Raw genomic sequence first — 57,290 nt, forward strand, 5'->3', positions numbered from 1 at the left:
CACGGCGGGGACCTCCGAGCGCTGCTCCCGCTGGCTGCGCGCCTCGGCGGCGGCGTCGGCGCCCACCGTGGTCGCCACGGCCAGTCCCACCGGCACCGCGAGCACGGCCAGCAGGGTGCACAGCACCAGGCACAGCAGCTCCAGCCGGTCGTCGGGGCGGGCGGCCGGACCCGCGCCGCGCCGCAGCCGGTCCCGCACCGCGCCGCGGCGGCCGGTCACCGCCACGTCGTCCCCCCGTGCCCGTCGTCGGCGACGACCTCCGCGGGCCGTCCGCCGGGCGGAGGGCAGGGTGCCGGGGGGCGGCCGACGCGCAGCACCGACTGGGGGTGGGCGTCCCAGGTGAGCGCCGAGCGCAGCTGGGTGCGGGTGACCGGCACCTCGACGGCGTGCGGGAGGGGACCGGCGACCCGGCTGCGGGCGGCGAGCTCCAGCAGCACCCGTTCGACGGCCTCCCCGCAGCGCAGCCAGGCGAGCGGGTCGTCGCGGTGGGTGGCCAGCAGCAGCAGCGTCCGGGCGGTGACCGGACCGGTCCCGGCCGGCAGCTGCCCGGAGGCGGTGCCCTGGACGCGGGCGGCCTGGTCGGTCAGGCGCGCGAGCAGCTGCACGTGGTCCTCGCGGGTGACCGGCACCAGGACGGTGTCCTCGGCCGCGGCCGCCGCGACCAGGACCCGCAACACGGCCTCCGGGAGGACGTCGGGACCGGAGCGCCGGCCGTCGGTGCGCCGCCGGCGGACGGCGGGGGCGAGGCCGGCCAGCGCGGCGTCCGGCGGCCCGTCGACCGGGCGCACCACGGCCAGCAGCGCCGGCTCGGCGGGGTCGGGCAGCCGGTCGACGCGCACGGCGGTGCCGGCGGCGGCCAGGGCGACGCGGGCGTCGAGCAGGGCCGCGCCGATGCCCTGTGTCAGGGCGCGGGGGGTGGGGCCAGGGGCGGTCGGCGGCCCGGTGCGGTCGGCGAGGAACTCCAGCCGGTCGGCGTGCAGCCGGGTCCGCCAGGGCCGGGGATCGGGCACCGACCGCGCCTGCACGGCGTCGGCGGCCGCCTCGAGCACCGGCAGGGACCGGACCCGGACGGGCCGCCCCGGCGCGGGGGCGGGGACGGCGGTGCGGCGGGCCATGGCGCGACTCCTCGGGACGGTGCCTGTCCCGAGCCTCGTGCGCGCGAGGGGCTCCGCACCGGGGCCCGCGGTCACCGGGGGCAGCGACCAACGTCCCGGGTGGCGGCCCCTTTGGTCGGTGTCCGGGGGACCCCGGGGTCGCGAGGCTCGGGTCGGCCGCCTGCACCGGGGAGACGCTCCGGGCCGTCGCGGCGGCCGAGGAGGTGTGCCGTGAGCGAGCACGTGTCTCCGACGGCCCCGCCGGGGAGCCGTCCGCCGTACCCGGTCCGCGTCGACGGGCTGCTGGACGCGCGGCTGTCGCGCGGGCTCTGGCTGGTCAAGTGGCTGCTGCTGGTGCCGCACTACGTGGTGCTGGCGTTCCTGTGGGTGGCGGTCTGCGTCGTCACCGTCGTCGCGTTCTTCGCGATCCTGCTCACCGGGCGCTACCCGCGCCCGCTGTTCGACTTCACCGTCGGTGTGCTGCGCTGGAGCTGGCGGGTGCAGCACTACGGCTACATGGCGCTGGGCACCGACCGGTACCCGCCGTTCACCCTCGCCGACGTCCCCGGCTCCCCGGCGCACCTCGACGTCCCCTACCCGCAGCGGCTCTCCCGCGGGCTGGTGCTCGTCAAGTGGTGGCTGCTGGCGCTGCCGCACTACCTCGTGCTGGCGGTGTTCGTCGGGGGCGGCGTGTGGCTGGGCACCGGCTCCTGGGACGGGGACGGCGTCTGGGACGACGGCTGGGGCTTCGGCGGCCTGGTGGCCCTGCTGGTGTTCGTCGCCGGCGTCGTCCTGCTGTTCCGCGGGCGCTACCCCGTGCCGATCTACGACTTCGTGCTCGGCATGGACCGCTGGGCGTGGCGGGTGATGGCCTACAGCCTGCTGCTGACCGACGCCTACCCGCCGTTCCGGCTGGACCTGGGCGGCACGGACCCCGGGTCGGTGCCCGTGGCGCCCCCGCCCGTCGGTCCGTCCCCGGCCGGCGCCCCGGTGACGCCGCTTGCCTCCCCGCCCGGGTCCGCCGCGCCGGTCACCGCCGCGCCGCCGAGCCGGTGGACGGCGGGACGGGTCACCTCGGTGGTCGTCGGGTCCGTGCTGGTGTTCGCCGCGGCCGGCCCCCTGGTCGCCGGCGGCACCCTGCTGTGGGCCGACCGGGTCGAGCGCGACGCCGACGGCGTGCTGCTCGCGCCCGCGGCGTCGGTGGACACCGACCGCAACGCGGTGACGACCGACGGCATGGTGTTCGACGGCGACGGCCTGGAGTGGGTGGTCGACGAGCTGCTCGGGACGGCGCGCGTGGAGGTCACGCCCGCCGACCCGGGCGACGAGCTGTTCGTCGGGGTGGCCCCGACCGCCGACGTCGAGCGGTACCTGCGCGGCGTGGGTCACGCGACCGTGCAGGACCTGGACACCGGGTGGGGGATCTGGGACGACGACCGGACCTGGGTGACCGACGACGTGGCCGGCGGCGCGCCCGCCGTCCCGCCGACCGAGGCCGGCATCTGGACCGTCGAGGCCAGCGGCACCGGCACCCAGGTGATCGACTGGCGTCCCGACCGGGGCGACTGGACGGTCGTGGTCATGCGCGCCGACGGCGGCGCCGGGGTGGCGGCCGACGTCCGGGCCGGGGCGACGCTGCCCGGGCTCACCTGGTTCTCCGTCGGGCTGCTCGGGGCCGGCGCGGTGCTGCTGCTGGTCGGCGGGCTGCTGATCGGGCTGGCCGTGCACGGGGCGCGGCCGCTGCCGCCGTCCGGGCCGGTCCCCGCGACCGGCCGGCCGGTGGTGCCGAGCCCACGGGGCACCGAGACCGACCTGCCGGTGACCGGGCGGTCGGGGACCTGACCGCGCACGACGACGCCCCCGCCGCGACCGCGGCGGGGGCGTCGTCGCGGAGCTACCGGCCGGGGGCGGCGGAGGCGAGCCGCTGCGCCAGGCCGCGACCCCACGCGCGGGCGCGGTCCTCCTCGCCGTCGGCCAGCGGCCCGGTCGTGTCGGCGACCGCGAAGTGCTCGGCGGGTGCCACCAGCTCGGCGCCCAGCCGGCCGAGCAGCTTCTCCTCCGTGCGCGAGGCGTGGTCCATCCGCGTCAGCAACGCGTGCCCGCCGGCGCGGGTGTCGAAGGCGGCCGCGCGCAGGCCGCGCCCGGGTGCCCGGACCGCCTCCAGCCACTCGCGCAGCCCGGTGCCGGTGTCGGAGACGACCGCGCCGTGGTCGGTGACCGCACTGTCGCGGGTCCTCGGGCTCGGCATGCCGAAGGCGTGGTTGGGGCCGCCCACGACGAGCAGTGCCACCTCGGGGCCGAGCTCCGCCGGAGCGTCGGCCGCGGCCACCACGTCGGCCGGCAGCGACTCCGCCAGGCCCGCCGCGACCGCCTGCGCGATCGTCCGGGCGTCGCCGAACAGGGACTCGTAGACCACCAGTGCACGTGCCACGGGAGCTCCTCCCTCGGACCTCGGGTTCCTCGACGGCGCCGACGCTAGGCAGGGCGGAGGCCTCCCGGCACGGGCAGAGGGCCCGCGCGGCCAGGACCGAGGTCGCGCACCGCGGGCGTGGCAGGGTGCCGGTGTGCTGCCGGCGACGATCGCGACGACGGACTACCACACGGGCGGCGAGCCCTTCCGGATCGTGGTCGACCCGCCGGTGCCGATCCCGGGGACGACGGTGGCCGACCGGCGGGCGCGGGCGATCACGGACCCCGACGTCCAGGCGCTGCGGGCGGTGCTGTGCTCCGAGCCGCGCGGGCACGCCGACATGTACGGCGGCTTCCTCGTGCCGCCCGACGACGACGGCGCCGACCTCGGCGTGCTGTTCTGGCACAAGGACGGGTTCTCCACCGCCTGCGGCCACGGGACGATCGCGCTCGGCGTGTGGGCGGTCGAGTCCGGCCGGGTGGCGGCACCGGACACCGGCAGCGTCGACGTCGTCGTCGACGTGCCCTCGGGCCGGGTGACCGCGCGGGTGCACCGCGAGGACGGGCGGGTGGTCGCCGTCGACTTCGTCAACGTGCCCAGCTGGGTGGTCGCCACCGGCGTGCCGGTCACCACCTCCCGGGGCGAGGTGACCGTGACGGTGGCCTACGGCGGGGCCACCTACGCGACGCTGCCGGCCGCGCAGCTGGGCCTGTCGGTCACCCCGGAGCACCTCGGCGAGCTCATCGCCCTCGGCCGGGAGGTCAAGTGGGCACTCGACGGCTCCGCGCACGCCCGCCACCCGGACGACCCGCGGCTCGACGGCGTCTACGGCACCATCTGGTTCGACGAGCTCGGCGACGCCGACGGCGAGGTGCGGCAGCGCAACGTGGCGGTCTTCGCCGACGGGGAGGTCGACCGCTCCCCGTGCGGCTCGGGCACCTCCGCCCGGCTCGCGGTGCTCGACGCCGAGGGCCGGCTGCCCGCGGGCACGGTGCTCCGGCACGGGTCGATCGTGGGCAGCACGTTCACCGGGGCGGTGCTCGAGCGCCTCGACGTCGGCGGGCGCCCCGCCGTCGTCCCCCGGGTCACCGGCACCGCCCACCGCACCGGCGAGCACCTGTTCTCGATCGACCCGCACGACCCGCTGGTCCCCGGGTTCGTGCTGCGGTGAGGGTCCTCGACGCCGACGACGTGGCGGCCCTCGGCCCCGCCGCCGCGGTGCGGGCGGTCACCGACGCGCTGCGCGGCGGCCTGGACCCCGCCGCCGACCCGCCGCGCGTGCCGGTCGGCCTGACCCGCGGCCAGTTCCTGCTCATGCCGTCGGAGGTGGGCGCGGCGGCCGGCGTGAAGGTGGTGACCGTCGCCCCGGGCAACCCCGCCCGCGGGCTGCCGCGCGTCCAGGCCGCCTACCTGCTCGTCGACGCCGAGACGCTCGCCCTGCGTGCGGTGCTCGACGGCACGGCGCTGACCACGCTGCGCACCCCGGCGGTGTCGGTGGGCGCCGTCCTCCCGCGGCTGCCCGACCGCCCACTGCGGGTCGCGGTGGCCGGCGCCGGACCGCAGGCCGTCGGCCACGTCGCCACGCTGGCCGCCGTCCGCCCGCTGGGGGAGACCACCCACCTCGTGCGCGACCCGTCCCGCACGGCGCTCGACGCCGTGGCGCTCGGGTCACCGCGGGCCGCGGAGGCGCTCGGCGCGGCCGACGTCGTCGTCTGCGCGACCTCCGCGCGCGAGCCGCTGTTCGACTCCGCCCTGCTGCGCGACGACGCCGTCGTGGTCGCCGTCGGCTCGCACGAGCCCGACGCCCGCGAGCTCGACGCCGCGCTGCTCGGCCGCGCCACCGTGGTCGTGGAGGACGTCGCGACCGCGCTGCGCGAGGCCGGCGACGTCGTGCTGGCCGTCGCCGAGGGGGCGCTGACCCCGGCCCGGCTCGTGCCGCTGCGCGACGTCGTGACCGGCGCGGCGGCGCTACCCGCCGACCGGCCGCTGGTGGTCAAGACCGTCGGCATGTCCTGGGAGGACCTCGTGGTCGCCACGGCCGTCGCCGAGCGCCACGGCGTCTGAGTTCAGTTGATGCAGCCGGTGTCGGCGGCCGTCCTCGGCTCCTCGGCGGTGCTCTCGTCCGCCGGCTCCGCCGGCTCGGTCGGCTGGCCGATGCCGGTGAAGTCGCTGCCCAGGACCAGCTGCACGGTGCCGCTCTCGGCGTCGTCGCCGACCTCGACGGCGGCCCCGGGGACCTGCGCGGCCAGCGTGGCGGCCGCCGCCTCGTCCCCGGCGGCGTGCCGGATCACGGTCTGCTCGTAGTCGCTGCTGTCGGCGTTGTCGGTCTCGGTGACGACGAACCCGGCGGCCTCGAGGTCGGCGGTGGCCTCGGCGGCCAGGCCGGAGGTGCCCGAGCCGTTGTAGACGGCGACCGACACCTCCGACGGCGCGAGGGTGGCCGGGGCCTCCGGTGCGGGGGCCGGCGCCTCGGGCTCCTCGGACAGCGTGGCGAAGAACCGGTGCAGCGTCTCCTCGTCGGCCAGCCGCACGATCGAGCGACCCTCGTCGTCGCGGTCGTCGGCCTCCACGATCGGCACCGTCTGGAAGTCGATGTCGCCGGGGCTCACCGACTGCAGCTGCTGGGCGAGGTCGAGCAGCCGGAGGTCCTCGTCGACGGTCAGCGACTCCGACGCCGCCTCGACCAGCTGCCGCTGCTTGCCCAGGTCGAGCAGCACGTCCTGGGACAGGATCTTGCGCAGCACCCCGCCGATGAACACCTGCTGGCGCACGATGCGGTCGAGGTCGCCGCGGGGGAGGGCGGTGCTGCCGTCCGGGCGGACGCCGTGCCGCTGCCGGACGAAGGCCAGCGCCTCGGCGCCGGAGATGGTCTGCTCGCCGGCGGGGAACACCGCGCCGGAGTACTCCGAGTCGTCCACCGCGTAGCAGAGGTTGACCGTCACGCCGCCGACGACGCTGGTCAGCTCGAAGAAGCCGAGCAGGTCGACCTCGGCGTAGTGGTCGATCCGCAGGCCGGAGAGCTGGCTGATCGTGCGGATGAGCAGCTGGGCGCCCGCGGCCTGCTTCTCCTCCTCCGGCGCGGACTCGTCCACCTCCGCGTAGCCGTGGGCATAGGCGGAGTTGAGCTTGTCCATCCCGTAGCCGGGGATCTCCACGTAGGAGTCGCGCGGGAAGGAGACGAACGAGGCGCGCGACCCGTCGGCGGGCACGTGCACCAGGATCATCGTGTCGGTGTTGGTGCCGGAGTCCACGCCGGCGTTGAGCTCGGCCAGCTGCTCCGGGGTCAGCGCGGCACGGCTGTCGTTGCCGACCAGCAGCAGGTTCATCGCCTCGGGGGCGCCCCCGGCGTCGTCGTTGCCGTCGGCGGGGATGGCGTCGGTGCGGTTGACGGTGGCCTCGGCGACCCGGCCGAGGTACCAGCCCCAGCCACTGCCGGCCAGCAGCAGCACCGACAGCACGGCGGCGACCGAGCGGGCGACGAGCACGCCCCGGGCGGTCCGGCGTCGTCCCGCGGAAAGCGGCCGGGCGCCGTCGCCGACGGCCGTTGCACCGTGCGGACGGGACGGGCGGCCGCCGCGCGGGTCGAGCCACGCGGGGAGGGGGCGGTCCGGGGACCCGGCGTGCTCGTCGTGGTCTCGGCTCACGTGATCGAGGTTAGGGGCGGCCGGCGACCGTCGGGGGCCGCCGCGACGTGACGGGGTGCTCGCCGTGGACGTCGCACCGATCGGCCGGGTCACCCCCCGCGGCGAGGTGCGCCAGCCGGCCTGGTCGCACGAGCTCATGGCCGGCTACCGGCCCGCCCCCGACGCCCGCTCCTGATCCTGGGTGGCCGGGGACGCGAGAACGGCGGGTGCCTGGGGCACCCGCCGTTCCGGTGTTCACACGCGAGCTATCGAGCGGACTGCTCCTGCCGGCGCGGCAGCACCCAGCCCGGCCGCACGAAGTGGCACGTGTAGCCGTACGGGTACTTCTGCAGGTAGTCCTGGTGCTCCTCCTCGGCCTCCCAGAACGGGCCGGCCGCGGTCACCTCGGTGACGACCTTGCCGGGCCACAGGCCCGAGGCGTCGACGTCGGCGATCGTGTCCTCGGCGACGCGCTTCTGCTCGTCGCTGGTGTAGAAGATCGCCGAGCGGTAGCTCCGGCCCACGTCGTTGCCCTGACGGTTCGCCGTCGACGGGTCGTGGATCTGGAAGAAGAACTCCAGCAGCTCGCGGAAGGAGATCACGTCGGGGTCGAAGACGACCTCGACCGCTTCCGCGTGGTCGCCGTGGTTGCGGTAGGTGGCGTTCGGCGTGTCGCCGCCCGAGTACCCGACTCGGGTCGACAGCACCCCCGGGCGCTTGCGCAGCAGCTCCTGCGCACCCCAGAAGCAGCCGCCGGCCAGGATCGCCGTCTCAGTGGTCATCGTCTGACCTTCCTCTCTAGGACGCTGGCAGAACACCACCGGAGGCGCAGGGATTCCGCCCGACGTCGTGACGGGGCTGCCGCTGGAGGCCCTCACCGGAGATCGCGGGAGAGACGGGCTTCCGGAGCGCGGTGGTCCCTGAGACCCTCGTGGCGATCGTGTCATCCGGACCTCGAGCCAGGACGACGGCCATGACCGGAACGCGCAGCCTCGACGTGTACGAGACGGCCTACCTCACCGGCGGACCACGACGCGCCGTCGCGGCCGCGGTGGTCTCCCTGGTCGAGACGGGGGTCCTGCGGGCAGCGCGGTCCACGGGTGAGTCGATGCTGGTCCACCGCCGCCCGTGCGCCGACCTGGAGGCCGCCGTCCTCGACGCCGTCGGCATCCGGGGGAACGCCTCGTTCGGCACGGTGTGCTGGCGGTTGCGCGACGACGTGCGCCTCACCTCGATCGGCCAGCGCCTCAGGGACGACGGACTGCTCGCCCGAGACCGCGGTCCGGAGCCGATGCGCCTGAGGTTCTGGTCGGCCTTGTCGCTCACCGGTGCCGGACGACGGACGCTGCGGCAGCTCCGTCGTGAGCCGGCGTCGATCGCCACGGACAGCGTGCGCGTGAGCCTGTGGGGTCCTGAGGCGATGCGGGACTCAGCCCTGCGTGTCGCCCTCTTCGAGGCCTCGCGCGTGCCGTCAGCGCCGGTCCCGCGGCAGACCGCGTCAGCCTCCGCCGGCCACCGCTACTCCGCGACGGGTCACGAGGGCGGTGGGGGCGGGGGATACGCAGGCGGGTTCGGCGACGGTGGCGGCGACTGCGGCGGGGGCGGTGGCGACGGCGGCGGGTGCTGACGTCGGCTCCCGCCCTCACCGGGTCGACCACCTCCGGCGTCCGTCTCGGCCGGCGCCGAGGCATCGGCCCGACGGGAGGCACAGGACCGGTGGGGCGGGTGGGGCTCGAACCCACGTCCCAGGGATCACGAGTCAGGCGGCCCGTGCGTCGGTGCTGACCAGCCCTGGCCGATCGCGTCCGTTCCCTGCGCCTCGGACGCCCGTCACAGGCCGCTGTCCCGTCAGCGGCCGCCGCGGCGGCACACCCGTCCACGGACGTGTGGGTCGCGAACTCGGCCGGCAGGACGTGGACGGGATGTGTCCCCGGGCCGCACCCGTGATGTGTGATGGCGGCCGACGGGCGCGCCTTCCCCTGGTGGTCAGGTGCGACCGACACAATGCGCGACACCTGACCGAGGTCGCTGGGCTGAGAGGAACGCCCATGGGTGGCGTTGGCGGCGGCCGGTTCTGGACCGGCCCGGCATCGACGGCGGTACCCGCTGCCCTCGCGGCGTTGGCGGCCGAGTACACGGTCGCGATGGACCGCCCGGTGGGTAGGCGCCGGACGTGGCTGGACAGCGTCGACCTGCGGCTGTTCCGCAGTGGGATGGCGCTGACCGCCGTCGAAGGCCCCGATGGCGGCGGGTGCGTGCTGGAGCTCAGCCTCCCCGACGGTGCGACCGTCACGGCCGGGCCCGACACCCTCGGCTGGCCGCGCCTGGTGGCGGGTCTGCCCCACGGCCTCCGAACGCACCTCGAACCGGTCCTCGGGGTGCGCGCCCTGCTGCCGATGGTGGAGGCATCGGGGGCGTCCGTCACCGGCAGGTTGCTGGATGCCGAGGGCAAGACCGTGGTGCGGTTGGTCCACGACCGTCCGGCCAGCATCTCCGGTCGCCGCGATCCGCTGCCGGGGGGCCTGTGGTTGATCCCCGTGCGGGGGTACGACGCGGCCGGCGAGTGCGCCGCCCGGATCGCGCGCCGCGCGGGGCTGGTCCCCGGTACGCCGTCGCGCTACCCGGCAGCGTTGCGCGCCGCCGGAGTCGATCCCGACGCGCGCTCGAGGACCGTCATGGAGCCCGGACTCCCCGCCCGCGTGGCGGTGGCCAGGGTGCTGTTGTCCTTCCTCGGCGAGCTGGAGGCCGCGGTGGACGGCACGGTCGACGACGTCGACGTCGAGTTCCTGCACGACTTCCGGGTCGCGGTGCGGCGCAGTCGCTCGGCGATCAAGCTGCTCGGCGACGTGCTGCCGCCCGCCCTGGTCGCGTGGGCGACTCCTCAGCTGAAGCTGCTCGGCGACCTCACCACGCCGTCGCGCGACCTCGACGTCCTCCTGCAGGAGCTGCCGTCGCTGACCGCTGGTCTGACGGGCGCCCGGCGCGAGGACTTGGAACCGCTGGTCCTCCGCCTCACCGAGCTCCGTGCGGACGAGCGGCGCAGGCTCGTGGCCGGCCTGCGGTCGCCGCGGTTCGAGCGGTTCCGCGCACGATGGCGCGCCTCGCTGCTGGAGCTGGCGACCTGGGACGGGCAGCCCCGTGCGGGACCGATCGCGGCCGAGGTGGTCGGGGAACGGCTCGATCGCGCCCAGCGTCGTGTGCTCCGCCGCGGATCGCGGATCACGGACGCATCGCCTCCCGAGGCCCTGCACGACCTGCGCAAGCGGGTCAAGGAGCTGCGCTACCTGCTGGAGACCTCTGCCCCGCCGACGGATCCGGCCGACGCCCGCGTCGCCGTCAAGGAGTTGAAGGCGTTGCAAGACGTGCTCGGGACGTTCCAGGACAGCGAGGCCCAGTGCGAGGCGCTCCAGGCACTCGCCACCGACCTGGTGTCCGTCGACGGTGTCTCCGTCCGGACGATCTTCGCGATGGGGGAGTTGGCTGCCCGGCTGCAGGAGGACCAGGACACGTCCCGCGCGCGGTTCGCCGCCGTGTTCGGGAGGTTCTCCCGGCGGTCGGCGCGGCGTCGCACGGCCGACCCGGGTCGGCGCCGTACGGCGCCGGCGGAGCCGGTCACCGCAGTGGCAGGAGCGGGTCGGTGAAGGTCGTGGCCACGTACAACATCAAGGGAGGCGTCGGTAAGACGTCGGCCGCGGTCAACATCGCCTACTTCGCGGCCCGCGACGGTCTGCGCACCCTCCTGTGGGACCTCGATCCGCAGGGTGCGGCCACGTACCTGTTCAGGGTCAAGCCCAAGGTGAAGGGGGGCGGTCATGCCCTGCTCAAGGGCAAGCGCACGGTGGACGACGGGATCAAGGGGACCGATTTCGACCACCTGGACCTGATGCCGGCCGACTTCAGCTACCGCAACCTCGACCTGGACCTGGACTCCACCAAGCGCCCCACGGATCGGATACGCCGCCTGCTCGTGCCCCTGAGGAAGGACTACGACCTGGTCGTCCTCGACTGCCCGCCGAGCGTGTCCCTGATGTCGGAGAACGTCGTCCACGCCTGCGACGTGCTGCTGGTCCCCCTGATCCCCGCCAGGCTCTCGGTGCGCACCTACGACCAGCTCATCGACTTCGTCCAGACGATGCCGGGACGCAAGCCGGAGGTGATGGGCTTCCTGTCGATGGTCGACAGCCGCAAGAAGGCCCATCGCGAGTTCACCGAACGGCTGCCCAACGACCTCGCGTCCGTCGTACCCGAGGCGATCCCGAGCCGAGTGGTGATCGAGCAGATGGCCGAGGAGCGCGCACCGGTCCCGGCGTTCGCGCCGGCGAGCTCCGCGACGACCGCCTACGAGGCGCTCTGGGCCCGGGTGCAGTCGCGCTTGGCCGACACCGGCTGACGCACGGGCACGGATCTGTCCGTGCGCGCCATGTGCAGGTGTCTCGAGGACGGTGGTGGGGCGGGTGGGGCTCGAACCCACGACCCAGGGATTATGAGTCCCGTGCTCTGACCGGCTGAGCTACCGCCCCGGACGGTGCCGTCCAGCCTGCCAGACGTCCCCGGCGGGCCGGCCGGGACGTCGAGCCGTCTCACAGCCGGCGTGCGGCTGCCCGCCAGCAACGGCCGCCACGGTGGTGCTCCCCGGACCACGAGGAGCACCCGTGAACGACCACCCGTCCCCGACCCCCAGCGGCAACCGCTGGGAGCCGTCGACGATCCCCGCCCGGGACCCCGAGCACGTCCCGGCCGACGCCGCGTCCGCCCCGTACCGCACCGCGACGGCGGACGCGCCCCCGGTGAGCAGCACCCCGACCGGCCCGGGTGCGCCCCAGCGAACGCCCTCCCGGCTGAGGAAGCGGGCCGCCGCCGGTGCGGCCGCGGCGGCCCCGCTCGCGATCGGCGGGGCCGGGGGCTTCGCCGTCGGCTCGGCGGCCGCCGACGACACCGGGTCGCCGGTCGTCCAACAGGGCGGCACCACCGATGACGGCACCACCGGCGGGACCAGCGGCGACCCAGCGTGAGCACCGCCGTCGCGCCGCCCTCCACAGGGACGGTGCCGCCGGTCCCTCGACCTCAGCCCGGGCCGCCGCGGAACCCCTCCGCCGGACCGCCGCGGAACCCGTCGGGGCCATCGAACGGGTCGGCCAGCCCGTGCAGCACCAGCGCGGCCACCAGCAGCAGCGCGATCAGGGTGAGCACCGTGACCAGGGCGATCCGCACCGCCGCCGGACGACCGGTGCGCGCGTCGGTCATCGTGGTGCGCAGCTGCTCCCAGGCCATCAGCCCCAGCGGCCGCCAGCCCGGCGCGCCGGGCCGTGCCGGCGCCGGCGGCAGGTCCGCGGTCAGCGGGACCAGGTCGCGCAGGTGCACCGCCGCGAACGCCGCCGCCATCCGCTCGCCGCCCTCCTCCAGTGTCAGCAGCCCCCGCGCGACGGCGTCCTGCAGCACCTGCACCGTCGCCACCCGGTCGCTGTCGGCCGCCCGCAGCGGCGGCGCCGGTGACGGCGTGCCCGATCCGCTCATGTGTTTCTCCCCTTGCTCTGCGGGTAACGGCGGGCCAGCGTCCCCCGGCATCCTGTGACCGGCCTGTGAGCGGCGTCACGGGCGCGACGGGCCGTGGGAGTCACTCCTCCGGAGCGTGTGCTGCCCCACACGTCCCGTCAGACCCGCAGGTCACAGCGCCGTAGGTGCAAGCAGACGCGCCGGGTAGTTGACCGTTTCGTTACCTGCACCCGGGATCCCGTAGTACGTTCGCCCGCGGTCCTGCCGGGCCCACCGCCCCTCGATCCGCGAGGACGCCGGCCGGATCCCGCCTGACCGCCGGCCACCGTGCCGGGGACCGGGACCTCCGTCGAGGCCCCGGTCCGGTCACGCCCCCGTCCGCCGGACGCGGGTGAGCCGTGCGTCCACTCCGGACGCCCGGTGGCCCGGGAAGCGGTCACGAGGAAACGGAGATCCGCCGTCTTGGCGACCCTGCACCACCGGACCCGCCCGCGCTCCGCCCGCCGTCTCCGCAGTGCCGTGGTCGCCACCGGCGCCGCCCTGGGCCTCCTGCTCACGGCGTCGGCCCCGGCGTTCGCCGACCCGGCCGACGACGTCGCCGCCGCGGAGGCCGCCGAGCAGGACCTCGTCGCCGAGGTCGAGCGGGTCAAGGCGCAGGTCGCCGCCGCCGAGGAGCAGCTGCAGCGGATGACCGTCGAGGCCGAGGCCGCGGCGGACGCCGCCCTGGTCGCGCAGGCCGAGCTCGCCGCCGCCCAGCAGCAGGCCGAGCTCGCCGCCGCCGCGCTGCAGGCCGCCCGGGACGCCGTCGCGCAGGCGCAGGACGAGGTCGTCGAGCTCGGCCGCGAGGCCTACATGGGCAGCCAGGGCGAGCTCGCCGGCACCGCCTCGGTGCTGCTCGACAGCCACGGGCCGCGCGAGGTCCTCGAGCGCGCCGCCACGCTGGACCTGCTCGGCGACCAGCGCGCGGAGACGCTGGAGGAGTTCGAGCTGCTCGAGGCGCAGGAGGCCGCGGCCGACGCCGCCGCCCGCGCCGCCGTCGAGGAGCGCGACGCCGCCGCCCGCGCCGCCGCCGAGACCCAGGCCGCCGCCGAGGCCCGCCTGGCGCAGGCCCAGGCCGAGTACGACGGCGTGGCCGCCGAGAAGGCCCGCCTCGACGAGCAGCTGCGCGCCGCCGAGGTCGAGCTGCTGCGGCTGCGCGGGGTCGCCGACGCCGAAGCGGCCTACGCCGCCCAGCAGAGCGCCCAGCAGCAGGCCGCCGTCAACGTCCAGTCCGCCGCCGGCGGGGGCATCGCGCCGACCACCGGCCGGGTGACGTCCTGCTTCGGCCCGCGCTGGGGGACCATGCACCAGGGCGTGGACATCGCCGCCCCGATCGGCACCCCCGTCTACGCCCCCGAGGGCGGCGTCGTGCTGCAGGCCGGCCCGGCCAGCGGCTTCGGCCAGGCCGTCTACGTCCAGCACGACGACGGTCGCATCACCCTCTACGGCCACGTCGACACCTTCACCGTGTCCGCCGGCCAGGTGGTCAGCGCCGGTCAGCAGATCGCGACGGTGGGCAACAAGGGGCAGTCGACCGGCCCGCACCTGCACTTCGAGGTGCACGAGGGCGGCCTGTACGCCAGCCGGGTGAACCCGGTGCCGTGGCTCGAGGCGCACGGCGTCTCGCTGGGCGGCGCCTGCTAGCTCGTCATCCCCGGCGGCCGCGCAGCCGGCCGAGCAGGTCGCCCGCGCCCCCGACGGTGCGGGCGGCCAGCGCGAGGATCGGCCCGCCCGGGATCCCCGGCGCGGCCTCGACGATGGGCGCCAGGCGCATCAGCTCCGGCAGGTCGCGCACCCGCAGTCGCCGGCGGACCAGCGCCGCGGCGGGGTTGACCCGTCCCGACGCGGCCTCCAGGAGCACGTCGGCGGCGGCCTCGACGACGGCGCCGGGCGGGCGGTCGCCGTCGACCCGTCGCACCGTCCAGCCCAGCGGGTCCGCGGCGAACACCCAGCCGCCCTCGGGGGTGAGCAGCGCCGCGCCGCCGGCGATGCCCGACGCCGCCGCCAGCGCCCCGGTGACCTCCGCCAGGGCGGCCAGCCCCGCCTGCAGCACCGACGGCGGCGGCGGGGGAGCGCCCAGCGGCACCAGGTCCAGCCCGTGGACGGCGAGCTCGTAGGCCTGGCCGAGCACCACCGACAGCATCGGCAGCCGGCCCACCGTGGACACGGCCGGCGCGGTGTCGAGCCCGGCCGGCGCGTCGGCGAGGTAGCGCACCGTCGCCTCGCGGTTGCGGCGCAGCGCCGCCAGCACCTCCTCGCGCGGGGCGTCGCGGTGCGCGGCGGTCACCCGCGCGTTCGTGGCGTCGACGTCCGGCGGGGTGCCCGTGCCGCCGGCCCGCGCCGAGGCCTGCAGGTCCTCCAGCGCGGCGTGGTCGGGCCAGGCGCCGAGGTGCACGCAGATCTCGTGCGCCCGCCACCCGGGCAGCCGGGTGGGCCGGTCGAGGTCCACCGCGGCCGCCTGCCCGAGGAAGGTGTCCCAGGCCTCCAGCACCAGCGGCCCGACCACCTCCCGCCCGGCACCGGCCAGTCCCCGTTCGCGCTCGTGCTCCGCCGTGTCGTCGTCCACGCAGGCGTCCCTACCCAGCCGCCGGCGGTTCCCGGTGCGAGCCGTGCCACCCCGGAGGGGGAGGTGTCGGTCCGTCGCCTGCAGATGCGGACGGCGCCGTCCGATGACCCCGTCGTGGACGACGCAGCAGCCGGGAGAGGCCCCGGCGCCGGGCCCCTCCGCGCGGCGCTGCGCCGGCTGCCGGGCTGGGTCGGCACCGGGCTGTACCGCCCGCTCGCCGAGGACGAGGAGCGGGCCCGCTACTGGATCCGCCACGTGCGCTCCGGCGTGCTGCTCAGCGAGGTCGCCGGCCTCGCCTCGCTGGCCTACACCCTGGTGACGCCCACCCCGGGCCACCGGCACCCGGTGCTGCTCGTGCTGGCCGCCTCGGTGGTCCTCGGGGCGCCCGTGCTGCTCCTGCTCCCTCTGCGCCGCATGTTCCGCGACCTGCGGGGCGGGGTGTTCTTCTACGCCTGGAGCGCCGCGGTGACCACCGTCATCACCGTGGCCGCCCGCCTCGACGGCGGCGCCGACAGCCCGCTGTCGGTGCTGTTCTTCCTCAACCTGGCGTTCATGGCGGTGGCCTACCCGCCGGCCGGCGTCGTGCTCACCGGCACGGCGACGGCGACCTGCTACACGCTGCTGGTCGCCGGCCCGCTGGACTCGCGCTCGCTGTTCGTGGCCACGGTCCTGGTGACCGTCACCCTCGTGTGCACCTTCACCTCCGCCAACCACTGGGCCGCCCACGACCGGCAGGTCGTGCTCGTGCGCACGCTGGAGGCGCTGGCCGCCAGCGACCCCCTGACCGGTGTGCCCAACCGCCGGGTCTTCCTCGAGCGCGTCGCGCAGGCCGTCGTCCGCGCCGGCCGCGGCGAGCGGGCGGTGGTCTGCGTCGTCGACCTCGACGGGTTCAAGGGCGTCAACGACCGCGACGGCCACGCCGCGGGGGACGCCGTGCTGCGCCGGGTGGCCGCGGCGCTCGGCGCGGCGGTCCGCGAGACCGACACCGTGGCCCGCATGGGCGGGGACGAGTTCGCCGTCCTCGCCGACTGCCCGGCGCCCGGCGACGACGCCGCGCTGGCCGGGCGGCTGCGGGCCGCCGTCGCCGAGGTGGGTGCCGGGTGCGGCGTGACCGGCAGTGTCGGCTGCGCCCTGGTGCACGCCGACGACGCCGTCGCGGACGTGCTGCACCGCGCCGACGCGGCCATGTACCGGGCCAAGGCGGCCGGCGGGGACCGGGTGCACGATCTCGCACGGTGACCGTCCCGCCCGCGTGGCGGTGACCCACCGTGACAGGCGAAGCCGAGGCGGGGTTACGGGACTCGACCGGCCGCCACCGCCCGTGACCGGGTCCCCGGGGTACCGTCAGGGCGACCCGGGGGTGGCCGGGCAGGCGCGCGACCTCCGTGGTATGGCGCTGACCAGCGCTTCCGTGCCGTCAGGGGCGGCGGAGGTCACACCTGCACCAGCCGCCGCATCCGCACTGGCGCTACCGGTGGTCCATCGTGCACACTGTCGGTGGATCCCTGGTCCACCGGAGCTGACCACAGCCTGTCACCGAACCGATCGTCCGTTGGGGAAGACGAGACCGATCGAGTCGATGGAGGTGCCTCGTGCAGCGACGGTCTACCCAGGGTGTCGTCTTCGTGCACTCCTGCCCGAAGGCGCTCTGCCAGCACGTCGAGTGGGCGCTCGAGCGCGTCGTCGGCGCGCCGGTCTCCCTGTCGTGGGCCGAGCAGCCCGCGGCGCACGGTGCCTACCGTGCCGAGGTGGCCTGGACCGGTGCTCCCGGGACGGGCGCCAAGCTGGTCGCCGCGCTGCGCGCGTGGCCGATGCTGCGCTTCGAGGTGACCGAGGAGGCCAGCCACGGCAACGACGGCGAGCGGATGTCCTACGTGCCCGGGCACGGGGTCTACCGGGCGCCGACGAGTGCCAACGGCGACCTCGTCGTCACCGAGCAGCAGCTGCGCACCCTCGCGGCGACCGCCACGTCGGTCGAGGCGTTCCGCCACGGGGTCGACCAGCTCCTCGGCGCGGCGTGGGACGCCGACCTGGAGGTCTACCGGTACGCCGGCGACGGCAGCCAGACGACCTGGCTGCACCAGGTCGTCTGAGGTGTCCTCCGAGGTCCCCCGGTCACGATTGAGGCACACGACGTGAGGCTCCCCGGCCCGCCGTCGTAGGCTCCTGGCCAGGTCGTCCGGACGCCGTCGGGGAAGCGGCGTCCGGACGACCTCTCGAGAGGCCCGTCACCGCTGCAGCGGTGGCGGGCCTCTCCGCGTCCGGACGACCCGTCCTCCGGTCAGAGCGGGATGTTGCCGTGCGCCCCGCGGCCGGCCGGGGCGGCGGTCAGCGCCTCCACCAGCCGCCGGCGGGTGCGCGAGGGCTCGACCACCTCGTCGACGACGCCGATCGACAGCGCGCGGTCCACCCCGCCGGCGATCCGCTCGTGCTCCTCGGCCAGCCGGGCGTGCAGCGCCTCCCGCTCGCCCGGCGGCACCGCGGCGAGCTTCTTGCGGTGCAGGATCCCGACGGCGGCCTTGGCGCCCATGACGGCCACCTCCGCGCCCGGCCAGGCGAACACCGCGGTGGCGCCCAGGGAGCGGGCGTTCATGGCGATGTAGGCCCCGCCGTAGGCCTTGCGGGTCACCAGCGTCACCCGCGGCACCACGGCCTCGGCGAAGGCGTGCAGCAGCTTGGCGCCGCGGCGCACCACGCCGTCCCACTCCTGGCCCACGCCGGGCAGGTAGCCGGGGACGTCGACGAGCACCACGAGCGGGACGCCGAACGCGTCGCACATCCGCACGAACCGGGCCGCCTTCTCCGCCGACGCGGAGTCCAGGCAGCCGCCCAGCCGCAGCGGGTTGTTGGCGACCACGCCCACCGTGCGCCCGGCCAGCCGGCCCAGCGTGGTGACCACGTTGGGTGCCCAGCGCGGGTGCAGTTCCAGCCCCGGCCCGTCGAGCACCGCGGCGACCAGCGGCCGGACGTCGTAGGCGCGGTTGGCCCGCTCGGGCAGCAGCGCGCGCAGGTCGGTGCCGGGCCCGAGCGCGCCCGGGCCGAACGAGCCCTGCGCGGCCAGCAGGCCGACGGCCTGGCGGGCGGTGTCCAGCGCCGCCGCCTCGGAGTCGGTGACCACGTGGACGACGCCGCTGCGGCGGCCGTGGGTGTCGGGGCCGCCGAGGCTCTCCATGTCGACGTCCTCGCCGGTGACGGAGCGGACGACGTCGGGGCCGGTGACGAACACCCGCCCGGCCGGGCCCATGACCACCAGGTCGGTGAGCGCCGGGCCGTAGGCGGCGCCGCCCGCGGCGGGCCCGAGGACGACCGAGACCTGCGGGATCCGCCCGGAGGCGCGGACCATGGCGGCGAACACCTCGCCGACGGCGTGCAGCGCGGTGACGCCCTCGGCCAGCCGGGCGCCGCCGGAGTGCCACACGCCCACGACCGGCACCCGCTCCCGCAGCGCGGTGTCGATCGCGTCCACGACGTGCCGGCACCCGTCGGCGCCCATCGCCCCGCCCATGACCGTCGCGTCGGTGCAGAACGCGATGACCGGGGACCCCTCCACGGTGCCGCGGGCGGCCAGGACGCCGGAGGTGTCGCGCGGGGCGAGCAGGTCCAGGGACCCGTCGTCGAGGAGGCGTTGCAGGCGGTCCTCGGGGTCGCGCGGGTCGGGGCTGGGCAGCGTCGGGACGGCGTGCAGCGTGGTCACCAGGGGTCTCCAGAGGCCGGCGCGGGGCCGGCGGTCGAGGTCCGGCCCCGCTAGGCCGGGTGAGGTGCTGGAACGGCCCCGCTGCAGGGGCCCGCCGCGAGCGGAGCGAGTGGCGGGGGGCAGCGGGGTCCTTGCTCAGACGGTGGTGAAGACCAGCGCCAGGTTGTGCCCGCCGAAACCGAAGGAGTCGTTCACCGCGGCGGTGAGGGTGGCCTTGCGCGGCTCGCGGCGCACGATGTCGAGCGCCTGGACGGCGGCGTCGTCGTCGGGGTCGTCGAGGTTGGCCGTCGCGGGCACCACCTGGTCGCGCAGCGCCAGGACGGTGAACACCGACTCCAGGGCGCCCGCGGCACCGAGCAGGTGGCCGGTCTGGCTCTTGGTCGCCGACACCAGCGTGTGCTCGCCGACCGCGCTGCGGATCGCGGAGGCCTCGGCGGTGTCGCCGACCGGCGTCGAGGTGGCGTGCGCGTTGACGTGGCCGATGTCGGCGGGGGAGAGGCCGGCGTCGCGCAGGGCGGCGCCGATGGCGCGGGCCGCGCCCTCACCCTCGGGGTGCGGCGCGACGAGGTCGTAGCCGTCGGCGGTGGCCCCGGCCCCGGCGAGCCGGGCGTGCAGCGTGGCGCCGCGGGCACGGGCGGAGTCGGCGCGCTCGAGCACGAGCGCGGCGGCGCCCTCACCGAGGACGAACCCGTCGCGGCCCTTGTCGAACGGCCGCGAGGCGCGCTCGGGCTCGTCGTTGCGCGTGCTCATGGCGCGCATCGCGGCGAACCCGGCCATGGGCAGCGGGTGCACGACCGCCTCCGCGCCGCCGACCAGGACGACGTCGGCGCGGTCGAGGCGCAGCAGGTCCAGCCCCCAGCGGATCGCCTCGGCGCCGGAGGCGCAGGCGCTGACCGGGGCGTGCACGCCGCCGCGGGCGCCGACGGCCAGGCCCACGGCCGCGGCCGGGCCGTTGGGCATGAGCATGGGGATGGTGAAGGGCGAGACCCGCTTGGGGCCCTTGGCCTCCAGCACGTCGTCCTGGCCGAGCAGGGTCATCGCCCCGCCGATGCCGGTGCCGAAGACGACGGCGATGCGCTCGGGGGCGACGCCGGCGTCGGCGGCGCCCGAGGCGGCCCAGGCCTCCTCGGCGGCGATGACCGCGACCTGCTGGCTGCGGTCGAGCCGGCGCGCGCGGACGCGGTCGATCTGCTCGGCGGGGTCGGTGGCCAGGGTCGCGGCGAGCTGGGCGGGGAACTGCTGCACCCAGTCGTCGGTGAGCCGGCGGACCCCCGACCGTCCGGCCAGCAGCGCGTCCCAGGTGCTGGCGACGTCGCCACCCAGCGGCGTGGTGGCTCCGAGGCCGGTGACGACGACGTCGTCGTGCGAACTCATGACGGGTCCTCTCCTGGGGCGTGCGGGCGCGGGCGGCCGGGGGACCGGCGTCAGCCCTGGTTCTTCTGGATGTAGCTGATCGCGTCGCCGACGGTCTTGATGTTGCCGAGCTCGTCGTCGGGGATGGCCACGCCGAACTTGTCCTCGACGGCGGTGGCGATCTCGACCATCGACAGCGAGTCGACGTCGAGGTCCTCGGTGAACGACTTCTCCGGGGTGGCGTCGGCGGGGGTGACCCCGGCGACCTCCTCCAGGATCTCGGCCAGACCTGCCTGGATGTCCTCGCTCACGCGGGGGTCCTCTCTCTCGGTGGGGGCGGGGGGATCCCGCCGTCGGTCCCGGGGGGTCCGGGGATCTGTGGGGCGGCTCAGGGCAGGGTGAGCACCTGGCCGGCGAAGGTCAGGCCCGCTCCGTACCCCAGGACGAGCGCCAGATCACCGCTCTTCGCCTCGCCGGACTCCAGCAGCGCGGTCAGCGCCAGCGGGATCGACGCCGCCGACGTGTTGCCCGACCGCACGATGTCGCGGGCGACGACCACGTCGGGGCCCAGGCCCAGCCGCTTGGTCATCGACTCCACGATGCGCAGGTTGGCCTGGTGCGGGGCGAACACGGCGATGTCCTTGGGGCCCACGCCGGCGGCCTCCATCGCCTGCTCCAGCGTCTCGGTGAGCCGCGTGGTGGCCCAGCGGTAGACCGCCTGCCCGGCCATCGTCATCGTGCCGGTGCCGGCCGCGATCTCGATCGCGGAGTACTGGTCGCCGTCGCTGCCCCAGGCGACCGGGCCGATGCCGGGCTCCTCGGCGGCGCCCAGCACGGCCGCCCCGGCGCCGTCGGCGAAGATCACCGCGGTGGAGCGGTCGGTCTTGTCGACGACGTCGGTGAGCCGCTCCACGCCGACGACGAGCGCGTTGCGGGCCGAGCCGATGCGGATGGCCGACGAGGCGACCTCCAGCGCGTAGCAGAACCCGGCGCAGCCGGCGTTGAGGTCGAAGGCGCCGGGGCGCGGGATGCCCAGCCGGTGGGCCACCTGCGGGCCGATGCCGGGGATGGGGTGGGTGAGGCTGGCGCTGGCCAGCACCACCAGGTCGACCTCGTCGGGGTCCAGGCCGCTGGCGGCCAGCGCCTTGCCGCCGGCGGCGACGGACATCTCGACCAGCGTCTCGTCCTCGTCGGCCCAGCGGCGCTCCTCGATGCCGACCCGGGTCCGGATCCACTCGTCGTTGGTGTCCATCACCTGGGCGAGCTCGTCGTTGGTGACCCGCCGCCGCGGGCGGTAGGCCCCGAGTCCCAGGACGCGGGCGCCGGGGGCGCCGGCTGCCAGGCGGATGCTCACGCGGGGACCTCCGGGAAGAGTCGGGCGAGGGGGGTGCCGGCGTCGACGAGGTCGCCGTCCTGCACCAGCCACTCGGCGAGGACGCCGTCGTAGCCGGCGGAGACGTTGACCTCCTCGCGGCGGCTGCGGATGCAGCCGAGCGGGGTGCCGGCGGCCAGCCGGGTGCCCTCGGCGACGTCGGCGGGGCTGACGGTGCCGCGGACGGGGGCGACGACGACCCGCCAGTCGGGCCGGTGCTCGGCCTCGGGCCGGCCGCGGGCGGCGTCGATGAGGGCGCGGGCGCGGTCGAGGTCGCCGGGGCCGGCCAGCGCCAGCACCTCGACGCCGGCGTCCTTCCACTCGCGCTTGGCCAGGCCGGCCAGGGCGCCGGCGGGGGGCAGCTCGATCGCGGCGGTGACGCCGAGGTCGCGCATGGTGGCCAGGCACGCGTCGAAGCGCACCGGGCTGGTCACCTGGCTGACCAGGCGGGACAGCGCCTCGGCGCCGGAGTCGACGGCCGCGCCGTCGGCGTTGGACAGCAGCAGCCGGCTGGGGTCGGCCGGCCGCAGCCCGCCGACCAGCACCTCGAGCTCCTCGCGGGCGGGGGCCATGTAGGCGGTGTGGAAGGCGCCGGCCACCGACAGCGGCACCACCCGCGCCTTCGCCGGCGGCTCGGCCTTGAGCGCGGCCAGCCCCTCCAGCGGCCCGGCGACGACGACCTGCCCGCCCCCGTTGAGGTTGGCGGCCACCAGCCCGCGCTCCGCCAGGGCGGCCTCGAGCTCGCCGGGCTCGCCGCCGAGCACGGCGGACATGCCGGTCGGGGTGAGCGCGCAGGCCCGGGCCATCGCCCGGCCGCGGACGGCGGTCAGCGCGATCGCCGCCTCGACCGACAGGACGCCGGCCAGCGCGGCGGCGGTGAGCTCGCCGACGCTGTGCCCGGTGATGACGACGTCGCGGCCGGTGTGCGGCGAGTGCGCGACCGGGCCGGGCAGGCCGCCGAGCTCGCGGGCGACGAACAGGCTCATCGCCACCACGAGCGGCTGGGTGACCGCGGTGTCGCGGATCGCCTCGGCGTCGCCGGTGGTGCCGAGGGTCAGCAGGTCGGCGTCGGCGATCGCGCCGGCCCAGCGGAAGAAGGGCTCGGCTCCTGGGAGCTCCAGCCAGGGGGTGAGCATCCCGGGTTTCTGGGCACCCTGTCCGGGGGCGAGGACGGCCAGCACCTCCTCACCGTGTCAGACGTCCGGGCCCCTCGCGCGCGCAGCCGCCACGAAAGCGGACCGGAACCCTTTGGAGGGTTCCTACAAGAGCGACGGCCCAGATGCCCTCCGGAGGCCGTTTCCGTGGTGGGGACCACACTGCCCGCCCGGGCACTTCCGCGGAAGTGCCCGGGTGTCAGCGCCAGAGGCCGCGGCCGCCGTCGAGGTCGGCGAGCGCGAGGGCGACCTGCAGCGTCCAGGCGCCGCGGGGGTCGGTGACCACCTGCCCGGTCAGCTCCGCGGCCCGCTTGAGCCGGTACCGGACGGTGTTCGGGTGCACGAACAGCGCCCGCGCGCTGGCCTCCAGGTTGCCGCCGCCGGCGAGCACCGCGCGCACCGTCTCCAGCACCTCGCCGCCGGCCTCGCGCAACGGCAGCACCAGCCGCTCGGCCAGCGCGGCGCGGGCCAGCGGGTCGCCGTCGAGCGCGCGCTCGGGCAGCAGGGCGTCGGCGGCGACCGGCCGCGGCGCACCGGGCCAGGCGCGGGCGGCCCGCAGCCCGGCGAGCGCGGCGGCGGCCGACCCGCCGGCGGCGCTGAGCCGGTCGACGACGGGGCCGAGCACGACCGGGCCCGGCGCGAACTCCTCGCCCACCCGGCGGGCGGCCGCGGCCACGTCGTCGGCGCCGCCGAGGACGACGACCAGCTGCTCGGCGTGCACCCCGACGAGCACCTCGCAGCCCTGGGAGCGGGCGGCCCGGCGGACGGCGGCGTGCGTGTCGCCGTCGGCCGGGGCGGCGCCGACCAGCACGGTGACCGGCGCGGTCCCGGCCCAGCCCAGCGCCGCGGCGCGGCCGGGCAGCTCCTCGCTGCGCTCGCCGCGGACCAGGGCGTCGACGACGAGCGCCTCCAGCCGGGCGTCCCAGGCGCCGCGGTTCTCGGCGAAGCTCGCGTAGACGTGCGCGGTGGCGAAGGCGACCTCGCGGCTGAACTGCAGCACCGCCACGCGCAGCGCCACGACGTCGCCGGGCTCGGCCACCGACTCGACGTGGTCGTCCATCACCTCGACGGTGAGCTTGACCAGGTCGACGGTCTGCTTGAGCGGCACCGCGCGGACCAGGTCGCGCGGGGCGGCGCCGAACACCTCGCCGGTCAGCCGCGGCGGACGGCCGGGGTTGCGGCACCACTCCACCAGCGAGGCGATGCCGGCCTGGGCGACGAGCATGACCCACGAGCGCTGGTCGGCGGGCATGGTGCGGAACCAGGGCAGGTCGTCGTCCATCCGGGCGACGGCGCGGGTGGCGATGGCCCCGGAGGCGCGCTCCAGCCGCCGCAGCGTCTCGGCGGACGGTGGGCGGTCGTGTCCCCGGTCGACCACGGCGGCCAGCGTGTCACGGCCGGCGGCGTCGGGGAGAGTGGGGGAGTGCTGCCCTCCGCCACCCGCCGGGTCCTGACCGCGATCGGGGGCGGGCTGGCCGTGCTGGGCGTGCTCGGCGCCGGTGTGGTCACCGACCTCCCCCCGCAGGTGCGCCTCGACGACGCGGTCAGCCGCGCGCTGTACGCCGGCGACGACCGCTCCCCGCTCGTCGGCGGGCTGCTGGAGGTCCTCACCACCCCGGGCGTGACCTGGTTCCGCGTGCTGGTGTTCCTGCCGGTGCTGGTCTGGCTGGTCGGGCGGCGGGCGTGGCGCACCGTGCTGTGGGTGGTCGTGGCGATCACCGGCGTCGGCCCGCTCACGACCGCGCTCAAGGACCTCGCCGGCCGCGCCCGCCCGGCGTACGAGAACGGCGGCCTGCACTACGAGGGGCTGAGCTACCCCAGCGGGCACTCCTCCGGCATCGCCACGCTGGTCACCGTCGCGCTCGTCCTCGCCTGGCCGAGGCTGACCGCGGGCGGGCGCCGGACGGCGGTGGCGGCCGGGGTGGCGCTGGCCGTGCTGGTCGGCCTCACCCGCGTGTGGCTGGGCGTGCACTACCCCTCCGACGTCGTCGGCGGGCTGGCGCTGGGGGTGGCGTGGTCGCTGGCCGTGGCGTGGGTGCTCGGCGGGCTGCCGGGCGGGGCCGGCGCGCTGCCGGAGCGCACGGCGGAGGGGGTCCGCGCGTGACCGGGCCCGTGGGGCAGACCCTCCTCGAGCCGGGCGACGGCTCGCTGGGCCCGCTGCTGCGGGTCACCCTCGACCGGCTCCGGCCCGGTGCCGGCTACGGGGTGCACGCGCACCGCGCCGTCGACGTCGTGGTGGTCGTGCTGGCCGGGTCGCTCACCCACCGCTGGGGGGACGGCGCGGAGCTGGGCGCCGGGGACGTCGGCGTGCTGCGCGCCGGGCGCGGCCTCGACCACGACGAGGTCGCCGGACCCGCGGGCGCGCGGGTGCTGCAGAGCCACCTCCGGGCGGCCGACCCGGGCGCGGCGCCGGCCCACGAGGTGCGGCCGGCGCCGCGCGGCTGGGTCGACCTCGGCCGCCCCGACGCCCGGCTGTGGCTGGGCCCGGACGACGACGGCGCGGCGGTGCCCGACGGCGTCGTGCTGCGTCCCGGCGGGGGGACGGTCGTCGTCTGGCAGGTCGACGCCGCCCGCCCCGCCTGGGCCACCTGACCGGGGCCCTCCGGCGAGAGGGCCCCGGCCCCGGTGGGTCAGGGAGCGCAGAGCTCCGGCGGGACGCTGGCGTTGCAGGTGTTGTCCTCGAACTCGACGTCGCCCACGTCCCCCAGCGGGCCGAAGCCCGTGGCGCTCAGCAGGACGTCGACGGGGACGTTGCCGGTGATCGTGTTCTGGACGACCTGGATGTCGTCGGCGGGACCGGGGTCGATGCCGAGCGGGTTGTTGAACGGCGGCAGCGTCACGAGGACGACCCCGCCGGCGGGGAACTGCAGCGACGCGGGGTCCACCGACGGGACGTTGTCGTGGATCTGGTTCCGCTTCACCGACACCGAGTCCGCGTTCACCACGCCCACGCCGGTCCCGGAGACGCGCAGCGACGCCTCGACGTCGCCGACGCCGGCGAGGCAGAACCGGTCGTTGCCGGTCACCTCGTTGTGCTCGATCTGCCAGTCGCCGCCCTCGACCTGCCGCGTGGCGTCGGGGATCTCGGTGAGGGCGTCGTCGAAGACGAGGACGCCGACGCAGTTGCCGGCCACGTAGTTGTTCCGGATGGCGCCGCTGCGGGACTCCCGGGCGAAGATGCCCAGGTTGTAGCCCTGGACGTCGTTGGCCACGACGTCGGCGTAGGACAGGTCGGAGTCGGTGATCCCGATGCCGGCCGTGCCGCTGTTGGGCGACTCGGGCGTGCCGCGGTCGAGCCCCTGCAGGATGTTCCGGGAGATCCGCGTGTGGGTGGAGTCGGCGGCGAGGATGCCGAAGCGCTCGTGGGCGTGCCCTGCGGTCTTGCGCACCCGGAAGCCGTCGGCGCCCCAGGCGGCGATGCCGTTGGCCGGGTGGTTCCAGGTGGACAGGTCGCGCACCCGGACCGGCCCGTCCGGGTTCAGGAAGAACAGGCCGGAGACGTCGTCGGCGAGCGTGTCGGGGTCGGACTCCGGGTCGGCCTCGTTCTGGGCCTCCCAGCAGGAGGTCGACGCCACGTCCGGCAGCTGGTCGGGGGTCGTCCACTCGTCCCAGACGATGCGGGTGCCGTCGTCTCCGCGCCCGGCGCCGACGATGGTCAGGCCCTTGCCGGCGACGCAGACGGCCTCGTGGTACTCGCCCGCCTCGATCCTGATCGTGTCGCCGGACTGCGCCGCGTCGACGGCCGCCTGGATGGACTCGCCCTCGTGGACGACCCAGGTGTCGCCTCCGCCCGAGCCCCCGCCCCCGTCGGCGGCGGCGAGGCCGGCCGGCAGGGCGGTGAAGGCGAGGACGGCCGACGCGGTGATCGTCAGCCCGCGGGTGAGGCCCGGTGTCCGCAGGGGTCCGGCTGTGCACGGGTGCTGCATGTGTCCTCCCGGTGGGGACGCGCCCGAGGGCCCGGGTGCGCACCGCAACGATGGGGAGAAGTGACGAATGGGGCCAGCGACACGACAGAGGCGGGTGTGACCTCATACCCGGGTCGTGTGCTATTCCGACCCGGGTCGTGCCTCGCGGACGGACGCACCCTCCCCTCGCCGCGGCGCCCGGAGAGGCGTCGGGCACACTGCCCGCGCCGCCCCCTTCCCCCGTCCTCGCGAGGAGCACCGCTTCCATGACCACCAGTGACGGCCGCGAGGACCTCCTCGCCGGCCTGACCTTCCCGCCCGGCTTCGTCTTCGGTGCCGCCACCGCGGCCTACCAGATCGAGGGCGCGGTGCACGAGGACGGCCGGGGGCCGTCGATCTGGGACACCTTCAGCCACACCCCGGGCCGCGTCGAGCGCGGCGACACCGGCGACGTCGCCTGCGACCACTACCACCGGTACCGCGACGACGTGGCGCTGATGGGCGACCTGGGGCTGTCGGCGTACCGGTTCTCGGTGGCGTGGCCGCGGGTGCTCCCCGAGGGCGCCGGGCGGGTGGAGCAGCGCGGGCTGGACTTCTACCGGCGGCTGGTCGACGAGCTGCTCGGCGCGGGCATCGACCCGTGGCTGACGCTGTACCACTGGGACCTGCCGCAGGCGCTGCAGGACCGCGGCGGCTGGACCGACCGGGACACCGCCGCCCGCTTCGCCGACTACGCCGCCGTCGTCGTCGACGCGCTCGGGGACCGGGTGCGGCACTGGTCGACGCTCAACGAGCCGATGGTCAGCTCCCTGCTCGGCCACATGGCCGGGGTGCACGCCCCCGGCGTGCAGGACCCGGTCGCGGCCTCCCGCGCCGTGCACCACCTGCTGCTCGGGCACGGCCTGGCCGCGGGCCGGCTGCGCGAGGCCGGCGTCGGCTCGCTGGGCATCACGCTCAACTTCACCCCGATGCACCCGGCCACCGACTCGCCCGCCGACCGCGACGCCGCCCGCCGCCTCGACGGCCAGCAGAACCGCATGTTCCTCGAGCCGGTCGTCTCCGGCGCCTACCCCGCCGACGTGGTCGAGGACCTCGCCGCCGCCGGTGCGCCGCTGCCGGTGCAGGACGGCGACCTGCAGGCCATCGCCGCGCCGTTGGACTGGCTGGGCGTGAACTACTACTTCGAGGAGACCGTGCGGGCCGGGGAGCGGCCGGCCGACAAGCCGCCCACGTCCTTCATCGGCGGCGAGCGGGTCGTCGAGCTCGATCCCGAGGGGCCGACGACCACCATGGGCTGGGGCATCAGCCCCGGGGCGTTCACCGACCTGCTGCTGTGGCTCGGGGAGAAGGCGCCGGGCCTGCCGCTGGTGGTCACGGAGAACGGCTCGGCCTGGGACGACGAGGTCGACGCCGAGGGCGCGGTGCGCGACCCGCAGCGGGTCGACTTCCTGCTGCGCCACCTGGCCGCCGTGGGCTCGGCGATCGAGCGGGGCGCGCCGGTCCGCGGCTACTTCGCCTGGTCGCTGCTGGACAACTTCGAGTGGGCCCGCGGCTACGGGCAGCGCTTCGGCCTGGTGCACGTGGACTACGACACCCAGCGGCGGACGGTGAAGGACAGCGGCCGCGTCTACGCCGACGTGCTGCGCCGCCACCGCGACCGCGGCTGACGGGCGCTCAGACCAGCGCGACGACGTCGGCCGCGCAGCCCCAGGAGAGGGTGATCCCCGCGCCGCCGTGGCCGTAGCAGGCCACGACCGGCCGGCCCGCCCGCTCGATCCGCTCGAGCCGCACGGTGGGCCGGCCGGGCCGCAGCCCGACCGCCCGGGACAGCACCGGCGCGTCGCGCAGCTCCGGCACCAGCGCCCGGGCCCGCGCGAGGACGGCGGCCTCGACGTCGGGGTCGGGGTCGGTGCCCGTGGCGCCCTCGACGGCGGTGCCGCCGCAGACGACGTCGCGCCCGCGGGGCACCACGTAGGTCAGCCCTGCGGGCCCGTCCTCGTCGAGCACCCAGCCGGTGAGGCCCGGGTCGGCGAGGCGCACCACCTGCCCCTGCACCGGGACGCCGGTGTCGTCGCCGAGGAGCGGGCCCGAGGCCAGCCCCGCGGCCACGACGACCGCGTCGCCGGGCACGTCCTCGAGCCGAGCGACCCGCTCGCGGACGACCTCCACCCCGGCGGAGCGGGCGACGTCGGCCAGCCAGGGCAGGTAGCGGCCGGTGTCGACCACCGGCAGCGTGCAGCGGGTGCCGGCGGTGACCCCGGGCGGGAGCTCCGCCGGGGTCGCCGGGCGGACGCCGGGCACGCCCGGTGCCCACCACGGGTCCGGCTCGGGCGTGCGGTGCACCACGGTGCCCGGCCGCAGGGTCACCCCCGTGACCGGGTTGCCGGCGAGCGCGGTGAAGGCGGTGCGGGAGACCGCACCCCAGCGCAGCACCGCGTCGGCCGGCGCCGCCCGGTAGGGGAACCACAGCGCCGCGGCCACCGCCGAGGTAGTCGCCTCCGGTGGGTCGGCGGCGTGCAGCCGCACCCGGTGGCCGGCCTGGGCCAGCTCCAGGGCGCAGGTCAGGCCGACCACCCCGCCGCCGACGACGGCCACCTCGCGGCGGCCGCCGTCAGCGGCCCCCGTGCAGGGCCCCGCCGCGAGCTCGCGAGTGGTGGGGGGCACGGGGGTCCTTCGTCAGGTGGCGGGGCTGGGGTCCGAGCGCTCGTCGGCGGGCGCGGCCTGCACGTCGCGGACGCGGTACCGCTCCACCGCCTCGCGCACCTTCGCGCGGTCGATCTCGCCGCGGTCGGCCAGCGCGCCGAGGGTGCGGACGACGATCGACTCGGCGTCGACGTGGAAGTGCCGCCGCAGCGCCGGGCGGGTGTCGGACAGGCCGAACCCGTCGGTGCCCAGCGTCGCCATCCCGCCGGGGACGTAGGGCGCGATGAGGTCGGGCACCGACCGCATCCAGTCCGAGACCGCGACGACGGGGCCGTCGGCGCCCTGCAGCCGCTGGGTCACGTAGGGGACCTGCGGCTCCTCCTCCGGGTGCAGGAAGTTGCGCTCGCTGACCTCGTCGGCCTGGCGGCGCAGCTCGGTCCAGGAGGTCACCGACCACACGTCGGCCGACACGCCCCAGTCCTCGCGCAGCAGCTCCTGCGCGCGCAGCGCCCACGGCACCGCCACCCCGCTGGCCAGCACCTGCGCCCGGGGGCCCTCGCCGTGGCCGGGCGCGTACAGGTACATGCCGGCCAGCAGGCCCTGCACGTCGAGGCCCTCGGGCTCGGCCGGCTGGTTGTAGGGCTCGTTGTAGACGGTCAGGTAGTACATGACGTCGGGGCTGCGGTGCCCGCCCAGCGGCGCACCCGGGTCCTCGCCGTACATGCGGACCAGCGCGTCGCGGGTGATGTGCCCGACCTCGTAGGAGAACGCCGGGTCGTAGGACACCACCGCCGGGTTGGTGTGCGCCAGCAGCAGCGAGTGGCCGTCCTCGTGCTGCAGGCCCTCGCCGTTGAGCGTCGTCCGCCCGGCGGTCGCGCCCAGGACGAAGCCGCGGGTCATCTGGTCCGAGGCCGCCCAGAACGAGTCGCCGGTCCGCTGGAACCCGAACATCGAGTAGAAGATGTAGATCGGGATCATCGGCTCGCCGTGCGTGGCGTACGAGGTGCCGGCGGCGGTGAACGACGCCGTGGACCCGGCCTCGTTGATGCCCTCGTGCAGGATCTGGCCCTGCTCGGACTCCTTGTAGGCCAGCATCAGCTCGCGGTCGACCGAGGTGTAGCGCTGCCCGCCCGGGTTGTAGATCTTCTGCGACGGGAAGAGGGAGTCCATCCCGAAGGTGCGGGCCTCGTCGGGGATGATCGGCACGAAGCGCGGGCCGAGCTCCTTGTCCTTGAGCAGCTCCTTGAGCAGGCGGACGAACGCCATCGTCGTCGCCACCTCCTGCTTGCCCGAGCCGCGCCGCAGGACGTCGAGGGCCTTGTCGTCGGGCGCCTTGAGGGTCTTGAACTCCGCCCGCCGCCGCGGCACCGCACCACCCAGGGCCCGCCGCCGCTCGAGCATGTACTGCATCTCGTCGGAGTCCGGCTCGGGCTTGTAGTAGGGCGGCAGGGTCTTGTCCAGCGCCTCGTCGGGGATGGGCAGGTAGAGCCGGTCGCGGAAGGCGGCGAGGTCCTCGGCGGTCAGCTTCTTCATCTGGTGGGTGGAGTTGCGGCCCTCGAAGTGGCTGCCCAGCGTCCAGCCCTTGATGGTCTTGGCGAGGATGACCGTCGGCTGGCCCTTGTGCTCCACCGCCGCCTTGAACGCCGCGTAGACCTTGCGGTAGTCGTGCCCGCCGCGGGAGAGGTCCCAGACCTCCTTGTCGCTCATGTTCTCCACGAGCCTGCGGGTGCGCGGGTCGCGGCCGAAGAAGTGCTCGCGCACGTAGGCGCCGTCCTCGGCCTTGTAGGTCTGGTAGTCGCCGTCGGGCGTGGAGTTCATCAGGTTGACCAGCGCGCCGTCGCGGTCGGCGGCCAGCAGCCGGTCCCACTCCCGGCCCCAGATCACCTTGATGACGTTCCAGCCGGCGCCGCGGAAGAAGGACTCCAGCTCCTGGATGACCTTGCCGTTGCCGCGCACCGGGCCGTCGAGGCGCTGCAGGTTGCAGTTGACGACGAAGGTGAGGTTGTCCAGCTCCTCGCGGGCGGCCAGGCCGATCAGGCCCAGCGACTCCGGCTCGTCCATCTCGCCGTCGCCGAGGAAGGCCCAGACGTGCTGGTCGGAGGTGTCCTTGATGCCGCGGCTGTGCAGGTAGCGGTTGAAGCGCGCCTGGTAGATCGCGTTCATCGGGCCCAGGCCCATGGAGACGCTGGGGAACTCCCAGAAGTCCGGCATCAGCCGCGGGTGGGGGTAGGACGACAACCCGCCCCCGGGGTGGCTGACCTCCTGCCGGAAGCCGTCGAGCTGGTGCTCGCTGAGCCGACCCTCGAGGTAGGCGCGGGCGTAGATGCCGGGGGAGGCGTGCCCCTGGAACCAGATCTGGTCGCCGCCGCCGGGGTGGTCCTTGCCGCGGAAGAAGTGGTTGAAGCCGACCTCGTAGAGCGAGGCCGACGACGCGTAGGAGGAGATGTGGCCGCCGACGGCGATCCCCGGCCGCTGCGCGCGGTGGACCATGATCGCGGCGTTCCACCGGATGTAGGCGCGGATCCGCCGCTCGGTGTCCTCGTCGCCGGGGAAGTACGGCTCGCGCTCGGGCGGGATCGTGTTGATGTAGTCGGTGCTGCGGAGGGCCGGGACGCCGACCTGCTGCTCACGGCTGCGCTGCAGCATCTTGAGCATGAGGTAGCGGGCGCGCCCGCGGCCTGCGTGCTCGACGACGCTGTCGAGCGACTCCACCCACTCCTGGGTCTCGTCGGGATCGGTGTCGACCAGCTGACTGGGGAGCCCGTCGGTGATGACCGCGCGGGGCTGGCCGGCGTCGCGGGTGGGGTCGCCACCCTGCTGCGGTGAGCTCATGCCCCCATCGTCTCGCGTCCGGCGCCCCGGCGTCACGCGAGGAGCCCAGGTCGATCCCCGCGCGGGCGCACGGAGGGCCCGCGCGCCCACCCGCGGACCGCTTGCGCCTGACCAGGCATGCCCTACGCTCCTGCCCACGCGGACCGACGCCGTCGGCGCCGCACGTCCGGGTTCGAGGGGGGTGACATGACCAGGCTGCGGGTGCCCTCCCCGCCGGTCGTGTCCGCCGTCGGCCCGTGCCGTCCCCCCGCGCCGGAGAGCCGGCGTCGCGTGCCCGCCGTCTCCCGGCCGGCACCCCACGGAGCACCGGAGGAACAGCAGGGATGAGCGTCGACTCGGGCAGCGCCAGCATGGCGGCCCGGCTGGGCATCAAGCCGGGCATGGTCGTGCAGGAGCTCGGCTGGGACGAGGACGCCGACGAGGACCTGCGCGACTCCATCATGGAGGCCTGCGGCAGCGACATGGTCGACGAGGACACCGACGAGGTGGCCGACGTCGTCCTGCTGTGGTGGCGCGAGGACGACGGCGACCTCGTCGACGCGCTGGTCGACGCGATCGCCTCGCTGGCCGACGACGGCGTCGTCTGGCTGCTGGTGCCCAAGTCCGGGCGCCCCGGCCACGTCGAGCCCGGCGACGTCACCGAGGCCGCGCCCACCGCCGGCCTCGCGCAGACCAGCAGCATCTCCGCGGCCAAGGACTGGTCGGGCATCCGGCTGGTCACCCCGAAGACGGCCCGCACCCGCCGGTGAAGGACCCCCTCGCCCCCCACCCCTCGCGAGCTCGGGGCGGGGCCCTGCGAGGGGGCCGTTCCAGCACCTCACCTCGTGGGGCACGATCGGGCGCATGAGCCTCTCCGTCGGCGACGTCGCGCCCGACTTCAGCCTGCCCGACCAGGACCGCCAGGTCGTCTCCCTCGCCGAGCTGCGGGGCCGGCCGGTGCTGGTCGTCTTCTACCCGTTCGCCTTCTCCGGCATCTGCACCGGTGAGCTGTGCCAGCTGCGCGACGAGATCGCCACCTACACCGGCGCCGGCGTGACGGTGCTCGCGATCAGCACCGACCCGGTGTTCAGCCTCAAGGCGTTCAAGGCGCAGGAGGGCCTGGACTTCCCGCTGCTGTCGGACTTCTGGCCGCACGGCGCGACCGCGCAGGCCTACGGCGTGTTCAACGACAAGGCCGGCATGGCGCTGCGCGGCACGTTCCTGGTCGACGCCGAGGGGAAGATCGCTTTCGCCGAGGTCAACTCGCCCGGTGACGCGCGCGAGCAGTCCGGCTGGAAGGACGCCGTCGCCAGGCTCGCCGCCTAGTCTGGGCGAGCGGGGCGCGTAGCTCAGCGGGAGAGCTCTCGCCTTACAAGCGAGCGGTCGCCGGTTCGATCCCGGCCGCGCCCACCTCTGCGGAGCAGGATCGGCGGAGCCGTCGTCGCGGGACGCCGGCGGACTGCCGGTCTGCGCCATGGTGGTCGGCGTGACGGAGCCGCCCGCCTGGAGGGACCAGTACGCCCGGGAGCTGTTCACCTACGAGCAGCTCGTGGCGCGCAGCAGCCAGAGCGACGCGGTGCCGTGGCTGGTCCCGGCCCTCGCGCTCACCGCCCAGGCCGTCCTGCTCGGCACGGCCCTGGACCCCGACCGCGAACCGTGGCCGACGACCGTCGCCTGCGCCGTGGGGGTGCTGATCACGGTTCTGGCCTGGCAGCTGATGGGTCGCCACCGGTACCACTCCGACCTGGACCGCGCGGAGATGCTGCGCCTGGAGGCCGAGCTCGGCCTGCGCCCCATCGCCGACCGGGGGTCGCAGGCGGCCCGCCTCGTGGCCGTGCGCCCGCCCCGGCTGGGTTCGCTGAGCAGCTTCCGGGTCTGGCGGGTGGGCCTCCTGCTCGTCGCGGTCGTCGACGTCCTCGTCGCGGTGACCGTCTGGTGGCAGCCCCGTTCCCTCGTGGAGTGGCGGGTCACCGCGGCGGTGGTCGCCGTGGGACTGCTGGCCGCGCTCGTCTGGCTCGGGGTCCGCGTCGTGGGGACGCGATCCCGGGCGTGACCCGTCCCGTCGAGTGGTCGGCCGTCGTGGTCACGGGCGCCCGGAGACCACGGAGGACGACCGGTCGGGGAGCCGGGTGCCTCCCGTCAGGCGGCGGCGGCCGGGCGGAAGGTGAACTCGGGGACGTCCGGGCGCGGGAACGCCGGCCGCAGCGCCAGCGGGGAGCGGAACGGGCGCCAGGTGCCCTCGGGCTGGGCGAGCCGGTCGGCCACCGCGTAGATGACCGCCGGGTTGTGGCCCATGCCCAGGTGGCTGGCGTGGACGGCGATGTTCTCCGCGTGCGGCGAGAGCCGGTCCAGGCACGCCTGCCAGGCGACGATCCCGTCCTGGTGGGAGTAGATCGACGTCGAGGGCACCTGCAGGGGGGTCGCCTCGCTCTGCAGCGGCAGGGTCCGCCGCTCCACGTGCAGGTGCGAGTAGCGCTCGAAGACCCGGTGTGCGCGGGTCTGGGTGTCGGCCTGCAGCGCGAACGGGCTGCCGAGGGTGATCACCTGGCGGACGGCGTCGGGGGTCTTGCGGGCGAGGTCGCGGGCGAAGATGCCGCCGAGGCTCTGGCCGACGAGGCTGACCGGCCGGCCGTAGCGGTCGCCGAGGTCCTCGATGCGCCGGGCCATGCCCTCGACGCACTCCGCGGTCGGCCCGATGTTGCGGCCCAGGCGCCAGCCGTGCACGCGGTAGCCGAGCCGGCGCAGCACGCGGCGCAGGGTGGTCGTGGACATGTCGTCGGCCATCAGGCCGGGCAGCACGAGCACCGGGTGCCCGTCGCCGACCGGCAGGCGGGGGAGCAGCGGGCGGGCCGCGAGGTAGAGGCCGTAGTCGGCGACCGCGCGGCCCACCTCGGTGAGGTACAGCGGGAGGCCGGGACCCTCGAACTGCTGTCGTGACACGTCGTCCTCCTCGCCGGCAGCCCCGTTGCCGCCGAACGGGGCGATACCACTCTGGGGCTCCCGTCACACCTGACTGTTCCGGCGCGCGGCAGCAGCAGCGTGCCGAGTGTGGCGCACACCACACCGGTCGCAGGGGTCCCACCTGCACGGCGCGCGAGGCCGGCCGGGCCGTGGAACCGTACGGTCGGCGGCGCGCGTGGCACCGACGACAGCAGGAGGACGGCGAGTGGAGCACCCCGGGACGAGCAGGACGGTCGACCTCGGCGGTCCGGTGCACGTCGTGGACTACGGCGGTACCGACGGCGGCCCCGCCGTCGTCCTGGTGCACGGGCTGGGCGGCTCCCACGGCAACTGGGACCTGCTCGCCCCGCTGCTGACGCCGTCGGCCCGGGTGTGGGCGCTGGACCTGCCCGGTTTCGGCCGCAGCGAGCCCGGTGACCGCCGCGCCACCGTGCCGGCCAACGTCGCGGTGCTGCGGCGGTTCCTGCGCGAGGTGGTCGGCGAGCCGGCGGTGCTCGTGGGCAACTCGATGGGCGGGATGATCTCGCTGTTCACCGCGGCGTCCGCTCCCGACGCCGTCCGGGCGCTGGTGCTGCTCGACCCGGCGCTGCCCGGCGGCCGACGTCGGCTGGACCCGCTGGTGGCGGCCACCTTCGCGCTCTACGCGCTCCCGGGGATCGGCGAGCGGGTGCTGTCCCTGCGGCGGGCCCGCCAGACGCCGCTCACCCGCGTCCGCGCGATGCTGCAGCTCGTCGGCGTCGACCCCGACGAGCTGCCCGCCCCGGTGGTCGACCGCGCTGTCGCCCTGCTCGAGCAGCGCGACGACGTCGTCGGCATGGACCGCGCGTTCCTCACCGCGGCCCGCTCGCTGCTGGGCATCCTGATCCGCCCGCAGCGCTACCGGGACGCGATGGCCCGGGTGGGCGCCCCGGTGCTGCTGGTGCAGGGCGACCAGGACCGGCTGGTGCCGGTGTCGGCCGCACGGGAGGTCGCCGCCGCGAACCCCGCCTGGCGGTACGAGGAGCTGGCCGGCGTCGGGCACGTGCCGCAGCTGCAGGTGCCCGAGCGCCTGGCCGACCTCGTGCTGGCGTGGCTGGCGGAGTCCGCCGTCAGCGGGAGCGCAGCTCGGTCTTGAGCACCTTCCCGCTGGGGCCCTTGGGCAGCTCGTCGATGACGACCACCTGCCGCGGGTACTTGTAGGCCGCCAGCCGCTCCTTGCAGAACGCGATGACCTCCTCCGGCTCGGCCGACGCCCCGGCCTTGAGGCTGACGAACGCCACGACCTCCTCACCCAGCCGCTCGTCGGGCCGGCCGATGACGGCGGCCTCGAGCACGGCCGGGTGGGCGTGCAGGACCTCCTCGATCTCGCGCGGGTAGACGTTGAACCCGCCGCGGATGACCAGGTCCTTCTTGCGGTCGACGATGTAGAAGAAGCCGTCGTCGTCCTGGTAGCCGAGGTCGCCGGTGTGGAACCAGCCGCCGCGCATGGCCTCGGCGGTGGCCTCCGGGCGGCCGAGGTAGCCCTTCATGATGTTGTGCCCGCGCAGCACGATCTCACCGACGTGGTCCGGGCCGGTCGGCAGCGGCGCGTCGTCGGGGTCGACGACGCGGACCTCGCAGCCCCACAGGCGCTTGCCGATCGACATGACCCGGCGCTCCTCGGCGCTGCGGTTGAACGTGGCGACCGCGCAGGTCTCCGACAGCCCGTAGCCCTCGAGCACCGTGGCGGCGTAGGCGGCCTCGAAGCCCTTGATGACCTCGCCGGGGATGGAGGCGCCACCGGAGACGCAGATCCGCAGGCTGGACACGTCTCGGCCGGTGAGGTCGGCGTGCATGAGGGCCACGAACATCGTCGGCACGCCGCAGAACACCGTGACCCGGTGCTGCTCCATCGCGTCGAGCACCGCGCCGACCTCGAAGCGGGGCACCAGCACGAGGGTCGCCGCCGAGCGGACGGCGCAGTTCATGACGCTGGACAGGCCGAAGACGTGGAACAGCGGCAGCACCGCCATGGCGACGTCGTCGTCGCGGTAGGCGAACGTCTCGGCCGCCACCGAGGCGGCCATGTAGGTCTGGAAGTGGGTGAGCTCGGCGCCCTTCGGGCGGCCGGTCGTGCCGCTGGTGTAGATGACCACCGCGGTGTCCTCGGGGGACATCTGCTCGACGTCGGCCGGGTCGGCGCCCTCGCCGTCGGCCATCAGGGCGTCGAAGGGCGTGGTGTCGGCCGGCAGCGCGTCCACCGGCGCGCCGGGTGAGGGGACGACGTACACGCGGACGTCGCCGGCCTCGGCCGCGCCCTTGACCGCCTCGTCGGCGAACGCGTCGAAGGTGATCAGCGCCTTCGCCCCGCTGTCGCTGAGGTGGTAGGCGACCTCCGGCGCCTTGAGCAGCGGGTTGAGCGGCACGAGCGTCAGCCCGGCCTTGAGCGCACCGAAGTAGGCGAGCACGAACTGCGGGACGTTCGGCAGCTGCAGCGCCACCGAGTCGCCCCGGCGCAGCCCGGCCGCGCGCAGGCCCGCCGCGACCTGCCCCGACAGGACGTCGACCTGCCGGTAGGAGAGCCGCAGCGGGCCCATGAGCAGCATCGGCTTGTCGGGGTGGGCGAGGGCGGACTCGCGCAGGATGGTGGCGAGGTTGAAGCTCATGGCCGCTCCTGGGCTGTGACGGGGGTTACACCCGGTCCAGTACCGCGACCTGCCCGGCTCAACCCTGCGCGAGCGCCACCACCTCGTCGAGGCTCGCCTGCAGGTCGGCCACCAGCCCGGCCGGGTCCGTGACCGCGGCCGCGTCGAGGTTCATCCCGATGCAGCACTGCCCCTCGTGCGACAGCAGGGTGATCATCGCCGCGCACCCGGGCAGCGGGCCGAACGGGTACATCCGGTCGATGCGCGAGCCGGCGATGTAGACCGGGTGGGTCACCCCCGGCACGTTGGACACCTGGACGTCGTTGGCGCTGGTCAGCTGCCCGGAGACGGCGCCGATCACCGGGGCGGGCAGCCAGCTCAGCGTCGGGGCGAGCAGGTCGTTGAGCACGCTGGAGCTCGCGTCGCCGCGCACCGACATGACGAACTCGCGGATCGCCCGGATGCGGACGGCGGGGTCGGCCTCGTCCAGCGGCGCGGGGAAGCGGGCGCCGGTGAACCGGTTGCCGCCCTCGGGCGCGTCCTGGGCGCGCAGGCTGATCGGGATGCCGACCGCCAGCGTGCCCAGCGGCGCCCCGTGCCGCTGGTGGTAGCGCCGGAACCCGCCGATCACCGCGGCGAGGTAGCCGTCGTTGAGCGAGCCCCCGGCGGCCTTGGCGCCGGCCTTGAGGTCGGCCAGCGGCACCTCGAGCACCTCCAGGTGCCAGCCGCCGCCGCGCGGGGTGAGCAGCGTCGAGCCCGGCCCGGGCGGGGCGAGGGTGCGGCCGGCCGAGCGCGCCGAGCCCAGCGCGGAGCTGACCAGGTCCCACGGCCGGGCGCCGGCGGTCAGCGCGCCGACCCCGCGGCGCAGCACCGCCATCGGCGCCGAGCGGGCGGTCCCGACGAGCTGCTCGGTGAGCAGGCCGGTGCGCGAGACGCCGTCGTCGGGGAGGGGGACCGGCGGCTCGGGGCGCGCCGGGTCGTGCTCGGCGGTGCGGCTGTGCAGCCGGCTCATCAGCTGCACCGCGCCGAGCCCGTCGGTGGTGCTGTGGTGGGTCTTGACCACGTAGCCGGCGCGCCCGTCGGAGAGCCCCTCGACCAGCATCGCCTGCCACAGCGGCCGGTCGCGGTCCAGCGGCGCGGAGACGAACTCCCCGACGACGTCGAGCAGCTGCCGCATCGAGCCGGGCTCCTCGAGCCGGACCCGCCGCACGTGCGCGTCGAGGTCGAGTTCGGGCACGGTGACCCAGCGCGGCGTGCCGATGCCCAGCGCCGGCTCCACCACCCGCTGGCGCATCCGCGGCACCATCCGGGAGGCCCACTCGTGGGCGTTGCGCAGCCGCTCCCAGTCGGGGGCGGGGTCGAGCAGCTCCAGCAGCGCGACGTTGGCGCGCAGCCGCGGGTCGGCCACCTCCGCGCGCCACATCGCCGTCTCCAGGGGGTTCATCTCCGGGGCGCTGCCCCAGGCCAGCGGCGGCGCGGGCACCGGGCTGGGCTCGCCGGCGGTCGGCTCCTCGCTGACCACCGGACGCTCACCGCGACCGCCCCAGTTGGCCAGGGTGCGCAGGTACTGGTCGTGCACCTCGGCGACCCGCTCGTCGAGCTCCTCGACGGTCCAGCCGTCGGTCGACACCGGCGGCAGCACCCGCACCTGGACGACGCCCGGGTGGATCACCGAGGCGCCCCGCCACATGAGCTCGCCGGTGTTGCGCAGCACGATCGGCACGATCGGGACGCCGGCCTGCACCGCGACGTGGAAGGCGCCCTTCTTGAACGGGCCGAGGGTCGGGGTGGCCGAGCGGGTGCCCTCGGGGGCGACGACCAGCGAGATGCCCTCGCGCAGCCGCTCCACCGCGGGCTCGAGCGCCCTGCGCGCCTGCGCGGGGTCGCCGCGGTCGACGAAGGCGACGTCGGCGAGGCGGAAGGCCAGCCCGAAGCCCGGGGTGCGGGCGAGCTCCTTCTTGGCCACGCCGGTGAAGCCGCCGCGCAGCAGCTTGGCCAGCACCAGGACGTCGAGCTGGCTCTGGTGGTTGAACAGGAACACCGCCGGCCGGGTGGCCAGGTGCTCGGCGCCCTGGACGTCGACCCGGACGCCGGCCAGCGCGCTGCCTAGTTCACCCGCGAGGGTGATGCCGAGGTCGACCGCCTCGCGGCGGGAGCCGCCGAGCGCGCCCACGGCCACGCCGGTGGCGAAGCCGCCGATCATGCCGCCGAGGCCCGCGACGGTGCGGGCGACGTCGACCGGCGAGGCGCTGCCGCGGCGGCGGAAGCGGGCCACCGGCCAGGAGTAGTGCCGGGCGGCGGCGGCCAGCCCGCGGCCGGGGTTGAGCGCGCGGCCGCGCCCGACCGTGCGCAGGAAGGGCACGTCCTCGTCGCCGTTGGAGTAGGCGTAGCTCTGCAGCAGGTCGATGCCGTGCTCCTCGGCGAAGGCACGCACCGCGGCGGCCTTGCCCGTGCGCCACAGCAGCGGCCCGCCCGGGCGCCCGGTACACACGCCGTCGACGATCTCGACGGGGGAGACCAGCACGTGCTCCACGCCGAGGGCGCGCGCGGCCGGCTCGACCTGGAAGCGGGTGGCCGAGGAGGCCAGGACGACGGTGTGCCCGGCGTTGAGGTGCGCGGTGACCAGGCGCCAGGCCTCCGGGTACAGCGACCCGGCGATGCCCTGCACGAACAGCCGCTCGCCGAGCTCGACCAGCTCGTCCTCGCTGCGGCCGGCCCAGGCGCGCATGCCGGTGATCGTGAACCGCTCGAAGTCCTCCTCGGTGGTGACCCCGCGCAGCCCGGACAGCAGCAGCTGGCCCAGCGCGTTCGGCGTCACCTCCAGCGAGCGCAGGTGGTGGCGGGCGAAGGCGGCCAGCGAGTAGCCGTCGATGACGGTGCCGTCGAAGTCGAAGAACGCGCCGACGCGCGGCCCGGGGGGCGCGGCCTCGACGTCGGCGATCAGCTGCTCCTCGGTCCAGACGCTGCTCCGGGCCATCGCCGCGGCGTTCTCGCGCAACCCGCCGGTCGGCGTCTCCTGGTCGGCCGTCACGGCTCCACCCCCACGTTCTCCCGCCGCGCCGCGGCGTCCAACTCGTCGATCACTCCTACTCGGCCGACGACGTCGCGGACTTGAGCGGCCCACTCCTGCCGGCGGCGGGCCAGGTCCTCCCGGCCGGGGTCGACGAGGTCGAGGTTGGCGGCCAGCTGCAGCGCGCTGCCGAACAGCTCGCGCGAGAGCGACTCCGGCCCGTGCAGCCGGCCCTGCAGCAGCATCTGCTGGCCCACGCCGCTGCACTCGGCGAGGAACTCCGCCTGCACCACCGGCGTGCGCGGGTCGCGGGCGGCCAGCCGCTCGGCCACGACCAGCTGCGCGTCGACGAAGGAGCGCAGCACCCGGTGGGCGAACAGCAGCGGCGCCGCGCACAGCACCGCGCGGCCGTCGGCGGTCTCCCAGTGCGGGTCCAGCCGCTCCAGCTCGGCGGTCAGCCGCTCGCGGTAGGGCTCGCGCTCGGGGAAGAAGAACTCGAACTTCAGCAGGTCGCGCAGCCGGAACGCCTCGTCCCAGCGGTCGACCGGGTCGCGGAGCATCACCAGCTCGGCGATGGCCCGGTCGACGACGTGGTGGATGGCGCTGTTGCGGTAGAAGGCGGCCACCAGGTGCTGGCCGCGCTCGATGGCGTAGACCGGCTCCTCGCCGCCCTCGTAGACGGTGACCACGCCCTGCTGGGCGAGGGCGCCGAGCACCCGCTTCACGCCCGAGGCGGTGGCCAGCGCGGCGCCGGAGTGCGGGCGGCCGGTCTCGGTGAGGTAGGCCAGCAGCGGCTCGAGGACCCGCTGCACCTGGCCGAGGGTGAGCGCGCGGTCGCGGACGCCCAGCAGCGCCAGGGTGACCAGCGCCGTCGCCGTCGCGGGGGTGACCGAGTTGATGCCGACGGCGACCTGGAAGGCGACCTTCTGCAGGGTCAGCCGGCGCGCGTCGGGGTCGGCCGGGTCGGCACCGTTGCGGAGCGCCGCCGCCAGCGACAGCGGCTCGGCGAACCCGACGTGCACCGTGCCCAGCGGGGTGCGCACCTGCTCGCGGATGTAGGAGGCCATCCACGACAGCCCCTCGCCGCGCTTGGCGGCGCCGCCCTGCTCGGCGGCCATCCCGGTGACCTCGCGCAGCTGGTCGTAGGTGATCGACACGGGGACGACGTAGGCGTCCTCGACCCGGCCGCGCTCGACGGCGTCGGCGACGTAGCGCAGCAACCCGTGACGGGGCGGGCGCAGCTTGCCGGTGCGGGTGCGCCCGCCCTCCATGTACCACTCGAGGTTGAAGCGCTTGGCCAGCAGGAAGGCGAAGTACTCGCGGACGGCGAGCTTGTAGACCTGGTCGTCGCCGAAGCTGCGCCGGATGAACACCAGCCCCGCGCGCTTGGCCACGGGCCCGACCGGCCAGAACCGCAGGTTGTCCCCGCCGAGCACGTGGTTGCGCGGGAAGTCGTGCGCGGCGAGCACGTCGGCGAGGACCAGCGGGTCGACGTAGGAGCGGTGGCTGGGCAGGAACACCAGCGGGTGGCGCCGGTTGAGCTCGCGCAGGTCGTCGAGGCGGGCGGTGTCGGCCTGCACGTCCCAGGCGCGGGCGTGCACCGGCCGCAGGAAGGCGGTGAACAGCTCGACGGCCATCGGGTCCATCGCCGCGACCAGTCCGCCGAGGTCCTCGACCGCCTCGGCGTAGACCTCCTCCTCGGGCCGCTGGAGGCGCTCGGCGAGGGCGGCCACCTCGCCGCGGAACTCGGGGCTGTACTGGATCGCCTCGGCGACGTGGCGGGGCACCTTGGCCCGGTCGCCGACCACCTGCCGCTCGGCGCGGTCGAGGGCCAGCTCCGCCTGGCGGGCGATGAAGGCCGGCAGCGCGCCGCTGCCGTCCCACCGCCGGGTCAGCTCGGCGACGGTGGCGGGCTCGGCGACCACCACCCGGGCGCGGTCGGGGTCGCGGCGCAGCGCCGCGGCCTGCAGCGCGGCCGGGGGGCGGCGCAGCAGGGAGGGCCGGGCGTCGTGCAGCCGGCCGCGCCGGCTGCGCCCGGGGGCGGAGCCGGCGGGACGGCGCGGGGTCCACGCCACCCGGACCGCGGTGACGACGGTGTCGGGGGAGGCGGCGGCGAGCGCGTCGTGCAGGGCGGCGCCCCGCAGCGGCAGCACGGTCGCCCGGTCGCCGTCGGCGGGCAGCGCCCCGGCCACCAGCCGCCGCTCCACGTCGCTGGTCACGTCGGCCAGGACGATGGTCGGGACGTCGACGTCCACCAGCTCGCTCATGGGCACCTCTCTCCGGGGTTCCTCCCGGCCTGCTCGGGCTGCTGCCGGGCTCCCGGCCGGCGCTTGCGCCGCGGGACGCCGAGCCTGCCGGTCCGGCGTCGCGCGGGGAAGCTCACCCCGAGCGCAGGGTGGCGCGCAGCGCCTCCAGGCCGGTGTAGCGCGGCTGCCAGCCCAGCTGCTCGCGGGCCTTGGTCGTGTCCATGATGGCCGGGTGGCTGGCCGCCTCGACCCACTCGGCCGCCGGCGGCAGGAACGGCAGCCGCGACACCGCCCGCGCGGCCAGCTGCGCCGGCGCGGCCGGCAGGGGCAGCGGCAGCGCGCCGTACTCGCGGGCGACGTCGGCGGCGGTCAGCACGCCGTCGCCGGCGATGTTGTAGGCCCCGGGCGGGCCGGCGGCGACGACGCACTGCAGCAGCGCCTGGCCGACGTCGTCCTCGTGGATGAACTGCAGCGGCAGGGCCGGCACCGCGAGCGGCACCGGCACCGGCAGCCGCCGGGTGCTCTGCTCGGCCAGCCAGCGCCCCAGCGGGGCCAGCGGGCCGGGCAGCAGGTCCTTGGCGCCCACGGTGTGCGGGCCGAGCACCACCGGCGGGCGCAGCAGGTACAGCGCCAGCTCCGGGTGTGCCCGCGCCTCGGTCTGCAGCAGCTGCTCGAGCTCGGCCTTCTCCTGCGCGTAGAACAGCCGCGACGCCGGCCGCACCGGCCACTCCTCGGTCATCCCGACCGGGTTGTCCCGGTGGAAGCCGTAGGCGGCCAGGGAGGAGGCGTAGACGAAGCGGCGCGCCCCGGCCGCCGCGGCGGCGCGGAAGGCGTTGAGCGTGCCGTCGACGTTGATGGCCCGGGTCGTCTGGCGGGAGGCGTTGCCGGTGATGAGGAACGCCAGGTGCACGACGACGTCGGCGCCGGCGAACGCCTCGCGCAGCGCCTCGGTGTCGCGGACGTCGCCCTGCCGGTACTCCATCTTCGTCCAGCCGCGGGCGGCCGGGTCGAAGGGACGGCGGGCGATGCCGACCACCCGGCGCACGCGGTCGTCGGCCTGCAGCAGCGGGACCAGCCCCTCGCCGAAGGTGCCGGTGGGGCCGGTGACGGCGACGGTCAGGTCGGTCTGGGGAGCGGTCACGCCGGTTCCGCTACCCGGCCCCTCCGGCGGCGAACCCGCTCACCGGGCCGCCGCGGCCGGCTGGTCCTTCGCCAGGGCGACCAGCTCCTCGATGCCCCGGCAGATGCCCTCGGACAGCACGTCGACGTCGGGGAAGGCGTCGAAGTCGGCGTTGATGCCGAAGGTCATCCGGTCGAGGTAGCTGAAGATCCCGATGGAGACGCGGGTGCCGCCGGCGATCGGCACGTACGGGTGCGACGAGACCATCCGCCGGCCGAGCACGTACAGCGGCACGCGGGGGCCGGGCACGTTGGTGGTGACCGCCTGGCACCAGAACTGCCCCGCCTGCATGGAGGCCCGCACCCCGAGGGCGAGCAGCGTGGGCGCGGTGTAGTCGCCCATGGCGATGATCGAGCGGGCGTCGACGGCCTGCATCGTCCGCTTGTACTCGTCCATCTGCCGCCGGACGAGCGCCAGCCGCTCCGCCGGGTCGGGCTCGCCCACGGGCAGGTCGACGAAGACCGCCGTCACCTGGTTGTTCAGCGCGCCGCGCTCGTTCTCCTTGCGCACCGAGATCGGCACCATCGTGCGCACGACGGTGTCGGCGCCCAGCGCCCCGCGGCCCTGCAGCAGGTCGCGGAAGCCCCGGGTGATCGCGGTCAGCACGACGTCGTTGACCGTGCCGCCCAGGGCCGTGCGGGCCGCGGCGAGGTCGGCGAACTCGGCGTCGGCCCACGCCCACCGGCGGTGCGGCCCGATCGGCCCGGTCAGCGTGCGGGCCAGCGGGGTGAGCGCCTGCCGGGCCAGCGCGGGCAGGCTGGCCGCGGCCGCGCGGGTGCTCCGCACCAGGCTCCGCGCCCCGGAGCCGACCGCCTCGGGACCGGGCAGCGCGGTGAGCTGGCGCAGCGGCGCGGTGACCGTCTCGGCCACGGCGCCGGCGGCCATGGCCAGCCCCGAGGGGGTGCGCTGCGGCGTCCAGTCCGCCGGCGCCGGGTGCTCGGCGGCCGGGTCGAGGTCGAACATCACCTGCATCAGGTCGGTGCCGGCGACGCCGTCGACCATGCAGTGGTGGACCTTGGAGATCAGCGCCCAGCGGTCGTCCTCGAGGCCCTCGACCAGCCACACCTCCCACAGCGGCTTGGCCATGTCCAGCCGCTGGCCGAGCACCCGCCCGGCCAGGTTGCGCAGCTGCTCCCGGCCGCCCGGCTTCGGCACGGCGGTGTGCCGCACGTGGTAGAGGATCTGGAAGTGCGGGTCGTCGACCCACAGCGGCCGGCCCAGGCCGAGCGGCACCTCGCGCACCCGCTGCCGGTAGCGCGGGACCAGGGGCAGCTTGCTCAGCAGCAGCCGCACCAGGTCGCCGTAGGACGGCGCCGGGCCCTCGAACACCGACACCGAGCCCACGTGCAGCGGCGCGTTCTCGGTCTCGGCGTAGTAGAAGCCGGCGTCGGTGGCGCTCAGGCGGTCCACGGGTCTCTCCTCGGCTCGACGAGACGGTTGCGTCCGGTTCCTGTCCAGCGGACCGGGCCGCGACACACGGTCGTGCGGTGCCGGACTCGCGCGGCACCCCTGACCGTCAGCCTGCCCTCCGGGCCGCGTCGGAGCCAGCCGTCCCCACCCGGTCGAGCAGGGCGACCAGCGCCGCGTCGACGACGGCGGTGCGGGTGAGGTTGACGCTGTGCCCGGCGCCCGGGACGACGACCAGCTCGGCGCGCTCGCCCAGCAGCTCGGCCAGCCGGCGGCCGTGCCCGGCGGGGGTCAGCCGGTCGTACTCCGCGGCGACGACGGTGACCGGCACGCGGCCGAGCACCGGCAGCGCGGCGGTCTCGTCGTGGTCGAGGAAGGTCCCGTAGAAGGCCATGGTGACCGTCAGCGGCGTCTCCTCGAGCATGTCCTGCACCGCCCGCACGGCCTCGGGGGTCGCGTCGTCGCGGCCGAAGAGGTACTTGCGCATGTAGCGGCGGCCGATCCGGGTGCCGCGGCGGCGGTACCGCTCGAGCAGCGGGGCCAGCAGCCGCAGCCACCACAGGTAGAGCGGCAGCAGGTGCAGCGCCCGCACCAGCTTCACCAGCGCGCCGAGCAGGCCGGTGGAGACCAGCCCGCCGGCGGAGGTGGCGAGCAGGAACGCGCCGACGACGCGGGGCCCGAACAGCTCCGGCCGCCGCCGCGCCAGCGCCATGATCGTCATGCCGCCCATCGAGTGCCCGGCGAGCACGACCGGCCCGGCCGGCACGACGGCGTCGAGGACCAGCCCGAGGTCGCGGGCGGTGCGGTCGATGGTCGCCGTCGTCGGGTCCGCCCAGCTCGAGCGGCCGTGGCCGCGGTGGTCCCACAGCACCAGCCGCGCGCGGTCGCGGACCGCCTCGCGCTGCAGCTGCCACTCGCCGAGGCGGGCGGTGAAGCCGTGGCAGAACACGACGGTCAGCGGGGCGTCCTCGGGTCCGTCGAACTCCACGTGCAGGTCGACGCCGTCGTCGCTGCGCACGGTGCGCGAGCCCGGCGGCGGGGGACCGTCGGTGCCGGGGACGACCGGGAGGCGGGAGGGAGCGGGGGAGGTCCGGCGGCGACGGCGCATCCGTCCATGACAGCGCAGGTGCCACCGGGCGGCGACTCAGGTGCCCGGTGCCGCCGCCTCGGTGCGCCGGCCCGGTGCGGCGTCGCGGACCATCCGGCGGGCGGCGTCGACCTCGCGCGCGACCGGGGCGAGCACGCCCTCGGCGTGGATCTCGGCGTCGTCGGGGGTCCGGTGCGCGCGGACGTCGTCCTCCAGCTCGCGCAGCGCGCGGCGCAGCACCGCCACCTGGTCGGGGTCGGGGGCCGGGCCGCCGGCATCGGCGGCGATGACCGCCTCGGTGACCGCGTCGGCGGTGCGCTCGAACTGCACGATGACCGGCCACCACGCCGCGGCGCGGGTGCTGATCGGCGGCGGCTCGGCCAGCCGGCGCTGCAGCTGGGTGGTCAGCTCGGTCGTCGCCCGGTAGGTGCGCCGCCGCGCCCGCCGCCGGTCCGCCGGGTCGCCGCCGCCGAAGGCCGCGCCCACGAACCCGTCGAGGGCCACCACGGTGGCGCCCATGGCCTCATCGAGCGGGGCGCGCCAGGTCTGCGGCCAGAGGAGGTAGCCGGCGACGAGGACGATCGCGCAGCCGATGAGGGTGTCGAGGAGCCGGGCGGCGACCAGGTCCGGGCCGCCGGGCACGGCGAGGTCGAGCAGCAGGATGATCACCGGCGTCTGGAAGACCGAGAACAGGCCGAAGTTCGCGCCGCGGGCCCACGGCAGCAGAGCGGCGGCCACAGCCATGGCCACGACCACCCAGCCGTTGCGCGGCAGGAACGACAGCAGCAGCGAGCCGATGAGGACGCCGATCAGGGTGCCGACGCCGCGCTGCACCGCCCGGGTGAACACCGAGCCGAAGTCGGGCTTGAGCACGATCGCCACGGTGAGCAGCACCCAGTAGGGCCGCTCGATGGGCAGCAGCTGGCGGGCGATCTCGGCGATCGTCATGCACAGCACCAGGCGGACGGCGAAGTCGCGGGTGTCGGGGCTGCCGAGGGTGCGGTCGGCGAGCTCGCGCAGCCGCTGCCGCGGGGACGGCCGCGGCGGGGCGACGGCGGCCTCGGCCCGCTCCTCCGCGTCGCCGACCACCGCCCACGCCAGGCGCACCCCGTGCCGGACCGCGCGGCGCGGGGCGGGCCCGTCCGCCAGTGCCGCCGGCCGCTCGGCGGGCAGCTCGCGGCTGCCGGTGACCGCGGCGGCGAGGGCGTGCACTGCGGTGACGTCGTGCGGGTCGGCGGGCACCGCGGTGCGGGCGGAGGCGACGGCGGCCTCGACCAGCGGCGCGGCCGCGTTGAGCACCCCCGCCAGCTCCGAGAGCTCCCGGTTGCGCCCCGACGAGATGCTGCGGCTGCGGATCACCCGGTCGTAGGCGGCGTTGAGCGCGGCGGTCAGGTCGCGGCGGGCGGTCTCGGTGGCGTCGGTGCCCACGGCGGTGAGCAGCCCGGCGATGCGGGTGAACACGGCGGCGACCGCGGTCCGGTCGGGGTCGCTGGGCTCGGTCGCCGCCTGCACCAGGACGGTCAGCGTCGCCCACGCCGCGCCGGCGGCGAACCACGCCAGCTCCGCGACCGCCGGCAGCGGCGTCTGCAGCCCGGAGGCGAGCGCGGTGTAGATGAGCAGCTGCAGCGCGCCCAGCGACAGCGCCGAGCTGATCGCGCTGATCAGCGCCGCGGCCGCCGCGAGGACCGCGACGACGACCACCGGCACCACCCCGCCCCCCGCGGCGAACTGCCCGGCGACCAGCCCGACCGCGCCGAGACCCACGGCGGCCGCGGTGCGCCGCAGCCGGTCGCGCAGCGGCCCGCCCTGCGGGGCGAGGGTGGCGGCCAGCGCGCCGGTGGTGGCGAACACGCCGGCGCCGAGGGCGGACTCCCCGCCGACGGCGAGCGCGACGGCCAGCGGCGCGGGCAGCGTGACGGCGAAGCGGGCGACGTCGCGCCACGGCACCGGCGGGGGGGAGGTGCGGACCAGTTCCTCGAGCCACGCCGGGGCGCGCAGCGACCTCTCCGCCACGGGCCGAGCCTGCCACCCGCCGCGGGGGTCGCGCGGACGATCAGGTGACCTGGTCGTGTCGCGTCCTGGCTCACGGTCGACGGTGAGCCAGGACGCGCGGCGGTGAGCCAGGACGCGGACCGACGCTCCGGGATCAGGTGACCTGATCGTGGGGCGTCCTCCCGCACGGTCGACGGTGAGGGAGGACGCACGGCGGTGGGGGAGGACGCGCGGCGGTGACCCCGGACGCGGGTCAGGCGTCCGGCAGCAGGATCGCGAGCAGGACCTGTGCGTGCCCCGACGACGGCGTCCCCGCGGGGGCCAGCTCGGGCGCGACCGCGCGCACCTGCCACCAGCCGACGTAGGCCGCGTAGGCGAGGGTCGCGCGGCGGCCGGCCTCCTCGGGCGGGACGCCGGCCTCGACGAGCGTGGCGCGCACGTAGGCCACGCGGCGCCGGGTGACCGTGGCGAGCACCCGCCGCACCCGCGGGTCGTCGACGTCGCGCAGCAGCGAGACGACGGGGTCGCCGTCGCCGGCGTGGCCCAGCGTGCGCTCGGTGAGGCTGCGCAGCCGCTCGCGCGGGTCGGTTAGCCGGTCGAGGTCGGCGATGACGGCGTCGGTGTGCGCCCGCTCCCAGAGCCCGAGGGCGGCCTCGACGAGTGCGTCGCGGCCGGGGAAGTGCCAGTAGAAGCTGCCCTTGGTGGCGCCCAGGCGGGCGGCGATCGGCTCGACGGCGACCGCGGCCAGCCCGCCGCGGCCCAGCGCCTCCAGCGCGGCCCGGGACCAGTCCTCGGCCGACAACCGCTCCCGCGCAGGCACGTCCGTACGCTACGGTACGGAGCACCATACGGTGGCGTACGGAGGTGGGCCGTGGAGCTCGACGCGGAACTGCGGACCGGCCGGCCCCGCGCGGTGCCGGTGCCGCCCGACCTGGTCACCGCCGCCGCCCTGGACGGCGCGGACTTCACCGACGCCTTCGCGGTCGCCGTCCCGTCCGGGGCCTCGACCGACGCCCGCGACTGGCTCGCCGCGTTCGGCCCGGCCGCCGTCCCGCCGTGGGTGCGGGCGCTGATGGGCGTGCGCACCGTGCTCGTCCGGCCGCTCCACCTGCGCACCGGGACGGGGCTGTTCCCCGTGCTCTCGGCGGCCGCGGACACCGCGGTCCTCGGCGTCGACGACCGGCACCTGGACTTCCGGCTGGTCCTGCACGTGCGTCCCGCGCCGCCGGGGCACGAGCTGGTGGCGGTCACCGTCGTCCGGCGGCACAACGTCCTGGGCCGGGCCTACTTCGGCGTCGTCCGGCCGTTCCACGCGCGGGTGGTGCCGGGCATGCTGCGCCGGGTGGTGCAGCGGGCGGCCCCTCCGGCGGCACGACGGTGAGGGACGACGTCCGCGTCGCCGGGCCGGCCGACCTCGAGCGGCTGCCGGCGATCGAGGCCGCCGCCGACGCGCTGTTCGCGACGGCGGGCATCACCGACCTCCCGCCGCCGCACACGGCGCAGGAGCGGGCGGCGGCATGGCGGGTCCTGGTCGTGGGGCAGCCGGCGATCGGCTTCGCCGTCCTGGAGCGGGTCGACGGCGACGTGCACCTCGAGCAGCTGTCGGTGCACCCCGCGGCGGGCCGGCGCGGCCTCGGGACCGCGCTGCTCGACGCCGCCCTGCGGACCGCCCGCGACGCCGGGGCCGCGCGGGTCACGCTGACCACCTACGCCGACGTGCCGTGGAACGCGCCCTGGTACGCCGCGCGCGGCTTCACCGAGGTCGCCGACCCCGGTCCGGAGCTGGCCGCGCTCGTCGACCGGGAGGCGGCCGCGGGCCTGGGGGTCCCCGGCCGCCGCGTCGTGATGGGCCGCCCCGTCTGACCTAGGGTCGGCGCCCGTGACCGCCACCCTGGGCGAGGTCGTCGCCGCGCTGGAGGCCCGCTACGACCCCGCGCTCGCCGAGAGCTGGGACGCCGTCGGGCTGGTGTGCGGCGACCCCGCCGAGCCGGTGGAGCGGGTGCTCGTCGCCGTCGACCCGGTGGCCGCCGTCGTCGACGAGGCGATCGAGCGCGGCGCGCAGCTGCTGGTCACCCACCACCCGCTGTTCCTCACCCCGGTGCACGGCGTTCCCGCCGACGACCCGAAGGGGCGGCTGGTGCACCGCCTCGTGCGCGCCGGCTGCGGGCTGTTCGTGGCGCACACCAACGCCGACCGCGCCGCCGACGTCGGGGTGAACGACGCGCTGGCCGCCGTCCTCGGGCTGACCGGCACCCGGCCGCTGGAGCCGGTGGCGCCCGGCTCGCGGCAGGGACTGGGCCGGGTGGGCGAGCTGCCCGCGCCGACGACGCTGGCCGCCTTCGCCGCGCACGCGGCCGCGGTGCTGCCCGCCACCGAGGGCGGGGTCCGCGCGGCCGGCGACCCCGGCCGGCCGGTGCGCACGGTCGCCGTCTGCGGGGGCAGCGGCGGCTCCCTGCTGCCGGCCGCCGCGGCGGCAGGAGCCGACGTCCTCCTCACTAGCGACCTGCGGCACCACCCGGTCTCGGAGTCGCAGGAGTCGACCGGCCCCGCGGTGTGTGACGTGGCACACTTCGCCTCCGAGTGGCCCTGGGTGCCCGTGGCCGCCGAGGTGCTGGTCACCGACCTGTCCGGCAGGGTCGAGGCCGCCGCCTCCCGGCACCGCACCGACCCGTGGACGGTGCACCGGGGCCGGTCGGCAGGAGGGGACCCGGCCCGCGCGGCCGGCTGAGACGGGGAGGACGCCGTGGCCACCGCCCAAGGACCGACGACGGGGGGTGCGGCCCCCCGGCGCAGCGACCGCAGCCCCTGGAACTGGCTGCTGCTGGTGCCGATCGTGGTGCCGCTGATCGTGCCGCTCTACAACCGCGTCGAGCCGACGCTGTTCGGCTGGCCGCTCTTCTACTGGCTGCAGCTGGCCTTCGTCGCCCTCGGTGTGCTGACCACCGTCCTGGTCTACCGGGCCACCCGGCGCAGCCCGGCCGAGCAGGCCGCCGCCCGGGACGCGATCGCCCGGGACAACGCCACGCGCGACGCCGCCCGCGACGCCGCCCGCCGAGACCGGGAGCGCTGAGCCGTGGACGGGGTCAACGTCGTCGAGCTCTCGATCGTCATCGTCCTGTTCCTCGTCGTCACGGTCATGGGGTTCGTCGCCGCCCGCTGGCGGCGCGCGGACGACCTCATGCACCTCGACGAGTGGGGCCTGGGCGGGCGCAACTTCGGCACCTGGATCACCTGGTTCCTGCTCGGCGGTGACCTCTACACCGCCTACACCTTCGTCGCCGTCCCGGCGCTGATGTTCGGCGCGGGCGCCGCCGGGTTCTTCGCCGTCCCCTACACCGTGGTGATCTACCCGCTGGTGTTCCTGGTGGTCATCCGGCTGTGGTCGGTCAGCCACGTGCGCGGGTTCGTCACCCCGGCGGACTTCGTCCGCTCGCGGTTCGACTCGCCGACGATGGCCCTGCTGGTGGCGCTGACCGGGATCGTCGCGACGATGCCCTACATCGCCCTCCAGCTGGTCGGCATCGAGGCGATCCTCAAGGCGATGGGCGTCGAGGGCGAGCTGCCGCTCATCGTCGCGTTCGTGATCCTCGCGCTCTACACCTACAACTCGGGGCTGCGGGCGCCGGCGCTGATCGCCTTCGTCAAGGACACGCTCATCTACCTGACGATCATCGTCGCGGTGATCGTCATCCCGGTGAAGCTCGGCGGCTGGGACGCGATCTTCGGCGCCGCGGAGGAGAAGTTCTCCGCCGGCACGGGCGCGGGGGTGCTGCTGCCTGCCACCGGCCAGCTGGGCTACGCCACCCTGGCCCTCGGTTCGGCGCTCGCCCTGTTCCTCTACCCGCACTCGATCACCGGGCTGCTGGCGGCCAGCAACCGCGACGTGCTCAAGCGCAACATGAGCGCGCTGCCCGTCTACAGCCTGGCGCTGGGGTTCATCGCGCTGCTGGGCTTCATGGCGATCGCGGCCGGCGTGACGCCGATCGGCGAGGACGGCAACACCGTCGTGCCGGTGCTGTTCCAGGAGATGTTCCCGAGCTGGTTCGCCGGCATCGCCTTCGCCGCGATCGGCATCGGCGCGCTGGTGCCGGCGGCGATCATGTCGATCGCCGCGGCCAACCTGTTCACCCGCAACATCTACAAGGAGTTCCTCAAGCGGGACGCCACCCCGCGGCAGGAGGCGCAGGTGGCCAAGGTCGTCTCGCTGGTGGTCAAGCTCGGCGCGGTCGCGGCGATCCTGTTCATCGACCCGCAGTTCTCCATCGACCTGCAGCTCATCGGCGGCGTGATCATCCTGCAGACGCTGCCGTCGGTGGCGCTGGGCCTCTACACCCGCTGGATGCACCGCGGCGGGCTCATCGCCGGCTGGGTCGCCGGCATGACCGCGGGCCTGCTGATGCTCTACAACACCCCGCGGCTGGGCCCGGACGGGACGGTGGTGCGCGAGCACTTCGGCGGGTCGTCCTTCGCGCTGTCGAAGCTGGGCCTGGACGCGGCGTCGTCGGTCTACACCGGCCTGCTGGCGCTGGCGGCCAACCTGCTCGTCGTCGTCCTGGTGACGCTGGCGCTGCGGGCGGCGAAGGTGCCCGACGGAGTCGACGGGACGGCGGACACCGACTACACCGCCGAGCGGGAGGACCCCACCTTCCGCGAGCTGCCCGACCCGCTGGAGTCCGCGCCGCCGGGAGGGGAGCGCCCGGCCCGACGGTAAGTTGGTCGGGTGAAGGCCGACCACTTCGAGCAGCAGAAGCTCCTGACGCTGGCCGGCGAGGACGTCGCGCTCACCCAGCTCGCCCACCGGAAGCGGACGCTGCCGGAGGTCGCCGCCGTCGAGGCCGCCGCCGAGGCCGAGCGCGGCTTCGCCGAGGCCGAGGTCCACGCCGAGACCGAGGTGCGCGACCTCGACCGGGAGCAGAAGCGGCTGGAGGCCGACGTCGAGACCGTCCGGCAGCGGGCGGCGCGCGACCAGGGGCGGATCGACTCCGGCGCCGCGACGGCGAAGGAGATCACCTCCCTGCAGTCGGAGCTGCAGTCGCTGTCCCGGCGGCAGTCCGACCTCGAGGACCAGGTGCTCGAGCTCATGGAGCGCCGCGAGACCGCCGACGCCACGCTCGTCGCCGCCCAGGAGGGCCGGACCTCGGCCGTCGCCGACCGCGAGCGGGCCGAGCAGCTGCGCGACGACGCCCTCGCCGACATCGCCGACGCCACCGCCCGGCACGAGGCCGCCCGTGCCGAGGTCGCCGCCGGCATCTCCGAGCAGCTGCTGGCGCTCTACGACCGCATCCGCGCCCAGACCGGCACCACCGGCGCGGCGGTGCTCAAGGCCCGCCAGTGCCAGGGCTGCCGCATCGAGCTCAACGGCCGTGAGCTGGCCGCCGTCCGCAACGCCGACCCGCACGAGGTGGTCCGCTGCGAGAACTGCGGCCGCATCCTCGTGCGCACCGCCGAGTCCGGGCTGTGAGCCGGAAGCTGGTCGTCGAGGCCGACGGCGGCTCGCGGGGCAACCCCGGCCCGGCGGGCTACGGCGCGCTGGTCCGCGACGCCGGCACCGGGCGGGTGCTCGCCGAGCGGGCGGCGTCCGTGGGGCGGGCGACGAACAACGTGGCCGAGTACGGCGGCCTGGTGGCCGGCCTGCAGGCCGTGCTGGATCTCGACCCGGGCGCCGACGTCGAGGTGCGGATGGACTCCAAGCTCGTCGTCGAGCAGATGTCGGGCCGCTGGAAGATCAAGCACCCGGACATGCAGAAGCTGGCCGTGCAGGCCCGCGCCATCGCGCGGCAGCTGGGCAGCGTCCGCTACACCTGGGTGCCGCGCGCGCAGAACTCCGCCGCCGACGCCCTGGCCAACAGCGCGATGGACGGCCGGCCGGTGCACCGCGACGCCGCCGCCGAGCCGTCCGTGACCGGCGACGACGTGCAGCCCGCCGCCGAGCCGGCGCCCGTGGTCACCACGGTCACGCACCTGCTGCGGCACGGGCAGACCGAGCACACGCCCGAGCGCCGCTACAGCGGCCGCAACGACCTGCCGCTGTCGGCCACCGGGCGGGCGGAGGCCGAGGCGGCCGCCGTCCGGGCCAAGGAGCTCGGCATCGAGGTCGTCGTCGCCTCGCCGCTGCGCCGCACCCGGGAGACCGCCGAGACCGTGGCCGCGGCGCTGGGCCTGCCGGTCGAGTACGACGACGACCTCGTCGAGCTCGACTTCGGCGACCTCGAGGGGCTGAGCGCCGCCGAGGCGCGGGCGCGCCACCCGCTGGCCGTCCGCCGGTTCGCCGCCGACGTCACGGTGGCCGCGCCGGGCGGTGAGTCGGTGGCCGACGTGTCGCGGCGGGTGGCCCGGGCGCGGACGCGGCTGCTCGAGCGGCACGCCGGGCGGACGGTGCTGGTGGTCAGCCACGTGACCCCGATCAAGCTGCTGCTGGCCGCGGGCCTCGACGTCGGCGACGAGGTCGTGCACCGGGTGTTCCTGGAGGCCGCGTCGCTGTCGACGGTGGCGTGGAGCTCCGACGGCCGCACGTCGGTGCGGCTGGTGAACGACACCGCCCACCTGCGCTGAGCGGCTCGTCGAGATCGGCGGTCTCGTGGCCATCGCGCGCTGACGGCCACGAGACCGCCGATCTCGCGCGGGGAGGCACGCGCCTACAGCCGGCCGGCGTCGATGACCCGGGCGAGGAACTGCCGGGTCCGCGGGTGCTCCGGGTCGCCGAGCACCTGCCCCGGCGGGCCGGACTCCAGCAGCACCCCGCCGTCGAGGAAGGCCACCGTGTCGGCCACCTGCCGGGCGAAACCCATCTCGTGGGTGGCCATCACGATCGTCATGCCCTGACCGGCCACCTCCCGCACCAGGGCGAGCACCTCGCCGACCAGCTCGGGGTCCAGCGCGCTGGTCACCTCGTCGAGCAGCAGCACCCGCGGGCGGACGGCGAGCGCGCGCACGATGGCCACCCGCTGCTGCTGCCCGCCGGAGAGCCGGTCGGGGTACTCCAGCGCCTTGTCGGCCAGCCCGATGCGCCCGAGCAGCCCCCGCGCCTCCTCGACCGCCTCGGCCCTCGGCCGCCCGTGCACGGCGGTCGGCGCGAGCGTCACGTTGTCGAGCACCGACAGGTGCGGGAACAGGTTGTAGGCCTGGAAGACGACGCCCATCCGCCGGCGCACCCGGTCGGCGTCGACCCGCGGGTCGGTGACGTCCTCGCCGTCGAGCAGCACCTGCCCGTCGTCGACGGTCTCCAGCAGCGAGGCGCAGCGCAGCAGCGTGGACTTGCCCGACCCCGACCCGCCGATGAGCGCCACCACCCGGTGCTCGTCGACGGCGAGGTCCACCCCGCGCAGCACGACGTCGTCCCCGAACGCCTTCACGATCCCGCGCAGCTCGAGCACGGTCACAGCAGCGACCCGCTCTGCTGGCGGCGGCGGGCGCGGGCGGTGACGGCGTCGGCGAAGCGGGCCGAGGGGATGGCGAGCAACACGAACAGCAGCCCGGCGACGACGTACGGCGTGAAGTTGAAGCTCTGCCCGACCAGGATCTGCGCCGAGCGCACCGCGTCGACCGCGCCGAGCACCGAGATCAGCCCGACGTCCTTCTGCAGCGCGACGAAGTCGTTGAGCAGCGCCGGGGTGACCGTGCGCAGTGCCTGCGGCAGGACGACGATCCGCATCGTCTGCCGGTGGGTGAGCCCCAGCGAGCGGGCCGCGGCGCGCTGGCTGGGGTGCACCGACTCGATGCCGGCCCGGAACACCTCGGCCACGTACGCGGAGTAGACGATCACGATGGCCGCCGTCCCGAGGACGAACGGCGACGTCGGCACGCCCTGCAGGCCCAGCGCGGGGAACCCGAAGCCGACCAGGTACAGCACGATGATCAGCGGGATGCCGCGGAACAGGTCGACGTAGACGGTCGCGAGGATCCGCAGCGGCGCCCACGCCGGGCCGCGCAGCGTCCGCAGCGCCGCGATGCCCAGGCCCACCACCAGCACGAGCAGCCCGCCGACGACGAGCACCTGCAGGTTGACCAGCAGCCCGCGGGCGATCTCGGGGAGCGAGTCCCACGCCACCGACAGGGAGAAGAAGGTGGCCTGCACGCGCGGCCAGCCCGGCGATCGGGTGACCGCCACGTACGCGACGGCGGCGAACAGCAGCGTGGAGGCCAGCGCCACGAGGGTCGAGCGGCGGGCCCGGCGCCGTCGCCAGGCCCGGCGGCCGAGCTCGAGCTCGCTGGGCGGCGGGAGGGCCGGGACCCCGCCGCCGGTGACCACCGCGCTCAGGACAGGACGGGTGCGTCGGCGACGTCGGAGAGCCACTGCTGCTCGAGGTCGGCGAGCGTGCCGTCCTCGCGCAGCGCGTCGACCGCCTGGGACACGCAGTCGGTCAGCGGGCTGTCCTTGGCCAGCAGCAGGCCGAACTGGTCGCCGCCCTCGCCCGAGTCCTCGAGCTGGCCGACGATCACGCCGTTGTCCAGCTCCGCGGAGGTGATGTAGAAGGCGGTCGGGAGGTCGACGACGATGGCGTCGACCTGGCCGTTCTGCAGCGCGAGCTTGGCGTCGTCGTTGGTGTTGAACACGACCGGCTCGGTCTCGGGGGCGATGACCTCGGTGAGGACGTCGAGGCTCGTCGTCGCCACCTGGGCGCCCAGCCGCAGGTCCTGCAGGTCCGCC

General features: G+C 75.8%; 52 protein-coding genes and 2 tRNA genes (2 of these 54 running past the window's edge). 25 read left to right on the forward strand and 29 right to left on the reverse strand.

What is annotated here, in order from left to right:
• Window positions 1–219 carry the 5' end (the start) of an Rv1733c family protein gene (locus ACI780_RS10520; RefSeq protein WP_457002762.1) on the reverse strand. Its footprint begins 360 nt before the window's first position, so only the first 219 of its 579 coding nucleotides appear in the window; its start codon is at window positions 217–219; the stop codon falls past the left edge of the window.
• Entirely contained in the window at window positions 216–1,115 is a 900-nt protein-coding gene (locus ACI780_RS10525; protein ID WP_457002764.1) for a hypothetical protein, read from the reverse strand. Before ACI780_RS10525 ends, ACI780_RS10520 begins: the two co-directional genes overlap by 4 nt.
• Window positions 1,116–1,325: 210 nt before the next feature.
• Between ACI780_RS10525 and ACI780_RS10530 the strand changes: the two genes are divergently transcribed.
• Complete coding sequence (locus ACI780_RS10530) at window positions 1,326–2,936, forward strand: DUF4389 domain-containing protein (RefSeq protein WP_457002766.1); 1,611 nt, start codon at window positions 1,326–1,328, stop codon at window positions 2,934–2,936.
• 52 nt (window positions 2,937–2,988) lie between these two features.
• Here ACI780_RS10530 and ACI780_RS10535 read toward each other — a convergent pair whose 3' ends face one another.
• On the reverse strand, window positions 2,989–3,525 hold the full coding sequence (locus tag ACI780_RS10535) for a flavodoxin family protein (RefSeq protein WP_457002768.1): 537 nt from the start codon (window positions 3,523–3,525) through the stop codon (window positions 2,989–2,991).
• Between the two features lie 133 nt (window positions 3,526–3,658).
• On the opposite strand from ACI780_RS10535, the gene ACI780_RS10540 reads away from it, so the two are divergent.
• Together ACI780_RS10540 and ACI780_RS10545 are read left to right on the forward strand one after the other, a co-directional pair.
• Window positions 3,659–4,675 (forward strand): proline racemase family protein, encoded by a 1,017-nt coding sequence (locus tag ACI780_RS10540; protein ID WP_456870223.1) that lies wholly within the window; start codon window positions 3,659–3,661, stop codon window positions 4,673–4,675.
• On the forward strand, window positions 4,672–5,568 hold the full coding sequence (locus tag ACI780_RS10545; protein ID WP_457002770.1) for an ornithine cyclodeaminase family protein: 897 nt from the start codon (window positions 4,672–4,674) through the stop codon (window positions 5,566–5,568). Before ACI780_RS10540 ends, ACI780_RS10545 begins: the two co-directional genes overlap by 4 nt.
• A 2-nt stretch (window positions 5,569–5,570) precedes the next feature.
• Here ACI780_RS10545 and ACI780_RS10550 read toward each other — a convergent pair whose 3' ends face one another.
• Window positions 5,571–6,989 (reverse strand): LCP family protein, encoded by a 1,419-nt coding sequence (locus tag ACI780_RS10550; protein WP_457002772.1) that lies wholly within the window; start codon window positions 6,987–6,989, stop codon window positions 5,571–5,573.
• A 404-nt stretch (window positions 6,990–7,393) separates the two neighbouring features.
• Complete coding sequence (gene msrA / locus ACI780_RS10555; protein WP_456870226.1) at window positions 7,394–7,909, reverse strand: peptide-methionine (S)-S-oxide reductase MsrA; 516 nt, start codon at window positions 7,907–7,909, stop codon at window positions 7,394–7,396.
• A 158-nt stretch (window positions 7,910–8,067) separates the two neighbouring features.
• Between msrA and ACI780_RS10560 the strand changes: the two genes are divergently transcribed.
• The 3 genes from ACI780_RS10560 to ACI780_RS10570 all read left to right on the forward strand — a co-directional run bounded on the left by ACI780_RS10560 (window position 8,068) and on the right by ACI780_RS10570 (window position 11,517).
• A complete protein-coding gene (locus tag ACI780_RS10560; RefSeq protein ID WP_457002775.1) occupies window positions 8,068–8,754 on the forward strand; it encodes a TIGR04222 domain-containing membrane protein in 687 nt (228 codons plus the stop codon).
• 295 nt (window positions 8,755–9,049) lie between these two features.
• Window positions 9,050–10,768, forward strand: a complete 1,719-nt coding sequence (locus ACI780_RS10565) for a CHAD domain-containing protein (RefSeq protein ID WP_457002777.1) — start codon at window positions 9,050–9,052, stop codon at window positions 10,766–10,768.
• Complete coding sequence (locus ACI780_RS10570) at window positions 10,765–11,517, forward strand: ParA family protein (RefSeq protein WP_457002779.1); 753 nt, start codon at window positions 10,765–10,767, stop codon at window positions 11,515–11,517. Before ACI780_RS10565 ends, ACI780_RS10570 begins: the two co-directional genes overlap by 4 nt.
• A gap of 53 nt (window positions 11,518–11,570) precedes the next feature.
• On the opposite strand, the gene ACI780_RS10575 is transcribed toward ACI780_RS10570, so the two are convergent.
• Window positions 11,571–11,647, reverse strand: a tRNA-Ile gene (locus ACI780_RS10575).
• 132 nt (window positions 11,648–11,779) lie between these two features.
• Here ACI780_RS10575 and ACI780_RS10580 point away from each other — a divergent pair.
• Window positions 11,780–12,139: a hypothetical protein gene (locus tag ACI780_RS10580; RefSeq protein WP_457002781.1), complete on the forward strand. Its 360-nt coding sequence runs from the start codon at window positions 11,780–11,782 to the stop codon at window positions 12,137–12,139.
• Window positions 12,140–12,191: 52 nt separating this feature from the next.
• Here the strand turns inward: ACI780_RS10580 and ACI780_RS10585 are convergent, their stop codons facing one another.
• Window positions 12,192–12,641, reverse strand: a complete 450-nt coding sequence (locus ACI780_RS10585) for a DUF1707 SHOCT-like domain-containing protein (protein ID WP_457002783.1) — start codon at window positions 12,639–12,641, stop codon at window positions 12,192–12,194.
• A 441-nt stretch (window positions 12,642–13,082) separates the two neighbouring features.
• Between ACI780_RS10585 and ACI780_RS10590 the strand changes: the two genes are divergently transcribed.
• A complete protein-coding gene (locus ACI780_RS10590) occupies window positions 13,083–14,303 on the forward strand; it encodes a M23 family metallopeptidase (RefSeq protein ID WP_457002785.1) in 1,221 nt (406 codons plus the stop codon).
• 4 nt (window positions 14,304–14,307) lie between these two features.
• Here ACI780_RS10590 and ACI780_RS10595 read toward each other — a convergent pair whose 3' ends face one another.
• Window positions 14,308–15,225 carry a maleylpyruvate isomerase N-terminal domain-containing protein gene (locus ACI780_RS10595; RefSeq protein WP_457002787.1) on the reverse strand — a complete coding sequence of 306 codons (918 nt, stop codon included), beginning with the start codon at window positions 15,223–15,225 and terminating at the stop codon, window positions 14,308–14,310.
• A 114-nt stretch (window positions 15,226–15,339) separates the two neighbouring features.
• Here ACI780_RS10595 and ACI780_RS10600 point away from each other — a divergent pair, with 114 nt between their 5' ends.
• The gene (locus ACI780_RS10600; protein ID WP_456870234.1) at window positions 15,340–16,464 is read left to right on the forward strand and encodes a diguanylate cyclase domain-containing protein; all 1,125 of its coding nucleotides are present in this window, start codon (window positions 15,340–15,342) and stop codon (window positions 16,462–16,464) included.
• Window positions 16,465–16,817: 353 nt separating this feature from the next.
• On the forward strand, window positions 16,818–17,318 hold the full coding sequence (locus ACI780_RS10605) for a DUF3145 domain-containing protein (protein ID WP_089403106.1): 501 nt from the start codon (window positions 16,818–16,820) through the stop codon (window positions 17,316–17,318).
• Window positions 17,319–17,506: 188 nt separating this feature from the next.
• On the opposite strand, the gene ACI780_RS10610 is transcribed toward ACI780_RS10605, so the two are convergent.
• The 6 genes from ACI780_RS10610 to ACI780_RS10635 all read right to left on the reverse strand — a co-directional run bounded on the left by ACI780_RS10610 (window position 17,507) and on the right by ACI780_RS10635 (window position 24,176).
• Complete coding sequence (locus tag ACI780_RS10610; RefSeq protein ID WP_457002789.1) at window positions 17,507–18,919, reverse strand: acyl-CoA carboxylase subunit beta; 1,413 nt, start codon at window positions 18,917–18,919, stop codon at window positions 17,507–17,509.
• Window positions 18,920–19,054: 135 nt separating this feature from the next.
• Window positions 19,055–20,293, reverse strand: coding sequence for a beta-ketoacyl-[acyl-carrier-protein] synthase family protein (locus tag ACI780_RS10615; protein WP_457002791.1), 1,239 nt, complete (start codon window positions 20,291–20,293; stop codon window positions 19,055–19,057).
• Window positions 20,294–20,343: 50 nt separating this feature from the next.
• Window positions 20,344–20,583, reverse strand: a complete 240-nt coding sequence (locus ACI780_RS10620; RefSeq protein ID WP_089403103.1) for an acyl carrier protein — start codon at window positions 20,581–20,583, stop codon at window positions 20,344–20,346.
• A 77-nt stretch (window positions 20,584–20,660) separates the two neighbouring features.
• The gene (locus ACI780_RS10625; RefSeq protein WP_457002793.1) at window positions 20,661–21,626 is read right to left on the reverse strand and encodes a beta-ketoacyl-ACP synthase III; all 966 of its coding nucleotides are present in this window, start codon (window positions 21,624–21,626) and stop codon (window positions 20,661–20,663) included.
• On the reverse strand, window positions 21,623–22,825 hold the full coding sequence (locus ACI780_RS10630) for an acyltransferase domain-containing protein (protein ID WP_457002795.1): 1,203 nt from the start codon (window positions 22,823–22,825) through the stop codon (window positions 21,623–21,625). The genes ACI780_RS10625 and ACI780_RS10630 overlap by 4 nt, the downstream gene beginning before the upstream one ends.
• Before the next feature lie 172 nt (window positions 22,826–22,997).
• A complete protein-coding gene (locus ACI780_RS10635) occupies window positions 22,998–24,176 on the reverse strand; it encodes a PucR family transcriptional regulator (RefSeq protein WP_457002797.1) in 1,179 nt (392 codons plus the stop codon).
• 45 nt (window positions 24,177–24,221) lie between these two features.
• Between ACI780_RS10635 and ACI780_RS10640 the strand changes: the two genes are divergently transcribed.
• Complete coding sequence (locus ACI780_RS10640) at window positions 24,222–24,902, forward strand: phosphatase PAP2 family protein (RefSeq protein WP_457002799.1); 681 nt, start codon at window positions 24,222–24,224, stop codon at window positions 24,900–24,902.
• Complete coding sequence (locus ACI780_RS10645) at window positions 24,899–25,390, forward strand: pirin family protein (protein WP_457002801.1); 492 nt, start codon at window positions 24,899–24,901, stop codon at window positions 25,388–25,390. Before ACI780_RS10640 ends, ACI780_RS10645 begins: the two co-directional genes overlap by 4 nt.
• A 38-nt stretch (window positions 25,391–25,428) precedes the next feature.
• On the opposite strand, the gene ACI780_RS10650 is transcribed toward ACI780_RS10645, so the two are convergent.
• On the reverse strand, window positions 25,429–26,724 hold the full coding sequence (locus ACI780_RS10650) for a right-handed parallel beta-helix repeat-containing protein (RefSeq protein ID WP_457002803.1): 1,296 nt from the start codon (window positions 26,722–26,724) through the stop codon (window positions 25,429–25,431).
• A gap of 245 nt (window positions 26,725–26,969) precedes the next feature.
• On the opposite strand from ACI780_RS10650, the gene ACI780_RS10655 reads away from it, so the two are divergent.
• Window positions 26,970–28,370, forward strand: coding sequence for a GH1 family beta-glucosidase (locus ACI780_RS10655; RefSeq protein ID WP_457002805.1), 1,401 nt, complete (start codon window positions 26,970–26,972; stop codon window positions 28,368–28,370).
• A gap of 7 nt (window positions 28,371–28,377) precedes the next feature.
• Here the strand turns inward: ACI780_RS10655 and ACI780_RS10660 are convergent, their stop codons facing one another.
• Both ACI780_RS10660 and aceE read right to left on the reverse strand, forming a co-directional pair.
• Complete coding sequence (locus ACI780_RS10660) at window positions 28,378–29,367, reverse strand: FAD-dependent oxidoreductase (RefSeq protein ID WP_457002807.1); 990 nt, start codon at window positions 29,365–29,367, stop codon at window positions 28,378–28,380.
• A gap of 12 nt (window positions 29,368–29,379) precedes the next feature.
• A complete protein-coding gene (aceE, locus tag ACI780_RS10665) occupies window positions 29,380–32,178 on the reverse strand; it encodes a pyruvate dehydrogenase (acetyl-transferring), homodimeric type (RefSeq protein WP_456870245.1) in 2,799 nt (932 codons plus the stop codon).
• Between the two features lie 323 nt (window positions 32,179–32,501).
• Between aceE and ACI780_RS10670 the strand changes: the two genes are divergently transcribed.
• The 4 genes from ACI780_RS10670 (at window position 32,502) to ACI780_RS10685 (ending at window position 34,210) form a co-directional block, all read left to right on the forward strand.
• Entirely contained in the window at window positions 32,502–32,927 is a 426-nt protein-coding gene (locus ACI780_RS10670) for a DUF3052 domain-containing protein (RefSeq protein ID WP_457002810.1), read from the forward strand.
• Between the two features lie 94 nt (window positions 32,928–33,021).
• Complete coding sequence (locus ACI780_RS10675; RefSeq protein WP_456870246.1) at window positions 33,022–33,483, forward strand: peroxiredoxin; 462 nt, start codon at window positions 33,022–33,024, stop codon at window positions 33,481–33,483.
• A gap of 12 nt (window positions 33,484–33,495) precedes the next feature.
• A tRNA-Val gene (locus tag ACI780_RS10680) sits at window positions 33,496–33,567 on the forward strand.
• 76 nt (window positions 33,568–33,643) lie between these two features.
• Window positions 33,644–34,210 carry a hypothetical protein gene (locus ACI780_RS10685; protein WP_457002812.1) on the forward strand — a complete coding sequence of 189 codons (567 nt, stop codon included), beginning with the start codon at window positions 33,644–33,646 and terminating at the stop codon, window positions 34,208–34,210.
• An 86-nt stretch (window positions 34,211–34,296) separates the two neighbouring features.
• Here the strand turns inward: ACI780_RS10685 and ACI780_RS10690 are convergent, their stop codons facing one another.
• Entirely contained in the window at window positions 34,297–35,097 is an 801-nt protein-coding gene (locus ACI780_RS10690; protein ID WP_456870248.1) for an esterase/lipase family protein, read from the reverse strand.
• A gap of 226 nt (window positions 35,098–35,323) precedes the next feature.
• On the opposite strand from ACI780_RS10690, the gene ACI780_RS10695 reads away from it, so the two are divergent.
• Entirely contained in the window at window positions 35,324–36,232 is a 909-nt protein-coding gene (locus ACI780_RS10695) for an alpha/beta fold hydrolase (protein WP_456870249.1), read from the forward strand.
• Here the strand turns inward: ACI780_RS10695 and ACI780_RS10700 are convergent.
• The 8 genes from ACI780_RS10700 to ACI780_RS10735 form a co-directional block, all read right to left on the reverse strand.
• Entirely contained in the window at window positions 36,207–37,742 is a 1,536-nt protein-coding gene (locus ACI780_RS10700) for a long-chain-fatty-acid--CoA ligase (RefSeq protein WP_457002815.1), read from the reverse strand. The genes ACI780_RS10695 and ACI780_RS10700 overlap by 26 nt on opposite strands.
• A 58-nt stretch (window positions 37,743–37,800) precedes the next feature.
• A complete protein-coding gene (locus tag ACI780_RS10705) occupies window positions 37,801–40,752 on the reverse strand; it encodes a wax ester/triacylglycerol synthase family O-acyltransferase (RefSeq protein WP_457002817.1) in 2,952 nt (983 codons plus the stop codon).
• Window positions 40,749–42,998 (reverse strand): glycerol-3-phosphate 1-O-acyltransferase, encoded by a 2,250-nt coding sequence (locus ACI780_RS10710; RefSeq protein ID WP_456870252.1) that lies wholly within the window; start codon window positions 42,996–42,998, stop codon window positions 40,749–40,751. The genes ACI780_RS10705 and ACI780_RS10710 overlap by 4 nt, the downstream gene beginning before the upstream one ends.
• Window positions 42,999–43,110: 112 nt before the next feature.
• On the reverse strand, window positions 43,111–44,118 hold the full coding sequence (locus tag ACI780_RS10715; RefSeq protein ID WP_456870253.1) for an NAD-dependent epimerase/dehydratase family protein: 1,008 nt from the start codon (window positions 44,116–44,118) through the stop codon (window positions 43,111–43,113).
• A gap of 39 nt (window positions 44,119–44,157) precedes the next feature.
• Window positions 44,158–45,567, reverse strand: a complete 1,410-nt coding sequence (locus ACI780_RS10720) for a WS/DGAT/MGAT family O-acyltransferase (protein WP_456870254.1) — start codon at window positions 45,565–45,567, stop codon at window positions 44,158–44,160.
• A 106-nt stretch (window positions 45,568–45,673) separates the two neighbouring features.
• Window positions 45,674–46,672: an alpha/beta fold hydrolase gene (locus ACI780_RS10725; protein WP_456870255.1), complete on the reverse strand. Its 999-nt coding sequence runs from the start codon at window positions 46,670–46,672 to the stop codon at window positions 45,674–45,676.
• 36 nt (window positions 46,673–46,708) lie between these two features.
• Entirely contained in the window at window positions 46,709–48,664 is a 1,956-nt protein-coding gene (locus tag ACI780_RS10730) for an FUSC family protein (protein WP_456870256.1), read from the reverse strand.
• A 232-nt stretch (window positions 48,665–48,896) separates the two neighbouring features.
• Window positions 48,897–49,463 carry a TetR/AcrR family transcriptional regulator gene (locus ACI780_RS10735; protein ID WP_457002821.1) on the reverse strand — a complete coding sequence of 189 codons (567 nt, stop codon included), beginning with the start codon at window positions 49,461–49,463 and terminating at the stop codon, window positions 48,897–48,899.
• A 51-nt stretch (window positions 49,464–49,514) separates the two neighbouring features.
• Here ACI780_RS10735 and ACI780_RS10740 point away from each other — a divergent pair, with 51 nt between their 5' ends.
• Genes ACI780_RS10740 through ACI780_RS10770 form a run of 7 tightly spaced genes read left to right on the forward strand, consistent with a single transcriptional unit; the run spans window position 49,515 to window position 55,195 of the window.
• Window positions 49,515–50,024 carry a DUF2867 domain-containing protein gene (locus ACI780_RS10740; protein WP_456870258.1) on the forward strand — a complete coding sequence of 170 codons (510 nt, stop codon included), beginning with the start codon at window positions 49,515–49,517 and terminating at the stop codon, window positions 50,022–50,024.
• A complete protein-coding gene (locus tag ACI780_RS10745) occupies window positions 50,021–50,506 on the forward strand; it encodes a GNAT family N-acetyltransferase (RefSeq protein WP_457002823.1) in 486 nt (161 codons plus the stop codon). Before ACI780_RS10740 ends, ACI780_RS10745 begins: the two co-directional genes overlap by 4 nt.
• Before the next feature lie 16 nt (window positions 50,507–50,522).
• Complete coding sequence (locus ACI780_RS10750) at window positions 50,523–51,371, forward strand: Nif3-like dinuclear metal center hexameric protein (protein ID WP_457002825.1); 849 nt, start codon at window positions 50,523–50,525, stop codon at window positions 51,369–51,371.
• Window positions 51,372–51,386: 15 nt separating this feature from the next.
• Window positions 51,387–51,713, forward strand: a complete 327-nt coding sequence (locus ACI780_RS10755; RefSeq protein ID WP_456870261.1) for a DUF3311 domain-containing protein — start codon at window positions 51,387–51,389, stop codon at window positions 51,711–51,713.
• A gap of 3 nt (window positions 51,714–51,716) precedes the next feature.
• Complete coding sequence (gene mctP, locus ACI780_RS10760) at window positions 51,717–53,354, forward strand: monocarboxylate uptake permease MctP (RefSeq protein WP_456870262.1); 1,638 nt, start codon at window positions 51,717–51,719, stop codon at window positions 53,352–53,354.
• Window positions 53,355–53,363: 9 nt separating this feature from the next.
• On the forward strand, window positions 53,364–54,104 hold the full coding sequence (locus tag ACI780_RS10765) for a zinc ribbon domain-containing protein (RefSeq protein WP_457002828.1): 741 nt from the start codon (window positions 53,364–53,366) through the stop codon (window positions 54,102–54,104).
• A complete protein-coding gene (locus ACI780_RS10770; RefSeq protein WP_457002830.1) occupies window positions 54,101–55,195 on the forward strand; it encodes a bifunctional RNase H/acid phosphatase in 1,095 nt (364 codons plus the stop codon). The genes ACI780_RS10765 and ACI780_RS10770 overlap by 4 nt, the downstream gene beginning before the upstream one ends.
• A gap of 83 nt (window positions 55,196–55,278) precedes the next feature.
• Here ACI780_RS10770 and ACI780_RS10775 read toward each other — a convergent pair whose 3' ends face one another.
• The 3 genes in view from ACI780_RS10775 to ACI780_RS10785 are tightly spaced (at most 5 nt apart) and all read right to left on the reverse strand, a layout consistent with a single transcriptional unit that may run on beyond the window.
• Window positions 55,279–56,022, reverse strand: coding sequence for an amino acid ABC transporter ATP-binding protein (locus tag ACI780_RS10775; protein ID WP_457002832.1), 744 nt, complete (start codon window positions 56,020–56,022; stop codon window positions 55,279–55,281).
• Window positions 56,019–56,891, reverse strand: a complete 873-nt coding sequence (locus tag ACI780_RS10780; protein WP_456870266.1) for an amino acid ABC transporter permease — start codon at window positions 56,889–56,891, stop codon at window positions 56,019–56,021. Before ACI780_RS10780 ends, ACI780_RS10775 begins: the two co-directional genes overlap by 4 nt.
• A 5-nt stretch (window positions 56,892–56,896) precedes the next feature.
• Window positions 56,897–57,290, reverse strand: partial view of an ABC transporter substrate-binding protein gene (locus tag ACI780_RS10785; protein WP_456870267.1) — the 3' end only. 485 nt of this gene lie beyond the right edge of the window; 394 of the gene's 879 nt are visible here — the last part of the coding sequence; its start codon lies off the right edge, out of view; its stop codon occupies window positions 56,897–56,899.

This window comes from Geodermatophilus sp. SYSU D00814 (genome assembly GCF_054050055.1).

Bases quoted from the DNA above. Each gene is read 5' to 3' on its own strand.
- ACI780_RS10525 (WP_457002764.1), bottom strand. From the start codon at position 1,115: ATGGCCCGCCGCACCGCCGTCCCCGCCCCCGCGCCGGGGCGGCCCGTC.
- msrA (WP_456870226.1), bottom strand. From the start codon at position 7,909: ATGACCACTGAGACGGCGATCCTGGCCGGCGGCTGCTTCTGGGGTGCG.
- ACI780_RS10565 (WP_457002777.1), top strand. From the start codon at position 9,050: ATGTGTCCCCGGGCCGCACCCGTGATGTGTGATGGCGGCCGACGGGCG.
- ACI780_RS10585 (WP_457002783.1), bottom strand. From the start codon at position 12,641: ATGAGCGGATCGGGCACGCCGTCACCGGCGCCGCCGCTGCGGGCGGCC.
- ACI780_RS10615 (WP_457002791.1), bottom strand. From the start codon at position 20,293: ATGAGTTCGCACGACGACGTCGTCGTCACCGGCCTCGGAGCCACCACG.
- ACI780_RS10650 (WP_457002803.1), bottom strand. From the start codon at position 26,724: ATGCAGCACCCGTGCACAGCCGGACCCCTGCGGACACCGGGCCTCACC.
- ACI780_RS10655 (WP_457002805.1), top strand. From the start codon at position 26,970: ATGACCACCAGTGACGGCCGCGAGGACCTCCTCGCCGGCCTGACCTTC.
- aceE (WP_456870245.1), bottom strand. From the start codon at position 32,178: ATGAGCTCACCGCAGCAGGGTGGCGACCCCACCCGCGACGCCGGCCAG.
- ACI780_RS10670 (WP_457002810.1), top strand. From the start codon at position 32,502: ATGAGCGTCGACTCGGGCAGCGCCAGCATGGCGGCCCGGCTGGGCATC.
- ACI780_RS10675 (WP_456870246.1), top strand. From the start codon at position 33,022: ATGAGCCTCTCCGTCGGCGACGTCGCGCCCGACTTCAGCCTGCCCGAC.
- ACI780_RS10700 (WP_457002815.1), bottom strand. From the start codon at position 37,742: ATGAGCTTCAACCTCGCCACCATCCTGCGCGAGTCCGCCCTCGCCCAC.
- ACI780_RS10710 (WP_456870252.1), bottom strand. From the start codon at position 42,998: ATGAGCGAGCTGGTGGACGTCGACGTCCCGACCATCGTCCTGGCCGAC.
- ACI780_RS10725 (WP_456870255.1), bottom strand. From the start codon at position 46,672: ATGCGCCGTCGCCGCCGGACCTCCCCCGCTCCCTCCCGCCTCCCGGTC.